The organism is Burkholderia lata (genome assembly GCF_000012945.1).
GTDB classification, from domain to species: Bacteria; Pseudomonadota; Gammaproteobacteria; order Burkholderiales; family Burkholderiaceae; genus Burkholderia; species Burkholderia lata.
Genome location: NC_007511.1, coordinates 1252754 through 1309520, shown reverse-complemented (window position 1 = coordinate 1309520; position 56767 = coordinate 1252754). Strand labels below are relative to the sequence as shown.

Sequence of the window (56767 nt, the reverse complement as noted above, 5' to 3'; positions counted from 1 at the left end):
CATGGCGGATCTCAGTGAACTGCTATAGAAATCCTGAACAGAAATGAGTGTTCGTGTTTCGTAGCGAGTTTCCCAATGTGAACGGGAGGTCGGCGATGAAACGTAAACAGTCCTCGGTGGAGCAGATCGTGGCGGCGCTCAAGCAGGCTGAGTTGGGCATGCCGGTGGCGGATCCAATCCGGCAGTGGGGGATTTCCGAGCAGACGCATTACCGCTGGAAGAAGCAGGACGAGTGCCTGGAATCGAACCAGGTCCGCGAGCTGAAGCAGTTCCAGGACGAGAATGCGCGGCTCAAGAAGCTGGTCGCGGAGTTGAGCCTGAACAAGGCGATCCTGCAGGATATCGCCACAAAAAAGTGGCCACGCCCGCGCTGAAGAGGCCGGCCGTAACCTACATCATGGATCACTACGGCCTCAACACGCAGCGGTATAGATGTCGGCCGTGCCCCTGAAGCTCTGGTGCCGGCCGTTGACATTGATGCTGCGCCAGCCGTAGCTCGGAACCACCGAACTGCCCGGCGTGCCGCCGAACAGTTGCCACGGATGGACGTAGGGCGGGCCGAAACCGCGGTTCCGGCCGGCAGCCTGATCGAGGTCGTTGGACTCAGTCCGTCGTTGTTGCAGACCTTTTCCCCCAGCGCGCCGGAGGTCATGAACCGTACAAGCCCGGAGGCGGCAGGTAGGCGCTCTGTATGTCCGTGCCGCCGGCCGGACCGCCATAGGTCACACCTTGCGCCGCCAACGCGAAGCGCGCGGCGCCGTACTCGCGGCAAGCCGCCACATGACATCGTCGAAACCGAACTAGGCTAGCTATCCCAAGAGCAGATGCAGGGGAACGCTGACGCGTATCTTCAGCGGCCGCATCAATGGCGGATGATGGAAGGCATAACTCCAACGCAGATGTTTGATGCCAGACAAACGAAGCAGCCCGATCCGGCGGACGTATCCGCCCCTGCGAGCGCGACCTGACCGCCACCATTTCTCATCGCTGAGCAATCGGACGCTCGCCAATGAGTGGGGAATCGATCATTTATTTTTATAGTGATACCTAAATACATCCAGGATAAAACCGCTTCATCGCTTCTGCGTCCATGCTACCAATCCAGAACCGATTGTTTGCCTCGCGCTCGGCTTACGCAGACCATCATGATGTTTTGTGATTCATTCTCTGCCTGGCTCAAAGATGAGTCACGGTGATCAGGTTCACCTGCGAACACGGGCACCGCGCGTGTACCTCAATATCCACCCTCATCTCATTAGGAGGTGCCACCATACAGATAGCAATCGCCTTAACAACCTCCGCGATCGAAACGCGGTCCTGATGAAGATGCATTGGCCAATTTATTAAATTTTTTTAGAAAAATACCTGTTACCGGCTGAGTGCCGCCCAACCGGGCTTCGAGTCATATATTTTAACGAGGATCAATATGGATTGATGCGGATTCCAGATACCCGCACGGTACACGCAGATAAAAATTTACCTAGGATGAAATATCTCAGCGCATTGAACTGGTTAATTTTTTCTAGACTAATCGCCTCAAATATCCGGATCGGGAATCCGCGCCGACTGGATCACGACCAGCGTGTCCCCCGCCTCGATCCGGCACGGCGGATCCTCGTAGAACGAAAAGATCTTCCCGCATCGATCGAGCCCGACGACGATCGCGCCCGGCACGACATTCGTCATGCAACCGACCTCTTGCGGCATCGCCTCGCGCTCCAGCAGCGTCGCGCGGCCACGCGTCGACAGCATGTCGTTCACGAACGGCACGATATAGCGGCTATGCACGGCATCCGCGAGCAACAGCGCGCCGATCTTCGTCGACGACACGATCACGTCGGCGCCCGCCTGCCGCAGTTGCCGCTGGTACAGGTTCTCCTGGATCCGCACGACGATCTTCGTGTCGGGCGCGATGCTGCGCACCGACAACGTGAGCAGGATCGCGGTCGGATCGTCGGTCACCGAAATGATCACGGCCTTCGCTTCACGCACCTGCGCCTGCTGCAGCAGATCCTCGTGCGCGGGATCGCCGAGCAATCCCGCCACGCCGAGCGACGTCGCGGCCTCGATCGCCTGCTGCTGCGAATCGATCACGATGAGCGTCGCCGGATCGACGCCGCTCTCGAGCAGTTCGCGCACCGCGATCGAGCCGGACAGGCCATAACCGCATACGACGATGTGATCGGACAATTGCTTTTGCAGGCGTTTCATGCGGAATTCCTCGACGACGCGCTGGATCACGAACTGATAAGCCGTGCCCAGGAAAATGAACCAGATGACGATGCGGATCGGCACGATGAAGAACGCATCGATGAGACGCGCCCGTGCGGTGACGGGCACGATGTCGCCGTAGCCGACTGTCGCGACCGTGACCATCGTGAAGTACACGAGATCGGCGACGGTCATCGGCGTGCTCTTGGTCGAATCGCGCAACCCGTCGCGATCGAGATACAGCACGAGGAACGCGAGCGTGCACAGCAGCACGACCGCGCCGATACGGAACAGCAGCGTGCGCCGCGGCGACGTCGCGGGACGCGTGAACAACGTGCGCGCACGCGGCGCCTGCCACGGGTTGCGGGCGCGACGCAGGCGTGAGCGCAACGAGCGGCGCTGGGCGGAGGGCGAAGCCAACGGGGAATCTCCTGAAGGATGCGGGCTCGATTCTACGATGGGTCGGCCGCGACCGGCCGACGTCATCGCGTCGATTCTTCCGTTACAACATGCTGCGCGGCCGCACCATCGTGCCGTCGACGAAGCGCTGCGCGCGAAACGCCGACAGGTCGAGCGACGGCGCGCCCGTGTCGATCCATTCGGCAAGCAGCCGCCCGACGATCGGCCCCATCGCGAAACCGTGGCCGCAGAACCCCGTCGCAATCGCGAGCCCGGACGGCGTGCCCGGCGCATCGATCACCGGAATGCCGTCGGGCAGCACGTCGATCAGGCCGGCCCAGGCCTCGACGATCTGCGCATCCTTCAGCGCAGGGAAGATCGCCTTGAGCTTCGCGAGCGCGCGCGGCGCATGCGCTCGATTCGGCTGCGGCTGCGGATCGCGCGGCTCGATCGGCCCTGTCGCACCGTTGATGCGGGCCAGCGCATCGCGCCACGCGGACCCGTTCACGTGCAGCCGGAATTTGTCGCGCTGCGACCAGAACTCCGGCCAGAACAGGCTCAACCCGCGCAGGTGGCCGAGCGTCAGGTCGACGTCGACCTGCATGTCGTCGGCGAGATTGATCGCACCGTTCTTGCGCTGCCGGATGCCGAGGCCGTGGCCCCACACCGTAGACGCCGACACCGGCGGCACCACATTGGTGCGCATGCAGGTGCCGCGCACGGCCTGCTGCGGCAGCCGGATGCCGACGCCGTCGAGCAGCCGGAAGCTGGTCGCGCCGGCCGCACAGATCACGCGCCGCGTGCGAATCGTGCCGCGCTCGGTCACGACGCCGGCCACCGCACCGCCGGCCGTCTCGATCGCGGTCACGCCGCAGCCTTCGAAGAAGCGTGCGCCCGCCTCGGCGGCACGGGCAGCGAACGCGGCGGCCACGCGGCGCGGCTCGGCCTGCCCGTCGGTCGCGGTGTACAGCCCGCCGAGCGTGCGTGCCTGCGGCGAAAGACCGCTGACACGCTCGTCGATCTGCGCGCGCGTCAGCGTGCGCGTGTCGAGCCCGTGCTCGCGCGCGACAGCGAGCCACGCGTTGAACGACGCCCAGTCCGTTTCGTTGTCCGCAATATAAAGACAGCCGCCTTGCCGCCATTCGAGATCGAAACCGAGCGTTTCCTCTAACTCTTCCCAGATCCGCATGCCGGCCATCATCAGCGGCACCTCGGCTGCTTCACGGCCCTGCTGCCGCACGAAGCCCCACGCACGAGTCGACTGCTGTCCGGCGATGCGCGACTTGTCGAGCACGACGGCCTTCAGGCCGCGCAGGCCCAGGTAATACGCGGCTGCGCAGCCCATGATGCCGGCTCCGGCGATCACGATATCGGCGTCGGTCGGGAAAGGAGTGCCGGCGAGGGTCAGGGCATCGTGCAGCGGATAGGTTGTTGTCATTGTTTCCTGTCAGGCGTTAATGCGTCGGAATACGGACCTCGGTGGTAACGTCGTGACACACCTTTCACACAAACGCACCTTTCACGACACTGGATAACGACCATTTTGCGGTAAAGTTATCTTTTCCGCGCGTGGCCGGTCGGCTCGCCCCTGGACGTCATGAAGACTGTCCGTCGAGACTGCCGCAAGGCGTCGTTCTGAACGTCACGATCCGTTCCCGTAGCATGACCACTGAAGCAATCACCACGGATTCCCTCGCGGTTGCCGAGCGCGTGCGCGAGCTGATGACCCGCAACGGCATCGGCAAGCGCCAGCAGACCACCGAGCTGTGCCGCATCCTTGACCTGAGTTTCTCGCAAGGCCACCGCAAACTGCGCGGCAGCAGCCCCTGGACGCTCGCGCAGATCAAGAAAGTCGCCGAAGCGTACGGCGAACCCGCCGCCCAGCTGTTCGGCGCGCAAACGCTCGACCCCGGCATGGTCGGCGCCTATTCGCAGGAAGCCGTCCTTTACGCGGGCGTCGCGGAGATTCCGTGCACTGCATGGATCGGCGCGCCGCTCGAAGCCGGCGCGCGCCCCGAATTCGTCGCGTATGAACAAAACGGCCGCTGGCGCGTGCTGCGCCACACCGGCGTGCTGTACCAGAACGCGTACGACGTGCACAAGATCGAGATCTATCCGCGCCGTGCGGAGAGCGACAAGCTCGTCGTCGCGGTGATCGACCCCGATCGCGTCAGCGCGACCGAGCTGTGCCGCTATCTCGAACGCCAGGGTTTCGCGACCGCCGCATTCGACGGCCTCGCGCCGTTCGTCGATGCGCTGCAGGGCCAGGCGTTCGACGCGGTCCTGACCGAATGGCTGTTCGACGACAGCACGGCCGCCACTGCGATCAAGGCCGTGCGCACGTCCGACAACCCGGGCGCACCGATCTTCGTGCTGACAGGCGACCTGCTCACCGGCCGCGCGAGCGAAGCCGACATCAGCGAAGTGATCCGCGCGTTCGACGTCGTCTGCTACGAAAAGCCGGCGCGCATGGCGATCCTCAGCGCCGATCTCGCGAAACGGCTCGCCCGCGGGTAACGCCCCCGGGCCGTTCCTTCCTCCGGACGGCCAACGTCCGCGCGGCACGGCGGTCGTGTCGTGAACAGGTTGATAGCTCAGTACAATAGCCGCACCTGTTCACGCCCACGCCGGCATCCGCCGCCCGACGCCATGGCCCGCCTCATCCCCGACGACTGGAAAAGCCTCGCCGCAACCGGCGCGGCCGAACGCGAGCGCGAAACGCTCGCCGCGCTCGAACACGCGCTGCCCGACAGCTACACCGTGTATCACGGCGTGCACTGGACCCGCGCCGACCAGGCGTTCTCGGTGTTCGGCGAGGCCGCGTTCGTCGTCGTGAGCCCGGCCGGCCGTGTGCTGCTGATCGAACAGAAAGCCGGCTTCCTGCGCGAAACGCCGAAGGGGCTCGTGAAGGTCTATCTGCAGAAGGAACGCAATGTCCCGATCCAGCTCGCGCGCACGCAGGAAACGCTGCACCGGCGCCTGACGGCCGCGCTCGGCGCCGGTGTCTATGGCGTCGAGGCGCTGCTGTACTGCCCCGACTACTCGATCCGCGACGCATCGATCGCCGGCGTCGCGGCCGACCGCATCGTCGATGCGTCGCGCAAGGCGCAGCTCGCGCAGGTGATCCTGCAGATCCTGCCCGAGGACGACGAGCACTTCCCGAACGCACCGAAACTCCACCATTTCCTCGCGGACGAGCTCGCGCTCACGCCCGACACGAGCGCGCTCGTCGGCCAGGCCGGCACGCTCGTCACGCGGCTGTCGGGCGGGCTCGCCGCGTGGGCGCGCCAGCTCGAATTCGCGCCGTTCCGGCTGCGCGTCACCGGCACGGCCGGCTCGGGCAAGACGCAGCTCGCCGTGCAGGCGATGCGCGATGCGGTCGCGGCCGGCAAGCGCGTGCTCTACGTGTGCTTCAACCGGCCGCTCGCCGACTACATCGCGCGCATCGCGCCGCCCGGCGCGAAGATCGCGAACTACCACCAGCTATGCGACTGGGTCGCGCGCGACGGCGGCTATACGCCCGACTTCCAGGTACCCGGCGAATTCGAGCGGCTCGAGGCGCGCTTCGCGGAAACGCCGATCCCCGGGCACTGGCGCTTCGACGTGCTGGTCGTCGACGAAGGGCAGGATTTCCATGCGCCGTGGGCAGCCGCCCTGGAGCGCTTGCTGGCGCCGGATGGCGCATGGTGGTGGCTGGAAGATCCGCTGCAGAATTTGTATATGCGCGAACCCGTCGCACTGCCGGGCTGGGTCACGCTGAAGGCGCTCACGAACTACCGCAGCCCGCGCGACCTGCTCGAATTCGTGCGCGACATCGTCGGCCGGGTCGAGCCGCTCGCGGCCGAGCTGCGCTCGGGCAGCCCGTTCGACGGTTCGGATCCGTCGGTGTCGTCGTACGGGGAAGCAGGCGCGTCGGGCGACGCGTTGGCCGACGCCTGCATCGACGCGACCAAGCGGGCGATCACGCACGCGCTGTCGCTCGGCTTCCGCAAGCAGGACATTGCGGTGCTGTCGTATCGCGGCCGCGAAGGCTCGGTGCTCGCGCCGCTCGACCAGCTCGGCCCGCATCGGCTCAAGAGCTTTACCGGCAAGTACGACCTGTTCGGCAACCCGGAGTATCGCGAAGGCGACGTGCTGCTCGATTCGATCTACCGCTTCAAGGGCCAGTCGGCGCCGTGCGTGATCCTCACCGAAGTCGACTTCGACACGCTCGACGCGCGTGCCGCGCGCAAGCTGTTCGTCGGCGCGACGCGTGCGACGATGAAACTGCTGATCGTCGCGTCGTCGCGCGCGGCCGCGCAACTCGCGGCCGTCTGATGTAACGGGCCGGCGACCGGCGGGCAGGCACCCGCCCCGTCGCCGACGCCGGTCGATCAGGCTACGCGGAACGCGCCGACCGCGCGGCGCAGCCCGTCGGCCTGCTCTTCCAGCGACGCGGCCGCCGCCGCGGCCTGCTCGACGAGCGCCGCGTTCTGCTGCGACACCTGGTCCATCTGCGACACAGCGCGGTTCACCTGTTCGATCCCGTCGCGCTGCTCGCTCGACGCGGCCGCGATCTCGGTCATGATGCCCGTGACGCGTCCGATCGCCTGCTGGATGTCCTGCATCGTCGCGCCGGCCGTGCCGACGAGCCGCGAGCCGATCGCGACGCGCTCGACCGATTCGCCGATCAGCGTGCGGATTTCCTTCGCCGCGGAAGCCGAGCGTTGCGCAAGCGTGCGCACCTCGCCCGCGACCACCGCGAAGCCGCGGCCCTGCTCGCCCGCGCGCGCGGCTTCGACTGCCGCATTCAGCGCGAGGATGTTGGTCTGGAACGCGATGCCTTCGATCGTGCCGATGATGTCGGCGACCTTCTGCGAGCTCTGGTCGATCTCGTTCATCGTGCCGATCACCTCGCCGACGACCGTCGCGCCGCGCGTGGCGATCTCGCTCGCGGTATCCGCGCAGGCCTGCGCCTCCACCGCATTGTCCGCGTTCTGCTTCACGGTCGCGGTGAGCTGCTCCATGCTCGCGGCCGTCTCCTGCAGCGCGGACGCCTGTTCCTCGGTGCGCTGCGACAGGTCGGTGTTGCCGGCCGCGATCTGGTGGGTCGCCGTCGAGATCGCTTCGGAACCCTGGCTGACCTGACGCACGGTGTCCGCGAGGCTGCGCTGCATGCCGGTCACGCCCTTGACCAGTTCGGCCATCTCGTCGCGCGACGACCAGCGCACTTCCGACGTCAGGTCGCCGTCCGACAGGCGGCGAAAATGCGACAGCAGGCGATTCACCGGCTGCGTGATCGCGTAATGCAGACCAATCGCGCAGCCGAGGCACGCGGCCAGGCCGAACGCGATACCGGCGATCGCGCCCGCGCGCATCCAGCCGTAATAGGTCTGCGCGGTGTCGTACACGTCCTTGCCGCGTGCGACCTGGTACGCGTCGAGCGCATCGGTCGCCTGCGTGAGCGCGACCGACAGCGGCGGCGCCACCGACATCAGCAGCCGGTCGGCCTCGTCGCGGCGGCCGTCGCGGACCGCGTCGATCATCGGCTTCAGCGCCTGCCCGATCAGTGCCTGGCGTGCGGCGTCGAGGCGGCTCGCGAGCGGGCCTTCGTCGCCGTCGTGCGGCATCGACGCATAGCCGCGCCACGCGGTGTCGGCCTTCGCGAGATAGTTCTCGGCCTTCTTGACGAGATCGGGCACTTCCGGCGCTTCCGGATGCAGCATCGCGCGGTCGAGCGTCGTGCGCACGATCGTCAGGTTCAGGCTGGCCGCGGACAACGCGGTCTTCGCAGCCAGTTGCTGCGTATAAGCCTCGTCGAGCGCGCGGTTCGAACTCTGCATGCCGGCGAGGCCGATCAGCCCCGACACGACGAGCAGCACGGCAACGAGGCCGAGCGTGGAGAAGATCCGCGTACGGATCGAGAAACGGGAAAACAGGGCGTTCAGGTTCATGACGGGACGTGAGCGGTGAAAAATGCCGCGGCAATCGGTCCGCAGCACTCTGGATTACGGTTTGCCTGCAAAAAACTTGAGTCCGTCCCCGCTTTCCCCTGATCCCGGTCAATTTTTCGGGCCGGCAATCTCCTGTTACGGTTGCAACACATCGAGGCTGGGCAGAAATTGACTAGTCAACCATCCGCCGCTATAGTTCGACACAATTCCCTGCCACGGCAGATATATCAATGACAACCGACACCCTCCTCACTCCGCCGGCCGCCGAAACGGCCCGCCGCGACGCGCCGACCGGGCTGATCGTCGCCGCGCTGCTGCTCGTCATGCTGTTGTCCGCACTCGACCAGACGATCGTGTCGACCGCGCTGCCGACGATCGTCGGCGAGCTCGGCGGGCTCGACCAGTTGTCGTGGGTCGTCACCGCGTACCTGCTCTCCTCCACCGTCGTGCTGCCGCTGTACGGCAAGCTCGGCGACCTGTACGGCCGCAAGATCGTGCTGCAGGCCGCGATCGTGCTGTTCCTGGCGGGCTCCGCGCTGTGCGGCGTCGCGCAGGACATGACGCAGCTGATCGTGCTGCGCGCGCTGCAGGGGCTGGGTGGCGGCGGCCTGATGGTCGTCACGATGGCCGCGATCGGCGATCTGGTGCCGCCCGATCGCCGCGCGCGCTACCAGGGGATGTTCGGCGGCGTGTACGGCCTTGCGACGATCATCGGCCCGCTGCTCGGCGGCTTCCTGGTCGAACACCTGTCGTGGCGCTGGATCTTCACGATCAACCTGCCGCTCGGCTTTCTCGCGCTCGCGGTGATCGGCGTCGCGTTCCGGCCGCACACCGCGCACGTGAAACACCGGATCGACTACATGGGCGCCGTGTTCCTCGCCACCGCCCTCACCTGCGTGATCCTGTTCACGAGCGAAGGCGGCTCGCTGCTGCCGTGGACGTCACCGCAGCTGTGGATGACGCTCGTGCTCGGTGTCGTCGCGATCGGCGGCTTCATTTATGAAGAGCGGCTCGCGGCCGAGCCGATCATGCCGCTCGAACTGTTCCGCCATCGCACCTTCGTGCTGGTCAGCCTGATCGGCTTCGTCGTCGGCATCGCGCTGTTCGGTTCGGTCACGTTCATCCCGCTCTACCTGCAGGTCGTGAAGGGTTCGACGCCGTCGCAAGCCGGGATGCAGTTGCTGCCGATGATGGGCGGGATGCTCGTGACGTCGATCGTCAGCGGCCGGCTGATCTCGCGGCTCGGCTCGTACCGGATGTTCCCGATCCTCGGCACGCTGGCCGGCGGCATCGCGATGGCGCTGCTGTCGACGCTGACGCTCGATACGCCGCTGCACACGATGTACGCATACATGGCGCTGCTCGGGATCGGGCTCGGCATGGTGATGCCCGTGCTCACGCTCGCCGTGCAGAACACAGTCGAATTCCGGCATATGGGCGTTGCGACGTCGGGCGCGACGCTGTTCCGCTCGATCGGCGGCTCGCTCGGCGTCGCGGCGTTCGGCGCGTTGTTCTCGCACGGGCTGCAGTCGCGGGTGATGGCTGCGCTGCCGGCCGGCACGGAGCTGCCGCCCGCGCTCGGCCCGGCTGCCGTGCATCAGTTGCCGGATGCCGTGCGCGACGCGTATCTGCATGCGTTCGCCGGTTCGCTGCATGTCGTGTATCTGGCGGCGGCGACCGTCATTGCGATCGCGTTCGTGCTCGCGTGGTTCGTCGAGGATGCGCCGCTGCGCAAGCACAACTGAGCCTCCCGTGGATCGCGACGCGCGCGTCGAGCCGTATCGCGATCCGCATCCTCCCGCTATCAAGGCACCAGCACGACCCCACCCTTCGTCGCGCGCGACTCCATCAATCGGTGCGCATCGGCCGCCTCTTCGAGCGGCAGCCGCGCGCCGATCTCCACGTGCATCCCGCCCGCCAGCCGTTCGAGCGTCGCGCGCGCAGCCTCCCGATATCCGACAACGTCACGCGCGATGAAGCCGAGCACGCTCGGCCGTGCCAGCGCGATCGACCGCACCGGCCCCAGCTCGTCGAGATCGAACGTCTGCCGCACGCCGATCGCGGCCACCTGCCCGATGCTCGCGACCATCCCGAACGGACGAACCGCGCCGAGCGTGCGCGTCAGCACGTCGCCGCCGATCCCGTCGATCGCAAAATCGACCCCCGCGCCGCCGCCGAACGCGCGTGCCGCCGCGACAAAATCCTCCTCGCGGTAATCGACGACCGCCTCGGCGCCATGCGTACGCGCAAGCGCGGCCTTCGCGGCCGACCCGACCGTGCCGAGCACCCGCGCGCCGAGCGCACGCGCCCATTGCGTCGCCAGCAACCCGACGCCGCCGGCCGCCGCATGCACGAGCACCGTGTCGCCGGCGCCGACCTGCCGGACGTGATGCAGCAGCATGTAGACGGTGATCCCTTTCAGCAGCCCGGCCGCGGCGGCTTCGTCGCTCAACCCGTCGGGGATCGGCAGCACGCGCTCGGCCGGCATCGTGCGCAGGCTCGCATAGCTGCCGGTCGGCATGCCCGCATACGCGACACGCTGGCCGGGGACGAGATCCGTCACGCCCGGCCCGACCGCGTCGATCACGCCGGCCGCCTCGACGCCGAGCGCATCGGGCAGCGCCGGCAACGCGTGCGCGCCCGTCCTGAAATAGATGTCGACGAAATTCACGCCGATCGCGGTCTGGCGAATCCGTACTTCGCCGGCACCGGGCGGCGCGACGGGTGCATCGACGCGGCGCAGCACGCCGGCGTCGCCGTAACGGTCGATCCCGATCCGGATGGCGGTGACAGGCTGGGTCATGACGTTCCTCACAATCGAATTGAAGTGACACGATCATCCCATCGTGCATAATCGATCGGAATTCCCGCCAATCGCCCATCTACTGTGCAAAATTCGACCGATCCGGATCCCGTTCCCGCGCTGCCGATGAGCTGGGACGACATCCGCTATTTCCTTGCGGTGATGCGCAGCGGCAGCCTGTCGGCTGCCGCGCGGGCGCTACAGGTTCAGCATTCGACAGTCGCGCGGCGCATCGACGCGCTGGAGTCCGCGCTCGGCATCCGGCTGTTCGACCGGCTGCCGCGCGGCTGGCCGCCGACCGACGAAGGGCTGCACCTCGCCGAGCACGCGACACGCCTCGAAACCGACGCGCATGCGTTCGCGCGCGCCGCCCAGGGCGCGGCGGCGCTCGACGGCGTGGTGCGCGTATCGGCGTCGCCGGTGTTCGCCAGTCATTTCCTCGCGCCGCGGCTCGCCCGCGCGCAGCGCGCGTGGCCGGCACTGCGCATCGACCTGCTGGGCGAGATGCACGCGGCGAACTTGTACGCGCGCGAAGCCGATCTCGCGGTGCGGCTGTCGCGGCCGACCGAGCCGGGGCTCGCCGCACGCCGGCTCGGCACGATGCGCTTCGCACTGTGCGCCGCACCGGAATGGGCCGACGCGCCGCCCGACACCTGGCCGTTCGTCGGCTACGACGACGCGCTCGCGCAAACGCCGCAGCACCAGTGGCTCGCCCGCTTCGCGGCCGGGCGCCGTTTCGCGTTCGTCACCAACGACCTGGCCGCGCAGCATCGCGCGTGCGCGGCCGGTGCCGGCGTCGCGCTGCTGCCGAGGTTTCTCGTCGACGATCCGGCTGCGCACGCCGGTGCGCCGCTCGTCGAGCTGACGGCCGCGCCGCGTTGCGACATCGAGCGCGAGATCTGGCTCGTGGTCCACCCGGACGTGCGCCGGTCGCCGCGCGTGCAACGTGTCGCCGATGCAATCGCCGAAGCCGTGCACGCGGCGGACGGCCGACTGTAGGCGAGTGCCTCCGCACGCGGCTTTGCCACGCGCTCCGACGGCCGGCATAGTAGCGGTTTGCGTTCTGAATTCGCCGGACCCGCCGCCATGCCCACCGCTCCCGCCTGCGTCGTCCGCGACGCGACCGACGCCGACCTCGAGGCGATCCACGCGATCTATGCGCACCACGTGCACCACAGCGTCGCGTCGTTCGAGGAAACGCCGCCCGACGTCGCCGAACTGCGCGCGCGTCGCGACGCGGTGCTGCGCCAAGGGCTGCCGTACCTCGTCGCCGAATGCGATGGCCGCGTAGCCGGCTACGCGTACGCGACGCCGTACCGCACGCGCAGCGCGTACCGCTTCACGATCGAGGATTCGATCTACATCGACGATGCGCAGCGCGGGCGCGGGATCGGCCGCGCACTGCTCGCCGCACTGATCGAACGCTGCGAGGCCGGCCCGTGGCGGCAGATGATCGCGGTGATCGCCGACGGCGGCACCGGCGGCTCGACGTCGCTGCATCGCGCGTTCGGCTTCGAGCCGGCCGGCATGCTGAAGGCGGCCGGTTTCAAGCACGGCCGCTGGATCGATACGGCGCTGCTGCAGCGCCCGCTCGGCGAAGGCGCACGCACGCTCCCCGTCTCGCCCGAGCCTGCCTCGTCGCGCTAGAATGGCCGCATGTCAAAACAGACTCATTCCACACCCGACGAGGCGGCGCCGGACTCCCGCAACGAGTACACGGTCGACGAACTCGCGCGCGTGTCCGACACGACCGTGCGCAACGTCCGCGCATACCAGGATCGCGGTTTGCTCGCACCGCCTGAAAAGCGCGGCCGCGTCGGCATCTACGACGACACGCATGTCGCACGACTGAAGGTGATCAACCACCTGCTCGCGCGCGGCTACACGCTGTCGAACATCCAGGACCTGATCAAGGCGATCGACGAAGGCCATGACCTGCGCTCGATCCTCGGCCTTGAAAATGCGATCGGCGGCCGCTGGTCGCACGAACTGCCGAAGACCTATTCGCTCGCCGCGCTCGCTCAGATGTTCGGCCCGCAGGCGACCACGCAGCTGTCACGCGTGACCGAACTCGGCCTGCTCGAACGACGCGGCCTGTCGTTCGTCGCGAAGAGCCCCGCGCTGCTCGAGGCAGCCGCCGCGATGACGAAGGAAGGCATCCCGCCGCGCGAACTGCTCGACGTGATCAGCCTCGCGCGGCCGCATTTCGACGCGATCGCGCGACTGCTCGTCGATCTCGTCGTGAAGCGGCTCGACCGCTACGACGCGGGCACGCTGCCGCCCGCCACCGACGTGCCCGAGCTGGTCGACGCGATCTGGCGCCTGCGTCCGCTCGCGGCCGTGTTCGTCGAAGGCGAGACGAACCGTGCGCTGGAAACCGCGGCGAGCGCGTATCTCGGCGGCCGCGTCGCAACGATCCTCGACAAGAAGCTCAGCGACGAGGCCGCGCGGCAGTCCGACACAGCGGCATCGAAAGACGGCAGCGACGAAGCATAGCCACGCCGCCGTCATATTGATATCGGCAATGCTTCGTTTGCGGGCACGATCGCCCATGCGACGATTCTTCCAACCGAGCGTCACTGACGCTCGCCCGAAGATGTTTTGCATGGAGTCCGTTCGATGATTCGTTTTACCCGCTGGATCGCCCGCACCGCCGCCGTCACGCTCGTCGCGCTGTCCGCCACGCCGGCCTTCGCGCAAGGCGCCGCCGACAAGGTCGTGCGCATCGGCTACCAGAAAGCCGGCCTGCTGTCGGTCATCAAGGCGCAAGGTTCGCTCGAAGCGCGGCTCAAGCCGCTCGGCTATGGCGTGCAGTGGTTCGAATTCCCGGCCGGCCCGCAACTGCTCGAGGCGCTGAACGCGAACAGCATCGACTTCGGCTATACGGGTGCGCCGCCGCCCGTGTTCGCGCAGGCGGCCGGCGTGCACTTCGTCTATGTCGGCGCGGAACCGCCGGCACCGCACAACGAAGCCGTGGTCGTGAAGGCCGATTCGCCGATCCGCTCGGTCGCCGGCTTGCGCGGCAAGAAGATCGCGTTGCAGAAGGGCTCGAGCGCGAACTACCTGCTGCTCGAAGCACTGAAGAAAGCCGGCGTGCGCTACGACGAAATCCGCCCGGTGTACCTTGCGCCGGCCGACGCGCGCGCCGCGTTCGAGAGCGGCAACGTCGATGCCTGGGTCGTCTGGGATCCGTACTATGCAGCCGCGCAAAACGCGCTGAAGGTGCGCACGCTGTCCGACTACACGGGCCTCGCGGCGACCAACAACTTCTACGAAGCGACGCGAGACTTCGCGCAGCAGCATCCCGACGTGGTCGGCGCGATCCTGAAGCAGGCGCGCGAGACGGGCCAGTGGGTCAACACGCATCCGGCCGACACGGCCGCGCTGATCGCACCGAAGGTCGGCCTGCCGCAGCCGCTCGTCGAAACGTGGATCAAGCGTGTCCCGTTCGGCGCGGTGCCGCTCGACGACAAGATCGTCGCGGCCCAGCAAGGTGTCGCCGATGCGTTTTATGCAGCGAAGCTAATTCCGCAGAAGCTGAGCGTGGCCGACAACGCATGGGTCGACAAAAGTGGGGCGAGTGCGCTCGCGGCGAAATAGCGGAAACGCAGCGCGCAACTGGTCAAAAAGGCCGACGGGCGCATGACTCGTCGGCCTTTTTTGTTCTTGCCGGGTGCTTCCGGAAACGCGAGACGAAGTGTCGGCGTTCGGCTAGAGTGCGGGTCTCGCTTTCGTGCCGATCGTGGACGACCGCGAAGCGATTCCCCCGTCGCAAGATGACCCGTGGTCCGAAAGGCCTCTTCGGGTCGTTCAGGGCCATCGATCACATCAGGCCCTCCCCGACCTGGACGTCATGCCGGGTGGCGCGCGCAGCCAGCCGGGGCCACATCGCCTCATCCGCAAAACGGACCGTCAGGGGAAACAGTTACAAGTTAACGATTGACGTCACCACCGCCCAGCGGTTAGTGTATCGTCCGAAGTTCAAGAAGTCCGATTGCTGTTCATCAATTGATCGCTCCTCAGCGGTATTCGTTGTCCACTCCCTCCTTGATGCTTCACGCGCTCTTTTAACAGAGCAAATCTTCGTATATTTTTTCTCAAGGAATCTTCATGGATACCGGTATCGTCAAGTGGTTCAACGACAGCAAAGGCTTTGGCTTCATCACGCCCGACAACGGCGGCGACGATCTGTTTGCTCACTTCTCGGAAATTCGCGCCGACGGCTTCAAGACGCTGGCTGAAAATCAGAAGGTGAGCTTCGAAACGAAGCAAGGCCCGAAGGGTCTGCAAGCGGCTAACATCAAGCCGCTGTAAAGTTTGAAGGACCCGGCCTCCCGTAACGGACGCCGGGTTGCAGCGACATCCTCGCGGAGATTGGTCTCCCAAAGTTGGCGCGATTGCTCTTAGCTGCATCGGTTCATCCAGCAGCTCGCCGAGCGCCACACGCCTCGTTGCACTTCATTCCCCCTCTGGCTGCCAAGCCCTTTTTCGCTTTACGACTGCTTCAGATTCAGCCCGCAATGGCTTTGAATCGGCGCACCCGTGCACACTTGGCACGGCACGCGCGCACTCGAACATTATTAAAATTAAAATGCAGAACAACCAAATTCAACAGTACAACGGCTATGCCGTTCAACCCTCGGCGCATCGTTTGCCCGACGGAAGTTTTTCATCCAACCTGCTGCTCGAACGCGCCGGTAGCCCACGCACCGAAGGCCGCTACCAGTTCTATTCGCTCGACTACTTCACGAGCGAGGAGCAGGCGTTGCAGCATTCGGCCCGCTGGGCACGCAACTGGGTCGACACGCGCGGCTAAAGGCAGCGCCCGGCCCTCGATCCAGCAACACACAACGCGCCGGCGGCCTGCACCGGCCTGCTTGCTTCACTAGCCCCCCCTCTCCGCCGGCCCCGTTGACCGCGATGTCGAGGGTCTCGAACCGCTCTCATCCAATCAGGCAAGCCCTGGTCGGTAGCCAGCGCGCGGCGGGGGCGCATCGGGAAACACGCCGCCGATCACTTCGGCCGCGTGTTCCAGCAAGTTCGCGCACTGTCCGATGACGACGACACCTGCGCATCGCGCTGAGCGAAATGCGTCGCGGTAGCCGGGTCGATTCACGTCCCGCTACCACGCGCCGACACGCCAGCCGATTCATCGCACCGCCTCAGAGATCGCCGTTCGAAGACAACCACTCGGGTTCATACGCACCCAGCGCACGCGCCGGATAAAACCATCGGAGCGGCGCATCATCGATCCGCACTGGCGGAAGGAGCCGGGATGCCGGCCCCCACGACGTCGGTTCGACGTGTTCCGCGCGATCACGTTGACCGTCGGCGACCAGTTCGACCACCTCGCTAACGGGCTCCGACCGCAACTGCAAATCGGCCGCCGTACGCGCCAGCGACGCGCGAACCTCGGTACCGACGCCCAGTTTCATTCGCGTCGTCAGCCCGCGGATGGCGGCCGTCGCCATCAGGTAACCCGTCGCATGGTCGATGGCCTGAACGGGCAGGTTCACCGGTTCATCGCGGCCCATCACGCGCATGCCCGCCTCGGCGATTCCCGTGCTCGTTTGAATGAGGCTGTCGAAGCCGCGCCGGCAGCGCCATTCACCGCTCCAGCCATAAGCGTCGAGCGACACGTCGATGAGCGCAGGATTCAGTTCGCGCCGATGCGCAGCATCGAGTCCGAGGCGCGCCAGCGCATCGGCCCGATAACCGTGCACGACGATATCCGCGCCGGCGAGCAACTGCTTGAGCGTATCGAGATCCGCGGCATCCTTCAGGTTCAGCCGCGCACACCGCTTGCCGAGGACGACTTCGGGCACCGTGCCCGGTTCTTCCCAGCCGTACGGATCGATGCGCAGCACGTCGGCGCCCAGGCCCGCCAGAAACCGTGTCGCCACGGGGCCTGCGAGAATGCGCGTCAGGTCGAGCACGCGGATGCCGCGCAACGGCCTGTCTTTCGAAGGCCGCCAATCATGCGCGACGGCATCGGTCGCGGCATGAACATGCAGCAACGGTTCGGTTGCGACCGCCTTGCCCTGCGGATGCTCGGCCCACTCCCGCGCCGAGTACATCGCCGCCGCACAACCGCCGCGCTCGACGATCGCGTGTTCGAGCGCATCGGCATCCCAGCGATTCACCGCTTGCGCGACCGACTGCGCATCGCCGGCACAGTCGAGCACCGACAACGCGGCCAGCCGATGATGCGGCGCATTGGTGTGCAACCGGATCCACCGGTCGCGCGCCCGATAGTTGCCGGCCACCGGATCCCATTGAGGCGGCATCATCCAGCCCTGCGGACGCAGCGATGTGCCGAACCACAGCGACGCCATGCGCCGGTCGACCCGAACCGCCGGCAACGTTCCGGTCGACGCATGCAGCAATTCGGCAACGGACGTCCCGGCCGCGCCGATCGCCGCCGTGGCCAGATCGGTTACGCGAAACGCGGAGACAAGTTCTCCCGCGCCACTGAAGCTGCACGACTCGAGAAAAGCCGGTGCCCCGCCCGCCGCCAGCCAGAACGTCCGCAGATGACGCGACACCCGATCCTCATCGGCCACGGCCCGTTCCCTCGACATTTGATCGACACGCATGTTCGCCTCGCATGAATTAAGTGAAGCAAAGATCGTCTCGCTCGCATTTGCTGTCAACGTTGATTATCCTGATCAACCTGTCGAACGATTCCCCCTGCGCACGATGTCGAACTACCTGAATTCGACCGAAGCCGCGGCACGGCTCGGTGTCTCGCGGCAAACCCTCTATGCGTACGTCAGCCGCGGCCTGCTTCGCGCGGAACCGGGCAGCAGCCACCGTGAAAGCCGCTACCTCGCGGCCGACGTCGACCGCCTCGCCGATCAACGTGCACGCGGCCACAAGCCGAAGGAAGTGGCAAAGGCCGCGCTGAACTGGGGCTCGCCCGTGCTCGAATCGAGCATCACGTTGATCGACGGCGGCCGGCTCTTCTATCGCGGTGTGGATGCACTCGAGCTCGCTACCCGCGCGAGTCTCGAGGATGTCGCGGCGCTGCTGTGGCGATGCGACGAGCAGACTGCTTTCGGCCGCCGCGTCCCCACGACGCCCTCAGTACTGCGAACGCTTTTCAGGCACTACGACAATCAACGCGCCGAGCAGGCGTTGCTGCCGCTCTTCACCGTCGCAAGCGAGGACGCGCCAACGGCAATCTGGCATCAGTCGGCCGATCGCCACGCACAGGGCTGCGGCGATCTCGTGCGGATCCTGGCGGCGTGCCTGCTGCGCACCCGGATCGATACCGCACCCATCCACGAGCAATGCGCACGGGCATGGGGCGTCGGGCCTGCGGGCGCCGAGCTGATCAGGATGGCGCTCGTGCTGTGCGCGGATCACGAACTGAACGCGTCGAGCTTCACGGGGCGATGCATCGCGTCGACGAACGCGAGCTTGCGGGCCGTCGTGGTCGGTGGCCTGGCCGGCTTGTCGGGCGAGCGTCACGGCGCCGCCACCGCGCGTGGTGAAGCGCTGTGGGACGAACTGGGCAATAAGGATGTCGAGCAGAAAATGGGCGAGCGCCTCGCCCGGGGAGACGGCTTGCCGGGCTTCGGACATGCGCTCTATCCCGACGGCGACGTGCGCGCGACGTATCTGCTGTCGCGGATCCTGCCGCGTCATCCCCAATGGAAAAGGATGATCGATGCAGGGAGCGCGCTCGTCGGCCAGAAACCCTCGCTGGATCTCGCGCTGGTGGCACTGCGCCGACATTTGCGGCTTCCCGTCGGTGCCGCTTTCGGGCTGTTCGCGCTTGGCCGCTCGATCGGCTGGATCGCGCATGGGCTGGAGCAGCGCGAGCAATCCGATCTCATCAGGCCGCGCGCGGTTTATACGGGGACCTGGCCAGATGGCGCCGGGGCGGATCATGCACGATCCCGCGGACGATCGGGAAAGCAGCAAACAACGCAAGCCGCAGCGCCGAAAGACGACATGCTTGCCGCTTTTTTCAGGAATCGATAGCTTGTCGCTTGATGTGATGACGTCGGCGCACATCATCGGTGACATGCCAACGCCTCGTTGGTGGACGAAAGCAGCCACCCGCTGACATTTCGCGGATGTCGTCAACGGGTCGGCAAAGTCCCTCCACGGAAATCCGCGAAGACTTTTCGCCGGTTCCACGGAATGCAAACCGCACACCGCGCGCCGATCCGGCGACGCGCGCACCGCACCGGCGATGCGCACATCCTCGGGCATGCTGACTTACTTCAGCGCCCCCGCCACCTTCTTCTGCCGCCACAGACACAGCAGATCACACGCAACATGCGCGGCCGCGATCGCCGTGATGTCCGCGTGGTCGTACGCGGGCGCAACCTCGACCACATCCGCGCCGACCAGGTTCACCGCGCCGAGCGCGCGCACGATCGCGAGCGCCTGCGCCGACGACAGCCCGCCCGCGACCGGTGTGCCGGTGCCAGGCGCGAACGCCGGATCGAGGCAGTCGATATCGAAAGTCAGGTACGTGGGCCGCGCGCCCACGATATCGACGATCCGCTCGACCGCCGCGCGCGCGCCATGGTCATGCACCCACGCCGCATCAAGCCGCTCGATCCCGAGAAAGTCGTCGTTCCACGTGCGAATCCCGACCTGCACCGACGTCGCCGGATCGATCAGCCCTTCCTTCACGGCCTTGTAAAACATCGTCCCGTGATTGAGGCTGTCCGGATCGTCGTCGGCCCACGTGTCGCAGTGCGCGTCGAAATGGATCAGCGACAGCGGCTTGCCGTAGCGCTCCGCATGCGCGACCAGCAGCGGATACGTGATGTAGTGGTCGCCGCCGAGCGTCAGCATCTTCGCACCGGAGCCGAGGATCGTGCGCGCATGCTCGACGATCGCGGGCTTGATCGACAGCGGGTTGTGCGCGTCGAACCAGCAGTCGCCGTAGTCGACGGCCGCGAGATCGTCGAACGGATTGAAACCCCACGGATACGGATGAAGCTCCGCGAGTTGCACGCTCGCCGCGCGGATCGCAGCCGGCCCGAGCCGCGCGCCGGAGCGGTAGGTCGTCGCGAGGTCGAGCGGCACGCCGGAGATCGCGACGTCGACGCCGTCGAGCTCCCGCGAATAGTTGCGCCGCATGAACGACAGCACGCCCGCATAGGTGTTTTCGATCGACGAGCCGTACGGCGTCGTGCGACGGATCGCGCCGTCGCCGTGGAGAAGTTCGGTCATGGTCGGACCTGTTTTCGTGGGGAGGCCAGCCCGCCCCGCTTCGCATCAGCGCACGGGCCGGGCACGGCATGGATTCATCGGGCACGCACCGGCTTGCGCATCCAGTCGCGCGGCCGGGCGGAACAACGACAGCAACAACCACCTCGACAACGGCAATACCGCGGCGATCATAGCAAGCCGAATTGAAGTCGTTGCCCCGGTTCAACCGGGGCAACGTGCTGAAGCTTTCCGCCGCCGGCCCCGGCCCCGATTCCTAGAAGGATTCGCCGGTTTTCCCGCACCCTTTCTTCCGGATAATGGCCGACAGCCGCGCCCTCGACGGCGCGCCGTCCACCGCAGACAACAACAAACCGGAGACACCCGCCTTGATCGCCACGCTTCCCGCCACCTACCGCCGGCTCTGGCCGCTCGCCGTCATCGCCGCGCTGCTGTACGGGCTGTCGCTCGCCGCCGCGCCCTATCCCGGCCAGGCCGCCGCGAAAGCCGCGATGGGGATCCTGCTGCTCGCGGCGGGCAGCACCTGCGCCGCGCCGCGCGAACGCGCGTGGCTGTGCGCGGCGCTCGTGACGGCCGTGCTCGGCGACGTGCTGCTCGCGCTGCCCGACTGGCCGCTGTCGTTCGTCCTCGGCCTCGGCGCATTCCTGCTCACGCACGTGTGCTATTGCGCAATCTTCATGCGCTGGCGCGCCCGGCAGCACGGCTGGCGCATCGTTGCGCTCGTCGGGCTGTGGATCGCCGCGCCCGCGTTCTACGTGGCGTTCTTCCCTCACCTCGGCGAATTGCTGGCACCGGTCGCCGTCTACATGCTCGTGCTGTGCGTGATGGCGAGCTTCGCACTCGCGGCCCGCACGCGCGGCCCGCTGGTGGCCATCGGCAGCCTGATCTTCGTCGGCTCCGACACGCTGATCGGCGTCGGCCGCTTCCTCGGCGGCTTTCCGGGCATCGATTACCTGATCTGGGGCCTCTACGCGCTCGCACAGGTCACGATCGTGGCCGGGGTTTTCCATGAGACGGCCGCCCGATCGATCCGTCCCTGATACTGTTTCAAACAGACCGCCGCGCGCCGGCGGTCTCGCCTGCTCCCTCTCTCGCCCTGCCGACGGCCCTTTCCGCGCATCCCCCGATGCGGAAACCGGCCCGTTCCAAACCCCGCTCAGCCTTTTCCCGTCTGGCTTCCGGCCCTTAGAGCGCCGCTTCTAGCCTCTTGCGGTTTCCGGGTTCACCCACTATCGTTACATCAACCAATGTAACATTCAAAAATGAGCCAAATCGGAGACACCCGGATGAATGCTCGCACGCTGCCTTTCGGTCCGCCCGGCCACGACGGCCTGGACGAAACCATCGACATCGCCATCATCGGCACCGGCTTCGCCGGCCTCGGGATGGCGATCCGCCTGCGGCAAACAGGCGTGACCGACTTCGTCGTCCTCGAGAAGGCCGCGTCGGTCGGCGGCACGTGGCGCGACAATCATTACCCCGGGTGTGCATGCGACGTGCAATCGCACGTCTATTCGTTCTCGTTCGCGCCGAACCCGCGCTGGACGCGCATGTTCGCGCCGCAGCCGGAGATCCGCGCCTATCTGGAAGACTGCGTGCAGCGCTTCGGGATCGGCGCGCACCTGCGCCTGAACCACGAACTGCAGCGCGCCGAGTACGACGAGGCCGCGCAACGCTGGCGCCTCACGTTCGCGAACGGCAAACGGCTGTCCGCGCGCGTGCTGGTGTCGGGGATGGGCGGACTGTCGCGCGCCGCGCTGCCGTCGATTCCCGGCGTCGAGAACTTCAAGGGCCGCGCGTTCCACTCGCAGCAGTGGGATCACGACTATTCGCTCGAAGGCAAGCGCGTCGCGGTGATCGGCACCGGCGCGAGCGCGATCCAGTTCGTGCCGCAGATCGCGCCGCGCGTGAAGGAGCTCGCGCTGTTCCAGCGAACGCCGCCGTGGATCATGCCGAAGCCCGACCGCAACCTGACCGGGCTCGAGAAATGGCTGTTCCGCACGCTGCCGTTCACGCAGAAGGCCGTGCGCAGCAGCATCTACTGGATGCTCGAATCGCGCGTGCTCGGCTTCGCGATCCATCCGTCGCTGATGAAGAACGTGCAGAAGCTCGCGCTGCGCCACATCCGCAAGCAGATTCCCGATCCGGAGCTGCGCAAGACCGTCACGCCGAACTACACGCTCGGCTGCAAGCGCGTGCTGATTTCGAACGACTACTACCCGGCGCTGTCGCGCAAGAACGTCGACGTGATCACGACCGGCATCGACCACATCGAAGCCGACGCGGTCGTGACGACCGACGGCCGCCGCCATGAAGTCGACTGCCTGATCTACGGCACCGGCTTCCAGGTGGCCGATCCGTATCCGCGCGGCGCGATCATCGGCCGCGGCGGGCTCGACATCGTCGACGCCTGGCGCGACGGCGCGCACGCGTACCTCGGCTCGACGCTGCCCGGCTACCCGAACTTCTTCATGATCGTCGGCCCGAACACGGGCCTCGGCCATAACTCGATGGTGTTCATGATCGAGTCGCAGATCGAGTACATCCTCGGCGCACTGCAGGCGATGCGTCGCGAACGGGCGGATGCGCTTGAGGTGCGCCCGCTCGTCGAGGCGCAGTTCAACAGCGACCTGCAAGGCAAGCTGAAGAAAGCGATCTGGTCGACGGGCGGCTGCAAGAGCTGGTACCTCGATCCGCGCACCGGCAAGAACACGACGCTGTGGCCGGGCTTCACGTGGCGCTTCCGCCAGGCGACCGCGCACTTCTCGATCGCCGACTACCACGCGTATCGCGCGCCGCAACACGACACGACCGCGCGGCCCGCCGCCGCGCCCGCCGCTTCCGCTTCGACTTCCCCGTCCGCCGAAGCGGCCTGAGCCAGACAAGGAGCAATCGACATGAGAGATTTCGCCAACAAGGTCGCCGCGATCACGGGCGCCGGCTCGGGCATGGGCCGCTCGCTCGCGATCCAGCTCGCGCAGGCCGGCTGCCAGGTATCGCTCGCCGACAAGAACGGCGTCGGCCTCGCCGAAACCGAACGGATCATCCGCGCGATCGCGCCGAACGTGCGCGTGTCGACGCGCGTGCTGGATGTCGGCGACCGCGAAGCAATGTTCGCGTGGGCCGACGACACCGCGAAAGAGCACGGCAAGGTCAACCTGATCTTCAACAACGCGGGCGTCGCGCTGTCGAGCACGATCGAAGGGATGGAATACAGCGATCTCGAGTGGATCGTGAACATCAACTTCTGGGGCGTCGTGCACGGCACGAAGGCATTCCTGCCGCACCTGAAGGCATCGGGCGACGGCCACGTGATCAACACGTCGAGCATCTTCGGGATCTTCGCGCAGCCCGGCATGAGCGGCTACAACGCGACCAAGTTCGCGGTGCGCGGCTTCACCGAATCGCTGCGCCAGGAACTCGACATGATGAAGTGCGGCGTGTCGGCGACCTGCGTGCATCCGGGCGGCATCCGCACGAACATCGCGCAATCGAGCCGCGTCGCGAAGAACATGGTCGGCTTCATCGTCGAGAGCGAGCAGCAAGGCAAGGACAGCTTCGAGAAGTTCTTCATCACGACCGCCGACGACGCCGCGCGCACGATCCTCGCCGGCGTGCGCAAGAACAAGCGCCGCGTGCTGATCGGCCGCGACGCGAAGGGTGCGGACTGGATGGCGCGCATCCTGCCGTCCGCGTACCAGGCGCTCGTCGTGCTCGCGACGCGCCGCGAGGCCGCGAAGGCCCGCCGCGGCGCGCCGGCGCCCGCGCCGCTGCACGCCACCTACAACAATGCAGGCAACCAGGGAGGAGAACAATCATGACGACCCCGAACTTGATGCCCGTGCGGCGCGACATCCGTTTCGCGCTGCCCCCCGAACGCGCGCGCGACTGGCACGTGCAGGGCGTACCGGTCACGCACTTCATGAACGCGCTGTCGCTGCTGTTTCCGGCCGGCGAACGCTTCTTCATGGATTCGGTGCGCAACTATCGCGACCAGATCGAGGATCCCGAACTGAAGAAGCAGGTGCTCGGCTTCATCGGTCAGGAAGCGATGCACACGCGCGAGCACATCGAATACAACGACCTGCTGCAGTCGTCCGGCCTGCCCGCTCACAAGCTCGACAAGCGCCTGTGGACGATCCTCGGCTGGTTCAAGAAGGTGCTGCCGCATTCGATGCAGCTCGCGATCACGATTGCGCTCGAGCACTACACGGCGATCCTCGCGAACCAGCTGCTGTCGGGCCACGAGCATCGCATCGACGGCTCGGTCGAAGGCTACCAGCAGATGTGGATGTGGCATGCGATGGAGGAAACCGAGCACAAGGCGGTGTCCTACGACGTATGGACGACCGTGATGAAGCCAGGCCTCGGCAGCTACCTGCTGCGCACGGGCACGATGCTGACGACGACCGTGTTCTTCTGGACGATCGTGTTCGACTTCCACGTGCGCCTGATGCGCGCGCACCGTCGCGAGCACGGCAAGTTCGGCGGCATGTGGCGCCTCGTGAAGTACCTGTACAGCCCGAAGCACGGCGTGTTCCCAAGCATCGCGCGCGAATGGCTCGACTACTTCCGCCCGGGCTTCCATCCGTGGGACCACGACAACCACGTGTACCTGCAGGGGCTCGACACGCTGCTCGAGAACATCGACGCGACCAACGCGCGCTACGCCGCGCAAGCCGCCCCGCGCCGCGTGCCGCTGCACCCGGTTCCGCAGGCATGACGCCATGGCGCGCGCCCACGAGATGCTGACCGTCCAGTCCGGCGACGTGAAACTCGCCGTCTACGTAAGCGGGTCGCGTCGCGCCCCGCCGCTGATCCTCGTGCACGGCTACCCCGATTCGGCGGCCGTGTGGGCGCCGATCCGGGCGCGGCTCGCGAAGCGCTACCGCGTGATCGCGTACGACGTGCGCGGCGCCGGTGCCTCCGATGCGCCGCGCCGCCGCGCCGACTACACGCTCGAACGGCTCGCCGCCGACCTGAAGGCGGTGGCCGACGCAACCTGCGGCGGCCGGCCGTTCCACCTCGTCGGCCACGACTGGGGGTCGATCCAGTGCTGGGAGGCCGTGACCGACCCCGCGTTCCGCGGCCGGATCGCGTCGTACACGTCGATCTCGGGCCCGTGCCTCGATCACGTGTTCCGCGCGAAGATGCGGCTCAAGCAGAGCCTGAAGTCGTGGTATATCGCGTTCTTCCACCTGCCGCTCGTGCCGTCGCTGGTGTGGCGGCTCGGTGGTGCCGCATTGTGGCCGCGCTGGCTGCAGCTCACCGAACGCGTGCGTGCCGAGCGCGATCCCGTGCAACTGAAGAACGCGCTGAACGGCCTGCAGCTGTACCGCGCGAACTTCATCGCGCGGGCACGCAAGCCGCGCGAACGCTACGCACAGGCACCCGTGCAGATCCTGGTGCCGGTGCGCGACCGTTATGTGACGCCCGAGATGTCGGTCGACCTCGACCGCTGGCTCGGCGACCACGTGCGCGAGGAAATCGACGGCACGCACTGGATCGTGCTGCGCCACCCCGACATGATCGCGTCGCGGATCGACCGCTTCGCGTCCGCGCAGGAGCGGCCGGCAATCGCGCCGGCCGCGGCCCGGGTTCAGCGCACCGCGGGCGCCGGCGCCGGCAGGCGTCTGAACAGCGTCTCGTAATCGACGACGAGCCCGTCGTCGTCGATCTCCATCTCGGCCGTGAAGTCGCGGAAGATCCCTTCGTAGCGGTAGCGCCGGCCCGGCTCGATGCATGCGTAGGCCTGCTTGACCGGCGTGACCTTCAGGTCCGGCGTCGAGATGTACGCGACGTCGATCGGCCGCCGCTCGCCGCGCGCGAGCCCGAGGCGGCCGATCGGCAGCGAATTCGTGAACGGCGTCGCCGCGATGTCGATGTCGATGCAGCCGTCGAGTTCCGGCAGTGCGCGGCCCGAGCCGTCGTGCCAGTGGCCGGCGCCGTCCCCGCGCAATTCGAGCGTGCCGCCGCCCATCACCTTGAGCACCGCACAGGTCACGCGCCAGTGCGCGTCGCATTCGACGCGATACGCGAGCCCGTATGCACGGCCGTACCGCTGGCCGACCACCGCGCTTTCGACGACGATCCCGCCGCCGCTCCGGTCGAACGTCAGATGTTCGACCCCGTCGCCTTCGAGCGACGCCCAACGCACTTCGCGCATCTTTCCGCCTCCCGGTTTTCCCGATGCGGGACATCGTGGCACAAATCCCCCGACGACTACGCCAGCCACCGCCCGAATTCACGAGCGGCCCGACCAACGCCCCTGAATAGCTAACGGAGCGGTGTTCAAGCACGCAGGACACGCCGTATTCCCCGATCTGGTGCGCTGCCCACAAATCCTGACTATCCAGAATTCCCTATTCCGGTGCATGGCATTGTGTCCTATGCTCGCGGCTCGTCCTGTTCCGCCGCCATCATGCCTACCGCCCGCCCCGTCTCGCCGTCGATCGACCTGCGTATCTTGCTGCGCGGCATCGGGCAGATCGTGCTGCAGGCGAATGCGCTCACGGGCGCGCTGCTGCTCGCCGCGCTGGCGCTGACCGACCTGCGGCTCGCGAGCGCGGCGCTGGTCGGCTCGGCCGCCGCCAGCATGACGGCCGTGCTGACGGGCGCCGAGCGCCGCGATGTCGAGCAGGGGCTGCACGGCTTCAACGGCGCGCTCGCCGCGCTGATCGCCGTGCTGTTCGCGCCCCATCAACTCGCTGCCGTCGCGCTGGTCCCGCTGGTTTCGATCGGCGCTGCGCTCGTGCAGCGCGCGATGCGCATGCCGCTCGCACGCTGGCGCCAATGCCCGTATTCAAGCCCGTGTCTCGCCGTCACCGCGCTTTGGCTGCCGTTTGTCGCGCTGCAACATGCAAGCGGCGCGACGGCCGGCCCGGCGCTGACGCTTGCGTCCGCCGCCGACGCCCTTCTTTCGGGCGTCGCCCAGACCACCTTCGCGCAAGGCGCATGGGCCGGCGCGCTGATCGTCGCCGGCCTGGCCGTCGCATCGCGCCGCGCGGCCGCGTTCGCGCTCGGCGGCGCGCTGGTATCGACCGTGCTGCTGATCACGCTCGGCGCCAGCGGCACATCGTTCGCCGACGGCCTGCTCGGCTTCAACGGCGCGCTCGCCGCGCTCGCGCTGATGCCGCGCGGCCCGCGCGCGGCGCTCGCGGCCGCCGCACTCGCCGCGCTGATCCAGTGGCTTGCCACGCGCGCCGGCATTCCCGCGTTCACGGCCCCGTTCGCACTCGCGTCGTGGGTCACGGTGATCGTCGCGCGCCGCTTCACCCTCGGAGAACCCGATGTCGTCATTCGCACACCGTCCTGATGCCGTGAAACCCGGCGGCCCGATCTCGGACGCCGAACGCCAGATGCGCGTCGACCTCGCCGCCGCGTACCGGCTCGTTGCGCTGAACGGCTGGGACGACCTGATCTACACGCATCTTTCCGCGACCGTGCCCGGCGAGCCCGGCCACTTCCTGATCAACCCGTTCGGCCTCACGTTCGACGAAGTCCGCGCATCGAATCTCGTGAAGATCGACCTGGCCGGCAACCGGATCGGCGACAGCGAGCATGCGGTCAACGTGACGGGCTTCGCGCTGCACGCGGCCGTGCATGCCGCGCGCGCCGATGCCGTGTGCGTGATGCATCTGCACAATACGGCCGGCATCGCCGTATCGATCCAGCGCGACGGGCTGCTGCCCGCGTCGCAACACGCGCTGCGCTTTCATGGCGACCTCGCGTACCACGACTACGAGGCGCTCGCGTTCTCGCCGGCCGAAGGCGCGCGACTGACCGCGAGCCTCGGCGCGAAATCCGCGATGCTGCTGCGCAACCACGGCACGCTGACGGTCGGCCGCACCGTGGCCGAAGCCTATGTGCTGATGGATACGCTGATCAAGGCGTGCGATATCCAGGTGCGCGCGCAGGCCGGCGGCGGGCCGCTCGTGCTGCCCGCCCCGGCCATCGCCGACCGCACCGCCGAACAGCTGCGCGACGGCGGCGCGATCGAGGGCGAACTGGAATGGCCGGCGCTGCTGCGCCGGCTCGACCGGATCGATCCGACGTATCGCGACTGATGCCGCCGGCTCCCCACGAATCATTCACCCCAACCATCGGAGCATTCCGTCATGCCGACTTTCAATATCCAGCTCTTCGAAGGCCGCACCGTCGACCAGAAGCGCGAATTCGTCGAAGCCATCACGCGCGTCACGTGCGAGACGCTCGGCTGCGCGCCGGGCTCGGTCGATATCATCCTGACCGACGTGAAGAAAGAGAACTGGGCGACGGCCGGCAAGCTGTGGAGCGACGAGCGCTGAGCGTCAAAGGCGGCGTCGTTTCGGCGCCGCCTGCCCTGCACTGATTCACCCACTGTAGCGCCCGCGACGGGCGCTGCACGCGGCCGCCTCCGGCCGCCGCTCGTTGTGCGCCCGCACATCGCTTTGTCACGCAATCGGCGCATAATGCCGGACAGACGCAGCAGCCGATGGCCACCCGACGAGGAGACCGCCATGGAAGCGAAGAACGAGGAAGTCGTCGCACACCTGCTCTCGGACGTCGTCGAATTCGCGCGCGGGCGTCTGCCCGAAGCCACGTTCCAGATCGTCGAACCCTTCCTGCGTCATTACTACGATTTCGTCGATGCCGACGATCTGCAAAGCCGCAGCATCGCCGATCTCTACGGCGCCGCGATGGCGCACTGGCAGACCGCCCAGAAGTTCGTGCCCGGCAGCGAACGGCTGCGCGTGTACAACCCGATCCTCGAACAGCACGGCTGGCACTCGGACCACACGGTCATCGAGATCGTCAACGACGACATGCCGTTCCTCGTCGATTCGGTGACGATGGCCGTCAACCGCCTCGGGCTCGCGCTGCACTCGGCACTGCACCCGGTCTTCCGCATCTGGCGCGGTCGCGATGGCGGCATCGAGCGCGTCGACGCGGGCGGCGCGACGCCCGGCGACGGCCAGTCGCAGCTCGCCTCGTTCATCCATTTCGAAGTCGACCGCTGCGGCGATGCCGCACTGCTCAACACCTTGCGCAACGACATCGCGCACGTGCTCGGCGACGTGCGCGCGTCGGTGGAAGACTGGCCGAAGATCGTCGACATCGCCCGCGCGACGATCAAGGAAATGAAGGCGCGCGAATCGACCGCGGAAGACATCGAGGCACGCGCGTTCCTCGAATGGATGGCCGCCGATCACTTCACGTTCCTCGGCCAGCGCGACTACGCGCTGGTATCGGACGGCTCGGGCTTCGGGCTGCGCGGCATCGAAGGCACCGGCTTCGGCATCCTGCGTGAGTCGCTGCGCACGTCGGGCGCACCCGACGTCACGCCGCTGCCGCAGGCCGCCGCCGACATCATCACCGGCTCCTGGCCGATCTTCCTGACCAAGGCGAACTCGCGCGCGACCGTGCACCGGCCCGGCTATCTCGACTACGTCGGCGTGAAACTCGTCGGCCCCGACGGCAAGGTCGCCGGCGAGCGCCGCTTCATCGGGCTCTACACGTCGACCGCCTACATGGTGTCGAGCGCCGAGATCCCGATCGTGCGCCGCAAGTGCGCGAACATCGTGCGGCGCGCGGGCTTCTTGCCGAAGGGACATCTCGGCAAGTCGCTCGTGACGGTGCTCGAAACCTATCCGCGCGACGAGCTGTTCCAGGCCGACGAAGACCAGCTCTACGACATCGCGCTCGGCATCCTGCGGCTGCAGGAACACCAGCGCACACGCCTGTTCGTGCGCCGCGACCGCTTCGACCGCTTCGTGTCGTGCCTCGTGTTCGTGCCGCGCGACAAGTACAACACCGACCTGCGCCGGCGCATCGCGAAGCTGCTCATCGATGCGTACAACGGCGTGAACGTCGAATTCACGCCGCTGCTGTCGGAATCGGCGATCGCGCGCATTCATTTCGTCGTGCACGCGGAACCGGGCACGATGCCCGACGTCGACACGCGCGAGCTCGAAACGCGGCTCGTGCAGGTCACGCGCCGCTGGCAGGACGACCTCGCCGACGCGCTGCTCGACGCATTCGGCGAAGAGCAAGGCAACCGCCTGCTGCAGCGCTATGCCGACTCGTTCCCCGCTGGCTATCGCGACGACTATCCGGCACGCACGGCCGTGCGCGACATCGAATTGATCGAGCGCGTGAAGGATTCGGGGCAGCTCGCGATGAACCTGTACCGGCCGATCGAGGCCGAGGCGCGTGCGTTCCGCTTCAAGGTCTATCGCGCGGGCGACCCGATCGCGCTGTCGCGCAGCCTGCCGATGCTCGAGCATCTGGGCGTGCGCGTCGACGAAGAGCGGCCGTACCGGATCCAGACGCAAGATGCCGCGCATGCGTGGGTACACGACTTCGGCCTCGAACTCGCCGACGACACCGAGTTCGACATCGAACGCGTGAAGGGCCTGTTCGAGGATGCGTTCGACCAGATCTGGAGCGGCCGGATCGAGAACGACGACTTCAACCGCCTCGTGCTGCGCGCCCACCTGAGCGCACGCGAAGTGACGATCCTGCGCGCGTATGCGAAATACCTGCGGCAAGTCGGCTCGACCTTCAGCGACGCGTATATCGAACGCGCGCTGACCGGCAACCCGGCAATCGCGCGGCAACTCGTCGAGCTGTTCCTGCTGCGTTTCGACCCGGCCACCGGCGACACGCGCGACGTGCAGGCCGAACGGCTGCTGAAGGCGATCGAAGGCGCGCTCGACCAGGTGCCGAACCTCGACGAGGACCGCATCCTGCGCCAGTTCCTCGGCGTGATCAACGCGACCGAGCGCACGAACTACTTCCTGCTCGACGCGAACGGCGAATCGAAACCGTACCTGTCGTTCAAGTTCAATCCGGCGAAAGTGCCGGGGCTGCCCGAACCGAAGCCGATGTTCGAGATCTGGGTGTATTCGCCGCGTGTCGAAGGCGTGCACCTGCGCGGCGGACGCGTCGCGCGCGGCGGCCTGCGCTGGTCGGATCGCCGCGAGGATTTCCGCACCGAGGTGCTCGGGCTGATGAAAGCGCAGATGGTGAAGAACGTCGTGATCGTGCCGGTCGGCTCGAAAGGCGGCTTCGTCGTGAAGAACCCGCCGCCGCCGAGCGATCGCGAAGCGTGGATGCGCGAAGGCATCGCGTGCTACCAGACCTTCCTGCGCGGCCTGCTCGACCTGACCGACAACCTGGTGAGCAACGCGATCGTGCCGCCGCCCGACGTCGTGCGTCATGATCCGGATGACCCGTACCTGGTCGTCGCCGCCGACAAGGGCACGGCCACCTTCTCCGACTACGCGAACGCGATCTCGCACGAATACGGCTTCTGGCTCGACGACGCATTCGCGTCCGGCGGCTCGGTCGGCTACGACCACAAGAAGATGGCGATCACCGCGCGCGGCGCGTGGGAATCTGTGAAGCGGCACTTCCGCGAGATGGGCATCGATACGCAGACGACCGACTTCACGGTGGTCGGCGTCGGCGACATGTCGGGCGACGTGTTCGGCAACGGGATGCTGCTGTCGCCGCATATCCGGCTCGTCGCCGCGTTCGATCATCGGCACGTGTTTCTCGACCCGAATCCCGATCCCGCGACGAGCTTCGCCGAGCGTGCGCGCATGTTCGCGCTCGAACGCTCGAGCTGGGCCGACTACGATCCGGCATCGATCTCGTCGGGCGGCGGCGTCTACCCGCGCACCGCGAAGACGATCCCGCTGTCGCCGGCCGTGCAGGCCGCGCTCGGCATCGACGCGCACGCGCTGCCGCCGGCCGAGTTGATCCGCGCGATCCTGCAGGCACCGGTCGACCTGCTGTACAACGGCGGCATCGGCACCTACGTGAAGGCCGCGCGCGAAACCCATCTTCAGGTCGGCGACCGCGCGAACGACGCGGTGCGCGTGAACGGCACGGACCTGCGCTGCAAGGTGGTCGGCGAAGGCGGCAACCTCGGCTGCACGCAGTTCGGCCGGATCGAGTTCGCGCAGCGCGGCGGCCGCATCAACACCGATGCGATCGACAACTCGGCCGGCGTCGATTGTTCGGATCACGAAGTCAACATCAAGATCCTGCTCGGGCTCGTCGTGTCCGACGGCGAGATGACCGAGAAGCAACGCAACGCGCTGCTCGCGGAAATGACCGACGAAGTCGGGCTGCTCGTGCTGCGCGACAACTACTACCAGACGCAGGCGCTGTCGATCGCCGGCCGCTATGCGGTCGAGATGCTCGACGCCGAGGCGCGCCTGATGCGCTGGCTCGAACGCGCGGGCCGCCTGAACCGCGTGATCGAATTCCTGCCGACCGACGATGAAGTGGCCGAACGCCAGGCCGCAAAGCTCGGCCTCACGTCGCCGGAGCGCGCGGTGCTGCTCGCGTACAGCAAGATGTGGCTGTACGACGCACTGCTCGAATCCGACGTGCCCGAGGATCCGCTGGTGGCCGCGATGCTCGTCGACTACTTCCCGAAGCCGCTGCAACAGCGCTTCAGCGAACCGATGCGCCGCCATCCGCTGCGCCGCGAGATTCTCGCGACGCACCTGACCAACGCGCTCGTGAACCGCGTCGGCTGCGCGTTCGTGCACCGGCTGATGGAAGAAACCGACGCGAAGCCCGGCGACATCGTGCGGGCGTGCATCATGGCGCGCGACGTGTTCGACCTCGATGCGGTGTGGCGCGACATCGACGCGCTCGACAACCGCGTCGCCGACGACGTGCAGGCGCGCATGTTCGTCGACGTCGCGCGGCTGCTGGAGCGCGCGGCGCTGTGGTTCCTGCGGCACCTGCAATCCGGCGCGGTGGCCGATGGTGGCGTCACCGAGCTGATCGCGCGCTGCCGCGACGCGGCGGAGCGGCTGGCGCCGCAACTGCCGTCGCTGCTGCCGGCCGACGATCTCGACGCGCTGTCCGAACGGCAGCGCGTGCTGGTCGAAGCCGGCGTCGACAGCGCGCTGGCGGTGCGCGTCGCAAGCGGCGACATCTCGGCCGCGCTGCTCGACATCGCCGAAGTGGCCGCGACCAGCAACCGCAGCCTCGAACTCGTCGCGGGCGTCTATTTCTCGCTCGGCACGCTGCTCAATTACAGCTGGATCGGCGAGCGCGCGGCGACACTGCCGACGCCGACGCACTGGGACATGCTGGCGCGCGCGGCCGCGCTCGCGGAAGTCGCGCGCCTCAAGCGCACGCTCGCGACGAGCGCGCTCGCGGAATCGCCGGATTCGACCACGCCGGAGACGATCGTGGGCGCGTGGCGCGCGCGCCGCGAAGCCGCGCTCGTGCGCTACGAGCACCTGCTCGCGGACCTGCGCGCGTCGGGCGGCGCGAGCCTCGCGGTGCTGCTCGTGGTCGTGCGGGAAATGGCCGTGCTCGAACGGGCGTGATGGTCAGCGTGGTCGCTTTGGTCGCGACGGCTCAGACCGTCGCGACCAGCAGCTCTTCCGCGTTGTTCGGCGGCCGCAGGCCGTCAGTGCGATCGGCGAAGTAACGACGCGTCAGATCGGCGGCCGATACGTGCGCCGCGTGCGCGAAACCGGCCTCTCGCGCGAGCGCCTGGATCTGCGCCGGCATGAAGAAGCTGATGAACGGCGTGCCGCTGGCGCGCGCGCCCTTCGCGGCCATTTCCAGCCCGGGGCGCACCTCCGGATCCGCATTCTCCAGCGGCAGCAGGAACGTCATCGCGAGCGTCGAGCCCGGCGCGAGCGACGCGACTTCGCGCAACGCGGCCGCATTCGCTTCGTGCGTCAGGTACATGCTGACGCCGGTGGACACCACGACCGCCGGCTTGCCCGCATCGAAGCCCGCGCCGACGAGCGCGGCGCGCCACGACTGTTTCGCCTCGAAATCGACCGGCACGAAACGCAGCCAGTCGGGCACGCCGAAACCGAGCTCGACCAGGCGGCGCTGCTTCCAGGCCTGCGGCGCGGGCGGGTCGACTTCGAAAACGGTCACGCGCGACGCCATGTCGGGCCGGCGCTGCACGAAACTGTCGAGCCCCGCGCCGAGGATCACGTACTGGCTCACGCCGCGCGCGGCCTGCTCGACCACCCAATCCTCGATGAAGCGCGCCCGCGCGACGATCGACGCACGGAACGGCCGCGTGAACTGCGGATCCATGTCGCCGCGCTGCTGCCAGCCGGGTTCCGGCGCGAGCAGTTGCAGCCCGACTTCGTCGGCGAGCACCGGCGGAGCGTCGAGTTCGACGTGCAGCGCACGCCACAGCGCGACGCGCGCGGCGGTGCTGTCGGGAGCGTTCTCGCGAGGTTCGGTCATGGCCGCCTCACGCGCCCTGCTTGCCCGGCGCCTGCAGGCGCCATACGCGGCCGTCCGGATCGCGCACGGTCATGTCGCGCGTGCCCCAGTGGGTGTCCTCGAACGGCGTGACGACGTCGACGATCGGCTGCGGCTGCACCGCCTGCTCATCCGCGACCTTGAGCACGACCTGCATGTCCGTCGTCTCGCTCGACGGCACTTCGGCGATGAACAGAAAGGGGCCGTCGCCGCTGCGCAACTGGCCCGACTGGTGATCGGTTTCGAACTCCAGCGTGAAACCCAGCGCCTGGAAGAACTTCGCCGACTTGCCCCAGTTGTGCGTCGTCAGGTACACGGCTTCGATTCGCTCGGATGACATGTCACTCCTCCTTGGTGGACGGCCCCACGCCCGGCGGCGGCGCGGCCAGGTACGCGCGCAATGCGTCGGCCACCAGCGCGGACAGCGATTGCTCCGTTTCGATGGCGCGATGCTTGACCTGCCGGATCAGGCTGAGCGGCAGGTAAACGTTGAACTGCTTCACTTCTTCGTCAGTCATGTTTGCTAGTATGCTAGCAATCTAGCAAATGTCAACCGCAGGCGCGGCCCGCGTATGCGGGACGCCGTTGGCAATCGATCGTGAATCCGGGTTACGCCGCGGCGCGCGCCGCCAGCCGCGCGAACAGCGCGTCGAGATCGAATCCCGTCGTGTCGATGCCGATCGTGTCGCGCAGGCACGCGCCCCATGCGGCCGCATCGTCGAACGTGACGGTGCGCCCGACGCCCGCCGCATCGCGGATCGTCAGCGTGGTGTTGCGCAGCGCCGCACGGCCGTCCGGCAGCACGCGGCAGGCGATCAGGTTATGCAGGAAGATCGATTCGGGATACGTCGACGTGAACCAGTTCGCGGCGTCGTAATCGATCCACTCGACCCGCTTCGGCTGGAAGCGATAGGTGGTCTGCCAGCCGTCGGGCGTCTCGATCTGCATGTCGAATTCACCGTCGACCGGCGCGGCGACGACGCGGAACACGCCGTGCGGCGTCAACTGCCGCTCGTCCGGCACGAAACGCAGCGGCGCGGTGAGCGTCGCGCTGCCGAAGCCGATGTCCGCGAGCCAGGCCGCGCCATCGAGATCGATGCGCAGCAGCATGTGCGTATGCGCGGTGGCGGCTTCCGGCGGCTGCATCCAGCGCACGCGCGCAATCATCGGCGTCACGCGAAAACCGATCGCCGTGAGCGCGGTGTAGAACAGCTTGTTGAGTTCGAAGCAGTAGCCGCCGCGGCGATGCGCGAGCACCTTGTCGACGATCGAAGGCAGGTCGAGCGCGACGCGCGCACCGGTCAGCGGATTGAGGTTTTCGAACGGAATCGCCTGCGGGTGCAGCAGATGCAGCTGGCGCAGCACGTCGAGCGTCGGCTCGACCGGGCCGTCGTAGCCGATGCGGGAGAAATAGCGCGAGAGGTCAAACGAGTCTGTCATGAACCTGCACCGAAAAAAGGGACACGCCACGATAGCATCGTGCGGAATCCCCATGTTGTGCGGGACCATCTTCGCGTCGCGCGCGATGCCGGCACCGCATCGCGCGTGGCCCCGCGCAACGTTACGGCAGCAGCTTCAGCGCGGACGATGCGACCGACGGCACCGAAATGCCCTGGCTCGTCGCGAACTGCACGGCCTGGCTGAGCGTCGTCGCGAGCGACTGCAACTGGCCCGGCGCGCTTTGCGCGATATACGACGCAGCCTGCATGTTCTGCGGATTCAGGCCCGACTGCAACAGCGACGCCGCGCTCGTCGAGCCGAGATTGCCGAGCCCCGACTGCAGTTGCGAATACTGCGTGAGCCCCTGCCCGAGCGACGCGAGGCCGTTGCTGAACGCCTGCTTGTCGATCGGCCCGTGCGTCGCGCCACCGCTCGCGAATGCCTGGCCGAGCGCCTGCGACACCGATTGCTGCGCGCCACCCATCTGCGACAGTGCGGCCGGCGTCAGCGCATCGCCGCCGGTCAGCTGGCTCGCGGCCTGCTGCGCCTGCCCGGCCGCGCCGGTCAGCCCCATCGCCGACGCGAGCGACGACTGGCCGGTCAGCACCTGCTGGTTCGCGCCGACATAGGCCTGCAGCAATTGCGCGACGCCGCCCTGCGCGGGCGCCGCCTGCTGCTGCCCGCCGCCGAGCAGCGATGCGCCGAGCGACTGCAGGTCGAGCTGCGCGTGCGCGGTGCCGCTTGCCAGGATGCCGAACGCGATGCCTGCCGTGGCCAGGTGCCGGCCCGTCGCGCGAATCTGCTTCATGTGTTGTCCTCGTGCCCGAATTGTTGAGGCCGATATTGTCGAAGCGCGCCGCGCGCGGCCGCAACGACTGAAACACATCGAAACGAAATCACGCGGCGCGGCCGCTTGCAATTCCGCGACCGGCGTACGTGCTCGAGGGGATTCGTCCGCGTTTGCCGGGCGATTTCCGGGCGTGTACCGAAATTCGTTCTCGCGCCGCATCAATCGATCGCGGCGGTTGCCGGCTTTCGCAGGCGACGCCGGAGGTGGCCTGCCAGCCCTCCCGCATGTTGCACTGCACATCGAGCGCTCGATCGCCAGGAGCAGCGGCGACGCGGAACGTGCTGCGCAGCGTCGATGACATGACGCCATACCGTCGCGCAACACGCCCGTGCTCGGCGTAACACGCACCTGCGAACGACACGTTCGAGAGTCAAAGCAAAACGGGCGGCTTTCCGCCGCCCGCTTTCCCATCTGCCATGCGCGATCCGCAACCGGCTTTGGCTTTGGCTTTGGCTTTGGCTTTGGCTTTGGCTTTGGCTTTGGCTTTGGCTTTGGCTTTGGCTTCGGCTTCGGCTTCGGCTTCCGGCTATCAGCTATCGGCCATCACCTCGTTACGCAGCCATCCACGCCGGCAATCGCCCGCCGACCAAGTCAGCCGCCTGCTCGTAGCCGCGCGCGAGTTGCAACACGGCGAGATCGGCGCGCGGACGCCCGATCAGCTGCATCCCCATCGGCAGCCCCGCGTCGTTGAAGCCGACCGGCACGCTGATCACCGGGCAGCCGGCCAGCGTCCACGGCACGACCGTTTCCATCCAGCGGTGGTAGGTATCCATCGGGCGGCCCGCGATCTCCTTCGGCCAGCGCTGGTCGACGTCGAACGGGAACACCTGCGCGGTCGGCGCCGCGATGAAGTCGTAGCGGTCGAAGAAGCTGAGAACGGCCTGGTGCCACGCGGTGCGCTCGACGCTCGCGTCGAACACCGCTGCGCCCTGCATCGCGAGCAGCCCTTCGACCTCGTAGATCGCCTCGGGCTTCAGCAGCGCGCGCCGCGCCGGGTCGCGATAGTGCGCCAGCAGCCCGCCGCCGGACAGCAGGTGCCGGTGCGCGAGCCACAGGCGCCAGATCCGGTCGGGCGCGAACGCCGGCAGCGCGGCATCGACGTCGCAGCCGATCTCGCGCAGCGTCGCCAGCCCCTGCTCGCACAGCGCGAGCACACCGGCCTCGGTCGCGAGATAGCCGTTCCAGTCGCCGACCCACGCGATGCGCTTGCCGCGCAGGTCGGCGTCGAGCGGCTGCGCGAACACGGCCGGATCGTCCGCGAGCGACAGCGGATCGTTGCGGTCGTAGCCGGCCTGGATCGCGAGCAGCTGCGCGACGTCGCCGACCGTACGGCCCATCGGCCCTTCGATGCCGAGCTGCTGCACGAACACGTCGACGCCCGGCCAGCGCGGCACGCGGCCCTGCGACGGACGGAAGCCGTAGATGTTGCAGAACGCGGCCGGATTGCGCAGCGAGCCGCCGAAATCGCTGCCGTCCGCCACCGGCAGCATCCGCGACGCGAGCGCCGCCGCCGTGCCGCCGCTGCTGCCGCCCGCGCTCTTGGTCAGGTCGTACGGGTTGCGCGTCGCGCCGTAGACCTCGTTGAACGTGTGCGAGCCGAGCCCGAATTCGGGCGTGTTGGTCTTGCCGATGAAGATCGCGCCGGCCGCGCGCATCCGTGCCACGCCCACGGAATCGGCCTGCGGCACGTTTTCGCGGAAGATCGGCGAACCGTAGGTCGTCCGCAGCCCCTTCGTCATCGCCAGATCCTTCGGCGCCTGCGGCATCCCGTGCATCCAGCCGTGGTACTCGCCGCGCGCCAGCGCGGCATCCTTCTCCGCCGCGTCGGCGAGCAGCGCGTCGCGATCGCGCAGCGCGACGATCGCGTTGACCGCGCCGTTCACGCGCTCGACGTGATCGAGGTATGCGCGCATCGTCTCGACGCACGACACGGCCTTGCTGCGGATCGCAGACGCGAGCTCGCCCGCCGACAGGCGCACGATCGGGTCGACGGGGATGGAAGCGGGAGCGAGAAGCTGCGGGGCGCCGTGCGGCATGCGGAGTCTCCTGGAATCGGAATGGAATGGCGGGCCGCATGGCGGCGATCGCGCCCGAACCGGCCGGGAGCGGCCGCGCCGCGGCCGATGCACTACTCTACGCGACGTCGAATCGGCGACCTCCGATATTTTCCGCCGCGATTCATTGCGGTTCCGACTAAATCGGGGCGGCGGGCCCCGCTGTGTGCGCGCCGCCCCGGCCGATGAAATCATTTATGCGCATAAACTTAAATTTCTTATATTTCTATTAGGCGCGGCACGAGGCGGTACGTGTTAACGACATTTTTACGCGACCGCCCGTTCTCTTTAGATCGTTTGGCCCGGCGGGGCGCTACGCTGGAATCATCTCGTTTCCTGGACAACGTTCATGCTCAAGCTGCTGGTTCCGGTCGGCCACTCTCCCCGCTCGCTTCAGGCGGTTCGCCACGCGACATTCCTGTATCGCGAACGCTGCGCGTCGGAGATCGTGCTGATCAACGTTCAGGCACCGCTCGAATCGACGCGGCTCGAGGCCTACCATCCGCTGTCGCGGCTGCGTTCGATCGAGGAGAAGTTCGCGTCCGACGATCTGGCCATGGCCGAGCGGATCCTGCAGGAAGCCGGCGTCAAGTACAGCGTCGTGATGAAGGTGGGCCCGGTGGCCGATACGATCGCGTCCGTCGCGGCCGAGACGGGGTGCGACGAGATCGTGGTCGTCGCGCCGCGGCACGACCCGTTGCATGCGCTGATGTCGGTGTTCCGTCGCAGCGTGATGAGCCGGCTGGTGCGGATTTCGAACGTGCCGGTCACGGCCGTGCAATGACGGGAATGACGCGCAGCGGCGCGTCGAGGGCTCGTTCGCTGACGCGCCCCGGGTTTGCAACGTGCGGTGCGACCCGTGTGCGCATTGCCGCTCGCACGCGCACCGGCGTTCACGCAGCGCTCAATCGATGACCTTGCGCCAGAACACGAAATAGGCGGCGGCCGAAGACGCAACGAGCAGGATGGCCCACATCGGGGCGAGGCTGATCAGGACGGAAGAGACGTTAAGCATTTGGATTCCTCACTAACTGGATAGCGATGTTCAACACGCACCTGCTTGCCGGAACCGATGCATTCGTCCGCGATCGCGTTCCGTCAAATCATGCATTCATGCTATCGCTTTGAACCGCCGCGCAACCGCCCCCGCCCGCCCGTACCCTGACATTCGTCAAACTCCCGTGAATCGCGCGCCTGCCGCGCAGACAACCGTCGCGCGAACGCCTCGCCGCCCGTCCGGTTTCGCCTGCCACGCGCACTGAAGCCGCGATTTCCCTCCGCCCGCAAACCACGAAAAACGGGACAGGATCACCCAACGCACCCCATTTCAGCAGACGTTTACCGGGGGAACCCCCAAGTGCTTCGTCGAACGGGTCCGCGTTACGCTTGGGCCACGAGGAGACGAACCATGAGACGAGCCGTACATATCGCTGTTTTCGCCCTGCTGGCGTATCTCATTGGCGATCGCGCGATCCTGCATGCTCAGGGGCGCGACACCAGCCCGCTTGCGTGCGAACAAGGTGCCGCGCAGGTGAAGGTCGACGCGCTCGGCCGCGGCTTCGGCGAAGCAGCCGCCAGCAGCCAGGGCGAAGCCTTCATGTCGGGCTGCCTGGTGACGGGACGCGGCAACCAGGATGTCGCGCTGGCGAACCGTTGACGGGCGTCCGGTGAGGCGCCGGTCGCGCTCGGGTCACGACGGCTGAACCGGAGCCGCGCGCGACCCCATCAATTCCCGCTGTTCACGGTCATTTGCTCGATCGATGTCGCGACGGATGTCACGGTCCGGATGCCGTTCACGCTGAACGTCTGTTCGCGGTCCGACTCGTCGCGGGGAAGACGCATCGACAACTGCGCGACCAGGCCATCCTTCCGGTAGTCGCCAAACCAGTCGATCAACCTGCCGATGTAGCACGTGTCGCCGACATGAACCGCCATGTCGCCGACGATCTCGTACGCGTAGTGGCCGGGCCCGTAGCTCGAGTAGTCGCTGCGATCGTCGCCCTGCACCGACGGCGGGATCGGACACAGCGGCGTATCGAAGCCCGCATCGCGCGCGGTGCTGTCGCTCACGTCGTGCAGCGCCTTGTCGAGCGCCGCATGCAGCTTGGCGTCGAGCACCGTCGAACCGGTCTTGCCTTCATTGCGCTGCTCGATCGGCACCGACAGGCGGTAACGATAATGCACCGTCAGTTTCGGTACCTGGCCAACGACGGAAAACGGCCGCAGCAGGTAAAACTCGTCCATGCCGTAGTGGCTGTCGCGATACAACGCATAGACGCGCCCGCGCAAGCGAATCCATTCACCGGCCTGGTTCGCGCCGCGGCCATTCGTCGTGTACAGGCTGCGGTCGAGCGCCTCGTTCGAATCGCCGGACACCTCGAACTTGCCGCCCTTGCGGCGCAAGACATCGACCGACGACCACAACCCGGTTCCGTTCGCCGCCGATTCGACGACCAGATCGCGCAGCCCGTCGCCGTCGAGATCGATCAGCGTATACGACGCCCCCATCGCGGTGTCGTCCACACCGCTACCGCTCGGCGACGCCTTCAACGCCCGCCACTCGTCGGCCGTCACGCCGCCGGGGCGCTCCGTCGGCAAAACCGGCCCCTCCCCGTCGCTGGCGTCGCTCGAAAAGCGCGTCACGCCGTTCGTGATCCGCAACCGGTCGATCACTTTCTCGACCGGCGAGCTTGAATCCGCGCGGCGCGCCTGGTCGACGAGCGCGCGCAAGTCGTCGAGCGCAGCCTTGTCTTCGGCGTCGGGGCGATAGGCAAGCACCGTGGCGAGCTGCGATTGCAGGTCGCCGATCCGCGTCAGATAGCGCTGCTCGAGGCAACCGTGATCGGCACCGCATTGATCACGGGTCTTCAGCCAGCCGAGCTGCGCGGTGCGCAACGCAGCACGATGCCCCTGCGGCAATGCATCGGACAGTTTCCGGTAAAAGACCGACAGCCTGCCGTCGTCCTGATGCAGGTCGTTCGATGCGCAGATGGCTTTTTCGGTCTGGCTGGTTGCCTGCGCGCAGTCGAGCCCTGCTGCGAAGGCCTGGGGCGCGTGAGCAAGCAGCACGAGCAGAAACGTGCGCCGCAACGAGGCTTCAAAGCGGAATGTCATGAGTAGGTTCCCGGCAGCCGACGCGCGCGCTCGGGTCGACGCGCAATCGGCCTCCAGCGCCGGATTGTCCGTCAAATGACCGGCCCGCGGAACAGCCGAAAGAACCGCTACGCGCAACCACTGCCATCGGCGACAGCCCGTTTGATTTCCGCTACAGTGGCTTGCCCGGCATCCGGCCGCCGCGTCGAGACCCCGCTTCATCGCCAACGACAACACACCCAAAGATGAGCCACCCACACACCGAGTTGATCCAGCGCTTCTATACGGCGTTCCAGCAGCGTGACATCGACGGGATGCTCGCCTGCTATGCCGATGACGTCGTGTTCAGCGATCCCGCATTCGGCGAGCTGCGCGGCGACCTCGCACGCGACATGTGGCGCATGCTGGTCGCGCGGGCGCAGGACTTTTCATTGACGTTCGGCGACGTCGCCGCGGATCAACAGGCCGGGCGCGCCGAGTGGATCGCTCACTACCGCTTCACCGCGACCGGCCGGATGGTGGTCAACCGGATCGACGCGCGATTCCGGTTTCGCGACGGACGCATCGTCGAGCATCGCGACAGCTTCGACCTGTGGCGCTGGGCGCGTCAGGCGCTGGGGCTGAAAGGCGCGCTGCTCGGCTGGACGCCTTTCATGCAACGCGCGATCCGCACGCAGGCGCGGAAGAACCTCGACGCGTATCGCGCCAAGCGGAAATAAGCGGAAGTCGCACACACGCCGTCATGGCTTCATCGTCGCGTTGATCAGGTCGTCGGCCATGTCCGCCCGAATGCCGTCCGGGTTCTTGAGCCCGTTCTGGCGATACCAGCTTTCGTCGGCTTCGGGATGCGGGCCGACGAGCCCGACGCGCCCCTTGCCGTAGCGATAGGTCGCGGCCGCGATATCGCGGTTCGGATAGGTCGCCAGCACGACCGCGCCGGGGGCGGCCGGGAGCATCGCGCCGTCCTGGAAGTAGATCCAGCGTTTTTTCCCGCGCCATACCACTGGCGTCACCGTGTCCGCGATCCCGTGAAGCGTCGAGCCCGGCCGGTCGACCTCGGAGTCGAACTCGCCGGCAACCAGCCCGAAACCCGGGTCGCCCGCCAGGTAGGCGCCCATGCAGATGCCCAGATAGCGCCCGCCGTTCGACACGTATTGCCGCACGGCCTTGATCGAATGCTTTCCGATGCTGGCCGCCGCACCGGGGATGTCCTGCCCGCCGCCCGGCTGGACATAGAGCGCCGCGCCGGCCAGGACAGCGGGCGTGATCTTGAGTTTCTCCGCCGGCCCGACGTAGATCACCCGGAACTGGTGGTCCGATTCCCGCAGGCGCTGCGCAATCGTCTCCGGGCAGCCGTCGCATGCAGCCGGGCCACGATAGACCAGCGCGACGGGACGGCTGGCGGAGCCACTTGCTTCGTCGTCGGTCGTGGCCGCATGAACGACCGACGACGCGACGAGCGCCACCACCACGAAAATCGATTCTCTGGATCGCATGTTCTTGATCGACAGGATTCAAGGGCTCGCGGCCATCCAGGACATTCCAGGACAAGGCGACCGGCACACGCCGATGCTCGCTCCGCTTTTTGAAACCCGATTGAAAGTCACGTGAAATAGAGCGTAGGCGCGCGGAGGCGGCCCGTGTGTAACGTTTCTTGCGTGCTTGTGCAGATATCTGCGCTGTCGGCTCCCCGCGCCACCTCGCTTTCCCGCGTGCCGGCTCCAACTCTTATATAAGACATAAGACATTTGACGTTAAAGCACATTGAGATTAGAATCCCGCTGCAAAGCAGTGCCTGGAACAGCCCCGGAGTGCCGGCAAGGCCTTCCCCTCAAACGCAATATCAGCAGGTCTCCCCATGCTTGAAAACTTTCGTGCTCACGTGGCCGCCCGCGCCGCGCTCGGTATTCCTCCCCTGCCGCTGACGGCTCAGCAGACCGCCGAACTGGTGGAACTGCTGACGAACCCGCCCGCCGGCGAAGAGCAGACGCTGCTCGACCTGATCACCCATCGCGTGCCCGCAGGCGTCGACGAAGCCGCCCGCGTGAAGGCCGGCTTCCTGGCCGCCGTGGCCAAGGGCGAGACCGCCTGCCCGCTGATCTCGCGCGAACGCGCGACCGAACTGCTCGGCACGATGCTGGGCGGCTACAACATCCAGCCGCTGATCGAGCTGCTGTCCGATGAAGCCGTCGCTGCCGTGGCCGCTGACGCACTGAAGAAAACCCTGCTGATGTTCGACCAGTTCCATGACGTCAAGGAACTCGCCGACAAGGGCAACGCGCACGCGAAGGCCGTGCTGCAAAGCTGGGCCGACGCCGAATGGTTCACGAGCCGTCCGGAAGTGCCGCAAAGCCTGACCATCACCGTGTTCAAGGTGACGGGCGAAACCAACACCGACGACCTGTCGCCGGCCCCGGACGCCACCACCCGCCCGGACATCCCGATGCACGCGCTGGCGATGCTGAAGAACGCACGCCCGGGCATCACGCCGGAAGAAGACGGCAAGCGCGGCCCGATCAAGTTCATCGAATCGCTGAAGGAAAAGGGTCACCTGGTCGCCTACGTGGGCGACGTGGTCGGCACCGGCTCCTCGCGCAAGTCGGCCACCAACTCGGTGCTGTGGTTCACCGGCGAAGACATCCCGTTCGTCCCGAACAAGCGCTTCGGCGGCGTGTGCCTCGGCAGCAAGATCGCCCCGATCTTCTACAACACGATGGAAGATGCCGGCGCGCTGCCGATCGAGCTCGACGTGTCGCAGATGGAAATGGGCGACGTGGTCGAACTGCGCCCGTACGAAGGCAAGGCGCTGAAGGACGGCAACGTGATCGCCGAATTCCAGGTCAAGTCCGACGTGCTGTTCGACGAAGTGCGCGCCGGCGGCCGCATTCCGCTGATCATCGGCCGCGGCCTGACCGCGAAGGCGCGTGAAGCGCTGGGCCTCGCGCCGTCGACGCTGTTCCGCCTGCCGCACCAGCCGGCCGACAGCGGCAAGGGCTTCTCGCTCGCGCAGAAGATGGTCGGCCGTGCATGCGGTCTGCCGGAAGGCCAGGGCGTGCGCCCGGGCACGTACTGCGAACCGAAGATGACCTCGGTCGGCTCGCAGGACACCACGGGCCCGATGACCCGCGACGAACTGAAGGATCTCGCGTGCCTCGGCTTCTCGGCCGATCTCGTGATGCAGTCGTTCTGCCACACCGCCGCTTATCCGAAGCCGGTCGACGTGAAGACGCACCAGACGCTGCCGAACTTCATCAGCACGCGTGGCGGCATCGCGCTGCGCCCGGGCGACGGCGTGATCCACTCGTGGCTGAACCGCATGCTGCTGCCCGACACCGTCGGCACCGGCGGCGATTCGCACACGCGCTTCCCGATCGGCATCAGCTTCCCGGCAGGTTCGGGCCTGGTCGCGTTCGCGGCCGCCACCGGCACGATGCCGCTGGACATGCCGGAATCGGTGCTGGTCCGCTTCAAGGGCAAGATGCAGCCGGGCGTCACGCTGCGTGACCTCGTCAACGCGATCCCGCTGTACGCGATCAAGCAAGGCATGCTGACGGTCGCCAAGCAAGGCAAGAAGAACATCTTCTCGGGCCGCATCCTCGAAATCGAAGGCCTGCCCGACCTGAAGGTCGAGCAAGCGTTCGAACTGTCGGATGCGTCGGCCGAGCGTTCGGCAGCCGGTTGCTCGGTCCACCTGAACAAGGAACCGATCATCGAGTACCTCAACAGCAACATCACGCTGCTGAAGTGGATGATCGCGCAGGGCTACCAGGATCCGCGCAGCCTGCAGCGCCGTATCCAGGCAATGGAACAGTGGCTGGCCGACCCGCAACTGCTGTCGCCGGATGCCGACGCCGAGTACGCGGCCGTCATCGAGATCGACCTCGCCGACATCCACGAGCCGATCGTCGCGTGCCCGAACGACCCGGACGACGTGAAGACGCTGTCCGACGTCGCAGGCGCGAAGATTGACGAAGTGTTCATCGGTTCGTGCATGACCAACATCGGTCACTTCCGTGCCGCGTCGAAGCTGCTCGAAGGCAAGCGCGACATCCCGGTCAAGCTGTGGGTCGCGCCGCCGACCAAGATGGACCAGAAGCAGCTGACCGAAGAAGGCCACTACGGCGTGTTCGGCACGGCCGGTGCGCGTACCGAAATGCCGGGCTGCTCGCTGTGCATGGGTAACCAGGCTCAGGTGCGCGAAGGCGCGACGGTCATGTCGACGTCGACCCGCAACTTCCCGAACCGTCTCGGCAAGAACACGAACGTGTATCTCGGCTCGGCGGAACTGGCGGCGATCTGCTCGCGTCTGGGCAAGATCCCGACCAAGGAAGAGTACATGGCCGACATGGGCGTGCTCAACGCGAACGGCGACCAGATCTACAAGTACATGAACTTCGACCAGATCGAAGACTTCAAGGAAGTGGCCGACACCGTGCAGATGTAAGCACGCGGAGCGGGCTGCGGCGGGCGGTTGACGTCGCAGCCCACCACGCAATGGCGTCGCAGGCTGAATGCCCGCGGCGCCATTTTTTTATGCGGTGCCGATAGGTAATCGCAGCCCGGAGTCAGTCGTAAAGCGCGGAAATTCGATCGACGACGTCGAACGGCAAGCCTTCGTCGTACCCTTCCGCCTCGTCGAGATCGACATACTCGCGGCCATCGGTCGGCTGCAGCATCAGCGCCGGCACCGGCCGCGCGACCGGTACGTCCGGATAGTCGTTCGGGCCCGCGCCGTCGAAGTCGTGCGGATCGAACCAGATCCCGTGATCGGCGTAGTAGCCATCGGCATAACGCTGCTCGACTTCACGCGCCAGCCGGAACCTGTCCAGTTGATAGGATGCGTCGCCCAGGTCGCTTTCGTTCGCGTACTGCACGAACCACGCGGCGCCGAGATTCCAGTAGATCAGCAGCGCGGTGGCGCGATCGATGTGGCGGTTGTCGAGCAGCCAGCGCAGCGCACGGCCGTTGCCGTCGTAATTGGAACGCGCGGCGAAGCGGTGCCATTGCTCGGGCGTCGCGCCCTCGAGCCAGGTGCGCACGATGTCCCACACCTTTTGTTCGATTTCGGAATCATCCATGGACGGCGGCCTCGCGGAAGGGTGAATGGCGGAAAAGCGTCGAATGACCGGCGATTCTAGCGCCGCTGCGCGTCATTCACGCGGCATCGCCGCCCGGTTCGCGGCGGATCACCAGTTCGTTGAAGCCGGTATGCGGGTCAGGCTCGCGCGCAAAGCGATGCGCGGGCAGCACGGCCAGCAGGATCTCGGCGGTCGTGCGCACCACGCAGCCGCTGGCCACATGGCCGCCCGACACGCGGCCGACCACGTCGGAAACGGACATGTGCAGGTGCGCGCCGTCCGGCGATACCGAGCCTGCCAGCGTCAGGATTTCGAGGTCGCCGCGCAGCTCGGTCGGCACGTCGGCGCCGGCAAAGCGCAGCTGCGCGACGCTCAGGCTGCCGATGCCCTGGATCACGAATGCCGCGCGCGCGTCGTGCTGACGCAATGCATGCTCGATCGACGCGCGCAGGTCGTCGCCGGGGGAAAGACGCAGGGGGTGGGCTTGCATGGTCGAGCACCTGCCGAGGGAGGATGGTGTCGGCCAAGGGTACGTTCGCGCCGTGAATCCGGCAAGTCACCCGTGCTGCCACGGGCTCCGGCATCAAACGGTAAACCGCTCGCTCGCAAACTGCGCATCCGGCACGCCCGCCGCGACAGCCACGTCCCGCGCAGCCTGCACGAGCGGCGGCGGCCCGCACACGTAGAGGTCCAACGGCCCGTCGTTCTGCGCAAGCGCCATACGCAACGCGTCGACCGGCGTGCCGCTCAACCCGCCCCACTCCCCGCCCGGCTGCCATACGCACAGATCGACGCGCAACTGCGGCAGCTCGGCCTGCAATCGCGCGAGCTCGTCGAGCATGAACAGTTCGCTTTCCTGATTGACGCCGAAGAACAGCCGCGCATCGACCCTCTCCTGGAATTCGGCCATGCGCCGCAGCATCGACAGGATCGGTGCAAGCCCCGTGCCGCCCGCGACGAACCAGCGCGACCGCAGGCTGTCCGCGACCAGCCCGAAGCCGCCCATCGGCACGCGCACGGTCAGCGGATCGCCTGGCCGCGCACGCTCGCGCAGGTACGTCGAGAACCAGCCGCCCGGCCGCAGCCGGATCAGGAATTCGAGGCGGCCGTCCCAGTTGCTCGTGTTCGCGAGCGAATACGGGCGACGCACCCCGCTGCCCGGCACCTCGAGTTCCGCGAACTGGCCCGGCTCGAACTCCGCGGCCGAACCAAACGTGTCATCAGGCTCGACCTGCAACTCGACGCGCATCGTGTCGGCCGCGACCGTCTCCAGCGCCGCGATCCGCGCGGTGCGCACGGGCACCGGATGCAGCAGCACCTTGGTGCGATCGTACGGTGCGGCGACCCGCAGATCGCCACGCGGCCGCGTCCGGCACAACAGGACCGCGCCGCGCTGGCTGGCCGGCAGCACGCCGGCACTGTCGGGCTGCATCTCGTACGCGCCGTCGACGACGGTCGCCTGGCAGGCGCCGCAGCTTCCGCGCCGGCATTGCGACGGCAGCGTGATATCGGCGTCGGCCGCTGCCGACAGCAGATCCTGCTCGCCGTCGCAGCCGAAGCCGAAGCGCTCGCCGTCGCGGGTCGTGATCTCGATGCGATAAGTCATCGATCGATCCCGCTCAAGCCGCGTGGCGCGCCAGCGACGCGGCCAGGTCGGTGCCGGCGTCGCCGATCGGCTGGATGCCGAATTGCTCGACCAGCACCGCCAGCACGCCCGGCGTCACGAAGGCCGGCAGCGTCGGCCCGAGACGGATGTTGCGCAGGCCGAGCGCGAGCAGCGTCAGCAGCACGGCCGCCGCCTTTTGCTCGAACCACGAGATCACGAGCGACAGCGGCAAGTCGTTCACGCCGCATTCGAATGCATCGGCGAGCGCCGTCGCGATCCGAATCGCCGAATAGCTGTCGTTGCACTGCCCGACGTCGAGCAGGCGCGGAATGCCGCCGATATCGCCGAACGCATGCCGGTTGAAGCGGTACTTGTTGCAGCCGAGCGTCATCACGACCGTATCGTCGGGCGCCTGCTCCGCGAACTCGGTGTAGTAGTTGCGGCCCGGCGCCGCGCCGTCGCAGCCGCCGATCAGGAAGAAATGGCGGATCTGTCCGGCCTTGACCGCGTCGATGACCTTGTCCGCCACGCCGAGCACCGCATGCCGGCCGAAGCCGACCGTGATCGTCTCCTCCGCCGCCGTGGCCGGGAACCCGGGCAGCGCCTGCGCGGCGCGGATCAGCGTCGAAAAATCGTGATGCTCGAGATGGCGCACGCCCGGCCAGCCGACCGGCCCCGTCGTGAAGATCCGCTGCCGGTACTGCGGCATCGGCTCGATGATGCAATTGGACGTCATCAGGATCGGCCCGGGGAAATGCGCGAAATCGCTTTGCTGATCCTGCCACGCGCCGCCGTAGTTGCCGACCAGGTGCGGAAACGCCTTCAGCACCGGATACGCATGGGCCGGCAGCATCTCGCCGTGCGTGTACACGTGAATGCCCGTGCCGGCCGTCTGTTCGAGCAGCGCGTGCAGATCGCCGAGATCGTGGCCCGACACGAGGATCGCCTTGCCCGCCACCGGCGACACGCGCACGGCCGTCGGCTGCTGCGCGCCGAAACGGCCGGTGTTCGCGCTGTCGAGCAGTTCCATGACCGTCAGGTTCAGCCGGCCGAGGCCGAGTGCCTGCGTGAGCAGCGCGTTGACGTCGTCGGGGTCGCGCGCGAGAAACGCGAGCGCCGCCTCGATCCCCTCGTAGATGTCGTCGCGCTCGTAGCCGAGCACCCGCGCATGGTGCGCATACGCACACACGCCCTTCAGACCGTACAGCACCAGCGCGCGCAGGCCGACGATGTCCGCGCCCACCTTGTCGAGCCCGTTGTCCACGCCGACACGCGCGGCCTGTTCCAGCAGGCCGGCCAGATCGTCCGCCGGCTGCCACATCGCCGGCCCGTGCTGCGCCGGGACGACCGTGCCCGCCGCCCGCGCGCTCGCGTCACATGCGGCCTTCACGCGGTCGCGCATCTGCGCCGCTTCGCGCAGCAATGCGACGAAACGGGCCGCATGGAAGTTCACGTTGGTCAGCGTCGTGAACATCGCATACAGCACGAACCGGTCGGCGTCGCGATCCGGTGCGCCCATCGCACGCGCAATCGCGCCGTATTGCGCAATGCCCTTCACCGCATGGACCAGCAGGTCCTGCAGGTCGGCCGTCGTTGCATCCTTGCCGCAATTGCCTTTCGCCGATGCGCAGCCGGGCCGTGCGCCGGTCCGGTCGGTCTGTTCGCATTGATAGCAAAACACGGTGCTCTCCTTTATCGATCATGGGGGCGCGGGTCGGTGCGATCGGCGGCGGAACACGCGTTCCTGGCCACCGGGCATCTCGCCCGCTTCAAGATGCGTTGCGTATGCATCTTTATTCATGATGTTTCGGCACGCGTTTCGCAACCGTGATGCAGATCAAGAAACCGGACGCACCCGGGTGAGGCAACTTGTCGCTACGACTGCCCGCCGGCTTCGGTCGCGCGTTCGCTTTCGTTGTCGGCATCCGCGCCTTCAATGCCCCAGTCGCCGTATCGATACCAGTCGTCGCCGAGCAATTCGCTCGGGTGCTGCGTGCGGCTCGAACCGTTGCCGCAACGCATTGCATGCGTCGGGCAGTAGTTGTCGCATCCCCAGCAGATCCGCTCCGGATGCACGGGATGCAGCGGAAATTTCTTCGCCATGAGCTTGTCTTCCCGGTGTCGTTTCATCGGCTACGTTCGACTCTAGTTCACCGTCGCGCATGAGCCATGCGGCATTCGTTCGCATCGGCGACGCTGCATCGGCTAGGCACGCGCAAGCGATTGGTCTAGGCTGCACGGTATTCCGCGGCGCGAGCCGCCAATCCGACCCCTGCCCGATGACTGCCACTCCGAACCGACGATCCCGCCTGCGCGGCGGCCTGCTTGGCCTGCTGATCGGCGACGCGCTGGGCGTGCCGTACGAATTCCACGACGCCGCGTCGATCCCGCCGCCCGCTGCGATCGACATGTCGCCGCCGCCCGGCTTTGCGCGCGCACACGACGGCGTGCCGCCTGGCACCTGGAGCGACGATGGCGCGCAGGCGCTCGCGCTACTCGACGCGCTGTCGGACGACCGCGACCTGAACCTCGATACGTTCGCCCGCAACCTGCAGGACTGGTTTCATCGCGGCGCCTTCACGCCGGACGGCCGCGTGTTCGACGTCGGCCTGCAGACGCAGCGTGCGTTGCATGCACTGGCGGCGGGCGCGGCGCCTGCCGTTGCCGGCCCTTGCGACGAACGTGACAACGGCAATGGCTCGCTGATGCGCTGCTTTCCGGTGGTGATGGTCGCCGCATCGCGCGACGAAGCGATCCGGCTCGCGTGCAGGCAGAGTGCCGTTACGCACGGCCACGTGCGCTCGCAGCTGTGCTGTGCGCTCTACGGCCTGACAGCAATGAACATCGTTGAAGGCCAACTCGCGCCCGACGCGGTGCGCGCGGCCGAAGACGAGCTGCCGGCGCGCTACGCAGGCACCGCCGAGGAGATCGAACTGAAGATCGTGCTCGACGGCCGCTTCGATGCGCCGCAAGGCTCCGGTTACGTGGTCGACAGCTTCTGGTCGGCGATCCATTGCCTGCTGTCGACGAGCAGCTACGAAGACTGTGTGAAGCGCGCAATCGCGCTCGGCAACGACACGGATACGACGGCGGCCATCGCCGGCAGCCTTGCCGGCGCACTGTACGGCGAGCACGCGTTGCCCGATCGGTGGGTCGCGGCGCTGCACGGGAAAGAACTGGTCGAGGGCTGGCTCGCTCGACTGTGAGCGCGTCGCCCCATCGCTGACCAACCTTTTGAATCAAACGCGGCGGGCCACCCCCGACCGTCCCGAACAACCGCATCAACCTGAGAGGAGCGTCGCATGCTGCGTGCAATCAATCCCCCTGGCGCCACGATTCCCGGCATTTCGCAGGCGGTACTCGTGGAAGGCGGCCAACCGCTGTATTTGTCCGGGCACGTTCCGTTCGACACCGACGGCACCGTGGTCGGCACCGATCACGCGACGCAGCTCGATCAGGTGTTCCGGAACATCGCCGATACGCTTCGTGCCGCGGGCGTCGGCTTCGAGTCCGTCGCGCGGCTCACGATCTACGTCCGCGACTTCGATTCGAGCCTGTTGCCGCAGATTCGCGAGGTGCGCGACCGGTGGGTCAATACCGCCTGTCCGCCCGCGAGCGCGCTCGTCGGCGTGGCTTCGCTGTTCCGCCCCGACGTGCTGGTCGAAGTGGACGCGTTCGCGATCGTTCCTGCGGCGAAATGATCCGATTCCAGCGCGTCACGCGCGCCGGTCGCTCGCCAGCAACCCATACAGCGCGCTGTCCGACACTTCGTCGCCGACGATCCAGCGTTCGCGCAGCAGCCCTTCCCGCGCGAAGCCGAGCCGTTCGAGCAGCCCCGCCGACGCGACGTTGCGCGGATCGATATCGGCTTCGAGCCGGTTCAGCCGCAGCGTGCCGAACGCGTGATCGATCACGGCCGATGCCGCCTCGCGCATGTAGCCGCCGCTCCAGTACTTACGCCGCAGGCTGAAGCCGATCTCCGCGCGCCGGCATTGCTCGTTCGCATGGAACAGCACGCATTCGCCGAGCGCTTCGCCGGTTTCCCGCAGTTCGAGCACGCAGATCAGGTCCTGCCCGCTCGCGGACGTCTTCACGTTGCGTGCGACGCGCTCGATCGCCTGTTCGACGTGTGTCATCGGCGAGAACGAGAAATAGCGCATCGCCTCCCCATCCGACCAGATCTCGAACAACGCGTGCGCGTCGGCTTCGCGTAGCGGCCGCAGGACGAGGCGGGCGGTATCCAGCGTGACGGGTTCGAACAGGGGCATGGCGACAGTCGGTCGAAAAAACGGGATCGTGAATTAGAACACGCGAGATGCGAGTCGGCCATTTCATGCATTCGCCCGCCCCGCCCCACCGCGGCACCCTGGATCACCGCAAAACAAAAAGGCCCGGACATCATCGCCCGGGCCTCTTCACCTCAGCTATTGCCGCCAGCCGGCCGCGCTTACGCTTCCAGCGCTTCGAGCACCTTCCCCTTCGTCTCGATCCCGACGAAGTGCACGGTCACCGCCGCGATCAGCGGGACGATACCGATCAGGTAGAACGCCGGCGCGAGGTTGCCGCCGATGATCGCGTGCGGCACGACCATCGGCGCGACGAACGATGCGATCTTCAGCCATGCGCTGCCGAGCCCGCAGCCCGACGCGCGGATGCTCGTCGGATACTGCTCCGGCGTATAGACGTACGCGGTAATGAACCCCGACGCCATCAACCCGAGCGACAGCGAGCAGAAGATCGACACGACATACACCGACGACGCGTGATAGATGCCCGCGAACGCCAGCGACACCGCGCACAGCACGAACGACCACACAATCACCGGCTTGCGGCCGAGCTTGTCGACGAGCAGCGCCGACGCCAGCGACCCGAGCACGCCCATCACCGAGCCGATCACCGCGAGGTTCAGCGCGAGCTGCAGCGGCGCGTGATAGAAGTTCTTGTAGATGGTCGGCAGCCACGTCGACAGCCCGTACTGGATGAACCCGCAGGTCGCCCACAACGTCGCCACCGCGAGCGTGCGCTTGCGATACGCGGCGCTGAACAGGTCGCTCATCTTGCGCTTCGGATGCTGGCGCACCATCTCGTCGAACGCGGCCGCCTGCGTGACGGGCGGCAGCTCGCCGCGCACCGACGCTTCGAACACGCCGACCGCACGCCCGGCTTCCGGGAGCCGCCCGCGCGACGCGAGCCAGCGCGGCGATTCCGGCACGAGGCGCGTGAGCACGAGCGACAGGATCAGCGGCAGCCCGCCGACGAAGTACATGATTTCCCAGCCGAAGCGCGGCACGAGCCACGCACCGAGCCCCATCGACACGAGCAGGCCGATCGGGAACACGATCTCGTACAGCAGCACGAAGCGGCCGCGGCCGTGTGCGCGCGTGATCTCGTTGATGTATGTCGCGGCAACCGGCAACTCGCCGCCGAGGCCCAGACCCTGCAGAATCCGCAGCAGCACGAAGATCTCGAAGGTCGGCGCGAAACCGCACGCGATGCTCGTGATGCCGATCACGGCCGAACTCCAAGCGATCGCCTTCACGCGGCCGTGCTTCTCCGCCAGCGCGGGAAACAGGAACGCGCCGATCAGCTGGCCGATCGCGCCGGATGCGATCAGCAGGCCGATCTGCGTCGGCGACAGCCCCCATTTGTGAATCAGCAGCGGCAGCGTCGCCGCGATCGTGATCACGTCGAAGCCGTCGAAGAACGTCGCGGCGCCGATCAGCACGCGCGCGCGGATCTGCATCGCGTTGGCCGGAAGCCGCTCGAGCCGCGCGATGATCGCGCCAGGCGTGGAGGCGGCAGCTTCCATCGTGGCGCGACCGGCCACGACGTTGTCGAAAGTGCTCATGCGGGGTGTCTCCTGTGTCTCGTCGCCGGTCAGGCCAGTGTCTTGGTCGTGTCTGCCAAGGCTTCCGTATCCACTGCCCGGCCCTGGTTCATCCACTTGCGCGCGAGCTTCAGCTCACGTGCGTTGTTGACGGCGATGACACCTCTCACATGTCCTTCGCCCACGAAAAACAGCGTCGCGCGTCGCGCGGCAAGATCGCCGCGCACGACGAGCTGCGCATCCGCCGGCAGATCACCGAGGATCTGCAGGTTCACGTCGTACTGATCCGACCAGAACCACGGAATCTCCGCGTACGGCGCACGCACGCCGAGCACGGCCTTCCCTGCCGCGATCGCCTGGTTCTGCGCGTTGGCCCACGATTCGAGCCGCACGCGCCGCTTCAGCCAGCCGTTGTGATGGTTCGCAACGTCGCCACAAGCGAAGATCGCCGGGTCGCTCGTCGCGCCAAATTCGTCGACGACGATGCCGTCGTCGATCGCCAGCCCCGCATCGCTCGCGAGCGACGCATTCAGCGCGAGGCCGATACCGGCCACCGCGAAATCGGCGTCGATCGTCGTACCGTCGGCGAGCGTTGCACGCACCTTCGATGCGTCGTCCGGCTGCGCGTCGAGCGACGCGAGCGCCGCGCCGAGGCGCACGTCGACACCATTCGCGCGATGCAGGTCGAGCAGGAAATCCGACACGATCCGCGGCACCGAGCGGCCGCACAGCCGCGGCGCGCCTTCGACCACGACCGCGTCGACGCCGAGCTTGCGCGCGGTCGCCGCGACTTCGAGGCCGATCCAGCCGCCGCCGATCACGAGCACGCGCTGGCTCGCGCGCAGCTTCTCGCCAAGCGCGGCCGCTTCGTCGAGCGTGCGCAGGTAATGCAGGTTCTGCGTCTTCACGAGCGCGTCAGGCAAGCGGCGCGACGTGCCGCCGGTCGCGATCACGAGACGGTCGTATTCGATCTCGCGGCCGCTTTCGGTTGTCACGACGCGGCGTGCGCGGTCGATCGATGCGGCGCGTTCCGGCTGCCATGCTTCGACATTCAACGCGTCGAATTCGTCGGGCCGCACGACGCGCACGGTTTCGATATCGGCGTCGCCGGCCAGCACGGCCTTCGACAGCGGCGGACGCTCGTACGGCAGATGGGGTTCGTCCGCGATCATCACGAGACGGCCCGCAAAGCCTTCCGCGCGCAGCGTCTTCAACACCCAGCCGGCGGCCTGGCCGCCGCCGATCACGACGACCGTGCCGGGCGCGGCCTGCTCCTGTGCGGTTTCTTCGCTCATGATTTGCGCTCCGTCATGAACTTGCCTTCCGGCGCCTTCGCGTTCTTCTGGCGGCGCGTGTTGCCGTCGAGGCCGCCGTCGACGGCCCATTCGGCGAACACGGTCGGGCCCGGCTCGAACTCGCGCGGCTGCCACTCGGGCGTCAGCATGTCTTCGTCCGCGTAGTACTCGATCAGGCCGCCGGCCGGGTTCTGGAAGTACCAGAAGTACGCGGACGACACCGGGTGACGACCCGGGCCGAGTTGCGTTTCCCAGCCGCAGCGGTCGATGTGCATGCCGCCGCCGAACACTTCGTGGATGTCGCGCACGGTGAACGCGACGTGATTCAGGCCACGTTTGCCATTCGGCAGCGCGAGCAGGAACAGGTCGTGGTGGCCGCCGTGCGGCGCGCAGCGCATGAACGCGCCACGCCCCGGATAACGGTCGGACGTCTCGAAGCCCAGCAACTCGTGATAGAACTTTTCCTGCGCATCGAGGCAGTTCGTGAAGAACACGACATGCCCGACCTCGACCGGCTCCGCGCGTGCATAGATCGGGCTCGGCTGGTCGACGCGCAGCGTCTGGCCCCACACGTTCGACGGCGAGCCCGTGATGTCGAGTTCGCGCTTGCGCGTGACTTCGATGCGGATCGCCATCCCGTTCGGGTCGATGCAGCCCACCGCATCGTCCTGCGCGTAATAGCCGGGCTGCCCGGCGAGCTTCGTGCGCAGCGCATCGAGTTCCTGCTGCGTCGCGA

The 56767-nt window shown here is 67.0% G+C and carries 49 protein-coding genes and 1 pseudogene (1 of these 50 only partly in view); 26 read left to right on the top strand and 24 right to left on the bottom strand.

The features are described 5' to 3' along the window. Window positions 1-95: 95 nt before the first annotated feature. Window positions 96-439 (top strand): annotated as a pseudogene (locus tag BCEP18194_RS28590) (transposase); the annotation flags it as partial. A 1097-nt stretch (window positions 440-1536) separates the two neighbouring features. Here the strand turns inward: BCEP18194_RS28590 and BCEP18194_RS28585 are convergent. Both BCEP18194_RS28585 and BCEP18194_RS28580 read right to left on the bottom strand, forming a co-directional pair. Further along, complete coding sequence (locus BCEP18194_RS28585; protein ID WP_041493251.1) at window positions 1537-2631, bottom strand: potassium channel family protein; 1095 nt, start codon at window positions 2629-2631, stop codon at window positions 1537-1539. 82 nt (window positions 2632-2713) lie between these two features. Further along, complete coding sequence (locus tag BCEP18194_RS28580; RefSeq protein WP_011354766.1) at window positions 2714-4048, bottom strand: NAD(P)/FAD-dependent oxidoreductase; 1335 nt, start codon at window positions 4046-4048, stop codon at window positions 2714-2716. A gap of 224 nt (window positions 4049-4272) precedes the next feature. Here BCEP18194_RS28580 and BCEP18194_RS28575 point away from each other — a divergent pair, with 224 nt between their 5' ends. Both BCEP18194_RS28575 and BCEP18194_RS28570 read left to right on the top strand, forming a co-directional pair. Next, a complete protein-coding gene (locus tag BCEP18194_RS28575; RefSeq protein ID WP_006485970.1) occupies window positions 4273-5127 on the top strand; it encodes a helix-turn-helix domain-containing protein in 855 nt (284 codons plus the stop codon). A 132-nt stretch (window positions 5128-5259) separates the two neighbouring features. Beyond that, window positions 5260-6927, top strand: coding sequence for an ATP-binding domain-containing protein (locus tag BCEP18194_RS28570; protein WP_011354765.1), 1668 nt, complete (start codon window positions 5260-5262; stop codon window positions 6925-6927). A gap of 56 nt (window positions 6928-6983) precedes the next feature. On the opposite strand, the gene BCEP18194_RS28565 is transcribed toward BCEP18194_RS28570, so the two are convergent. Then, complete coding sequence (locus tag BCEP18194_RS28565; protein WP_011354764.1) at window positions 6984-8543, bottom strand: methyl-accepting chemotaxis protein; 1560 nt, start codon at window positions 8541-8543, stop codon at window positions 6984-6986. A gap of 230 nt (window positions 8544-8773) precedes the next feature. Between BCEP18194_RS28565 and BCEP18194_RS28560 the strand changes: the two genes are divergently transcribed. Then, entirely contained in the window at window positions 8774-10288 is a 1515-nt protein-coding gene (locus BCEP18194_RS28560) for an MDR family MFS transporter (RefSeq protein ID WP_011354763.1), read from the top strand. A 59-nt stretch (window positions 10289-10347) separates the two neighbouring features. Here the strand turns inward: BCEP18194_RS28560 and BCEP18194_RS28555 are convergent, their stop codons facing one another. After that, on the bottom strand, window positions 10348-11346 hold the full coding sequence (locus BCEP18194_RS28555; protein WP_011354762.1) for a quinone oxidoreductase family protein: 999 nt from the start codon (window positions 11344-11346) through the stop codon (window positions 10348-10350). A gap of 126 nt (window positions 11347-11472) precedes the next feature. Here BCEP18194_RS28555 and BCEP18194_RS28550 point away from each other — a divergent pair, with 126 nt between their 5' ends. From BCEP18194_RS28550 to BCEP18194_RS28525, 6 genes are all read left to right on the top strand, one after another. Then, the gene (locus tag BCEP18194_RS28550; protein WP_050781662.1) at window positions 11473-12345 is read left to right on the top strand and encodes a LysR family transcriptional regulator; all 873 of its coding nucleotides are present in this window, start codon (window positions 11473-11475) and stop codon (window positions 12343-12345) included. 87 nt (window positions 12346-12432) lie between these two features. Further along, window positions 12433-12993 (top strand): GNAT family N-acetyltransferase, encoded by a 561-nt coding sequence (locus tag BCEP18194_RS28545; RefSeq protein ID WP_011354760.1) that lies wholly within the window; start codon window positions 12433-12435, stop codon window positions 12991-12993. A gap of 9 nt (window positions 12994-13002) precedes the next feature. Next, the gene (locus BCEP18194_RS28540) at window positions 13003-13842 is read left to right on the top strand and encodes a MerR family transcriptional regulator (RefSeq protein WP_011354759.1); all 840 of its coding nucleotides are present in this window, start codon (window positions 13003-13005) and stop codon (window positions 13840-13842) included. 123 nt (window positions 13843-13965) lie between these two features. Beyond that, window positions 13966-14946, top strand: coding sequence for a sulfonate ABC transporter substrate-binding protein (locus BCEP18194_RS28535; protein WP_011354758.1), 981 nt, complete (start codon window positions 13966-13968; stop codon window positions 14944-14946). 510 nt (window positions 14947-15456) lie between these two features. Beyond that, window positions 15457-15660: a cold-shock protein gene (locus BCEP18194_RS28530; protein ID WP_006485974.1), complete on the top strand. Its 204-nt coding sequence runs from the start codon at window positions 15457-15459 to the stop codon at window positions 15658-15660. Between the two features lie 277 nt (window positions 15661-15937). Then, window positions 15938-16162: a hypothetical protein gene (locus BCEP18194_RS28525; RefSeq protein ID WP_011354757.1), complete on the top strand. Its 225-nt coding sequence runs from the start codon at window positions 15938-15940 to the stop codon at window positions 16160-16162. 346 nt (window positions 16163-16508) lie between these two features. On the opposite strand, the gene BCEP18194_RS28520 is transcribed toward BCEP18194_RS28525, so the two are convergent. Continuing rightward, on the bottom strand, window positions 16509-17942 hold the full coding sequence (locus tag BCEP18194_RS28520; protein WP_011354756.1) for a CoA transferase: 1434 nt from the start codon (window positions 17940-17942) through the stop codon (window positions 16509-16511). Window positions 17943-18045: 103 nt separating this feature from the next. Between BCEP18194_RS28520 and BCEP18194_RS28515 the strand changes: the two genes are divergently transcribed. Continuing rightward, window positions 18046-19335 carry a citrate synthase family protein gene (locus tag BCEP18194_RS28515; RefSeq protein WP_011354755.1) on the top strand — a complete coding sequence of 430 codons (1290 nt, stop codon included), beginning with the start codon at window positions 18046-18048 and terminating at the stop codon, window positions 19333-19335. 240 nt (window positions 19336-19575) lie between these two features. Here BCEP18194_RS28515 and speB read toward each other — a convergent pair whose 3' ends face one another. Continuing rightward, window positions 19576-20544, bottom strand: a complete 969-nt coding sequence (speB, locus tag BCEP18194_RS28510; protein WP_011354754.1) for an agmatinase — start codon at window positions 20542-20544, stop codon at window positions 19576-19578. Between the two features lie 365 nt (window positions 20545-20909). Between speB and BCEP18194_RS28505 the strand changes: the two genes are divergently transcribed. The 5 genes from BCEP18194_RS28505 (at window position 20910) to BCEP18194_RS28485 (ending at window position 26192) form a co-directional block, all read left to right on the top strand. Next, a complete protein-coding gene (locus BCEP18194_RS28505; protein ID WP_041493523.1) occupies window positions 20910-21581 on the top strand; it encodes a lysoplasmalogenase in 672 nt (223 codons plus the stop codon). A gap of 246 nt (window positions 21582-21827) precedes the next feature. Continuing rightward, the gene (locus BCEP18194_RS28500) at window positions 21828-23417 is read left to right on the top strand and encodes a flavin-containing monooxygenase (RefSeq protein WP_011354752.1); all 1590 of its coding nucleotides are present in this window, start codon (window positions 21828-21830) and stop codon (window positions 23415-23417) included. Between the two features lie 21 nt (window positions 23418-23438). Next, the gene (locus tag BCEP18194_RS28495; protein ID WP_011354751.1) at window positions 23439-24362 is read left to right on the top strand and encodes an SDR family NAD(P)-dependent oxidoreductase; all 924 of its coding nucleotides are present in this window, start codon (window positions 23439-23441) and stop codon (window positions 24360-24362) included. Continuing rightward, window positions 24359-25264, top strand: a complete 906-nt coding sequence (locus tag BCEP18194_RS28490; protein ID WP_011354750.1) for a metal-dependent hydrolase — start codon at window positions 24359-24361, stop codon at window positions 25262-25264. Before BCEP18194_RS28495 ends, BCEP18194_RS28490 begins: the two co-directional genes overlap by 4 nt. 4 nt (window positions 25265-25268) lie before the next feature. Beyond that, window positions 25269-26192, top strand: a complete 924-nt coding sequence (locus BCEP18194_RS28485) for an alpha/beta fold hydrolase (protein ID WP_011354749.1) — start codon at window positions 25269-25271, stop codon at window positions 26190-26192. Here the strand turns inward: BCEP18194_RS28485 and BCEP18194_RS28480 are convergent. After that, window positions 26141-26707 (bottom strand): putative glycolipid-binding domain-containing protein, encoded by a 567-nt coding sequence (locus BCEP18194_RS28480; protein ID WP_011354748.1) that lies wholly within the window; start codon window positions 26705-26707, stop codon window positions 26141-26143. The two genes, BCEP18194_RS28485 and BCEP18194_RS28480, sit on opposite strands and share 52 nt — an antisense overlap. Before the next feature lie 255 nt (window positions 26708-26962). Between BCEP18194_RS28480 and BCEP18194_RS28475 the strand changes: the two genes are divergently transcribed. From BCEP18194_RS28475 to BCEP18194_RS28460, 4 genes are all read left to right on the top strand, one after another. Continuing rightward, window positions 26963-27856: an urea transporter gene (locus BCEP18194_RS28475; RefSeq protein ID WP_011354747.1), complete on the top strand. Its 894-nt coding sequence runs from the start codon at window positions 26963-26965 to the stop codon at window positions 27854-27856. Next, window positions 27831-28607, top strand: coding sequence for a class II aldolase/adducin family protein (locus tag BCEP18194_RS28470; RefSeq protein ID WP_011354746.1), 777 nt, complete (start codon window positions 27831-27833; stop codon window positions 28605-28607). Before BCEP18194_RS28475 ends, BCEP18194_RS28470 begins: the two co-directional genes overlap by 26 nt. A 51-nt stretch (window positions 28608-28658) precedes the next feature. After that, window positions 28659-28847: a 4-oxalocrotonate tautomerase gene (locus BCEP18194_RS28465; RefSeq protein WP_011354745.1), complete on the top strand. Its 189-nt coding sequence runs from the start codon at window positions 28659-28661 to the stop codon at window positions 28845-28847. 192 nt (window positions 28848-29039) lie between these two features. Continuing rightward, window positions 29040-33881, top strand: coding sequence for an NAD-glutamate dehydrogenase (locus BCEP18194_RS28460; RefSeq protein WP_011354744.1), 4842 nt, complete (start codon window positions 29040-29042; stop codon window positions 33879-33881). A 31-nt stretch (window positions 33882-33912) separates the two neighbouring features. Here the strand turns inward: BCEP18194_RS28460 and BCEP18194_RS28455 are convergent, their stop codons facing one another. The 6 genes from BCEP18194_RS28455 to BCEP18194_RS28430 all read right to left on the bottom strand — a co-directional run bounded on the left by BCEP18194_RS28455 (window position 33913) and on the right by BCEP18194_RS28430 (window position 39114). Continuing rightward, window positions 33913-34770, bottom strand: a complete 858-nt coding sequence (locus BCEP18194_RS28455) for a class I SAM-dependent methyltransferase (protein ID WP_011354743.1) — start codon at window positions 34768-34770, stop codon at window positions 33913-33915. 7 nt (window positions 34771-34777) lie between these two features. Further along, a complete protein-coding gene (locus BCEP18194_RS28450) occupies window positions 34778-35128 on the bottom strand; it encodes a VOC family protein (protein WP_011354742.1) in 351 nt (116 codons plus the stop codon). 1 nt (window position 35129) lies between these two features. Continuing rightward, complete coding sequence (locus BCEP18194_RS28445) at window positions 35130-35306, bottom strand: ribbon-helix-helix domain-containing protein (protein ID WP_011354741.1); 177 nt, start codon at window positions 35304-35306, stop codon at window positions 35130-35132. A gap of 91 nt (window positions 35307-35397) precedes the next feature. Further along, window positions 35398-36228, bottom strand: a complete 831-nt coding sequence (locus BCEP18194_RS28440; protein ID WP_011354740.1) for an arylamine N-acetyltransferase family protein — start codon at window positions 36226-36228, stop codon at window positions 35398-35400. 121 nt (window positions 36229-36349) lie between these two features. Then, the gene (locus tag BCEP18194_RS28435) at window positions 36350-37036 is read right to left on the bottom strand and encodes a hypothetical protein (protein WP_041493250.1); all 687 of its coding nucleotides are present in this window, start codon (window positions 37034-37036) and stop codon (window positions 36350-36352) included. A gap of 593 nt (window positions 37037-37629) precedes the next feature. Then, window positions 37630-39114, bottom strand: a complete 1485-nt coding sequence (locus BCEP18194_RS28430; RefSeq protein ID WP_011354738.1) for an amidase — start codon at window positions 39112-39114, stop codon at window positions 37630-37632. Between the two features lie 367 nt (window positions 39115-39481). On the opposite strand from BCEP18194_RS28430, the gene BCEP18194_RS28425 reads away from it, so the two are divergent. Next, on the top strand, window positions 39482-39916 hold the full coding sequence (locus tag BCEP18194_RS28425) for a universal stress protein (RefSeq protein ID WP_011354737.1): 435 nt from the start codon (window positions 39482-39484) through the stop codon (window positions 39914-39916). A gap of 624 nt (window positions 39917-40540) precedes the next feature. After that, window positions 40541-40789, top strand: a complete 249-nt coding sequence (locus BCEP18194_RS28420) for a hypothetical protein (RefSeq protein WP_021161497.1) — start codon at window positions 40541-40543, stop codon at window positions 40787-40789. Between the two features lie 68 nt (window positions 40790-40857). Here BCEP18194_RS28420 and BCEP18194_RS28415 read toward each other — a convergent pair whose 3' ends face one another. Continuing rightward, entirely contained in the window at window positions 40858-42246 is a 1389-nt protein-coding gene (locus tag BCEP18194_RS28415; protein ID WP_011354735.1) for a lysozyme inhibitor LprI family protein, read from the bottom strand. Window positions 42247-42470: 224 nt separating this feature from the next. Between BCEP18194_RS28415 and BCEP18194_RS28410 the strand changes: the two genes are divergently transcribed. Then, a complete protein-coding gene (locus BCEP18194_RS28410) occupies window positions 42471-42944 on the top strand; it encodes a nuclear transport factor 2 family protein (RefSeq protein WP_011354734.1) in 474 nt (157 codons plus the stop codon). A 21-nt stretch (window positions 42945-42965) separates the two neighbouring features. On the opposite strand, the gene BCEP18194_RS28405 is transcribed toward BCEP18194_RS28410, so the two are convergent. Next, complete coding sequence (locus BCEP18194_RS28405) at window positions 42966-43721, bottom strand: BPL-N domain-containing protein (RefSeq protein WP_011354733.1); 756 nt, start codon at window positions 43719-43721, stop codon at window positions 42966-42968. Between the two features lie 362 nt (window positions 43722-44083). Between BCEP18194_RS28405 and acnB the strand changes: the two genes are divergently transcribed. Further along, the gene (gene acnB / locus BCEP18194_RS28400) at window positions 44084-46669 is read left to right on the top strand and encodes a bifunctional aconitate hydratase 2/2-methylisocitrate dehydratase (RefSeq protein WP_011354732.1); all 2586 of its coding nucleotides are present in this window, start codon (window positions 44084-44086) and stop codon (window positions 46667-46669) included. Between the two features lie 121 nt (window positions 46670-46790). Here the strand turns inward: acnB and BCEP18194_RS28395 are convergent, their stop codons facing one another. The 5 genes from BCEP18194_RS28395 to BCEP18194_RS28375 form a co-directional block, all read right to left on the bottom strand. Continuing rightward, the gene (locus BCEP18194_RS28395; RefSeq protein WP_011354731.1) at window positions 46791-47303 is read right to left on the bottom strand and encodes a DUF4274 domain-containing protein; all 513 of its coding nucleotides are present in this window, start codon (window positions 47301-47303) and stop codon (window positions 46791-46793) included. Between the two features lie 76 nt (window positions 47304-47379). Next, window positions 47380-47793, bottom strand: coding sequence for a PPC domain-containing DNA-binding protein (locus BCEP18194_RS28390; RefSeq protein WP_011354730.1), 414 nt, complete (start codon window positions 47791-47793; stop codon window positions 47380-47382). A gap of 93 nt (window positions 47794-47886) precedes the next feature. Beyond that, window positions 47887-48909, bottom strand: coding sequence for an FAD-binding oxidoreductase (locus BCEP18194_RS28385; RefSeq protein ID WP_011354729.1), 1023 nt, complete (start codon window positions 48907-48909; stop codon window positions 47887-47889). A 13-nt stretch (window positions 48910-48922) separates the two neighbouring features. Further along, window positions 48923-50590: a hydroxylamine reductase gene (gene hcp, locus BCEP18194_RS28380; protein WP_011354728.1), complete on the bottom strand. Its 1668-nt coding sequence runs from the start codon at window positions 50588-50590 to the stop codon at window positions 48923-48925. A 194-nt stretch (window positions 50591-50784) separates the two neighbouring features. Beyond that, window positions 50785-51012: a DUF3079 domain-containing protein gene (locus BCEP18194_RS28375; RefSeq protein WP_011354727.1), complete on the bottom strand. Its 228-nt coding sequence runs from the start codon at window positions 51010-51012 to the stop codon at window positions 50785-50787. Window positions 51013-51188: 176 nt separating this feature from the next. On the opposite strand from BCEP18194_RS28375, the gene BCEP18194_RS28370 reads away from it, so the two are divergent. Together BCEP18194_RS28370 and BCEP18194_RS28365 are read left to right on the top strand one after the other, a co-directional pair. After that, on the top strand, window positions 51189-52115 hold the full coding sequence (locus tag BCEP18194_RS28370; protein ID WP_011354726.1) for an ADP-ribosylglycohydrolase family protein: 927 nt from the start codon (window positions 51189-51191) through the stop codon (window positions 52113-52115). A gap of 96 nt (window positions 52116-52211) precedes the next feature. Further along, window positions 52212-52610 carry a RidA family protein gene (locus BCEP18194_RS28365; protein ID WP_011354725.1) on the top strand — a complete coding sequence of 133 codons (399 nt, stop codon included), beginning with the start codon at window positions 52212-52214 and terminating at the stop codon, window positions 52608-52610. A 15-nt stretch (window positions 52611-52625) separates the two neighbouring features. Here BCEP18194_RS28365 and BCEP18194_RS28360 read toward each other — a convergent pair whose 3' ends face one another. From BCEP18194_RS28360 to BCEP18194_RS28345, 4 genes are all read right to left on the bottom strand, one after another. Further along, a complete protein-coding gene (locus BCEP18194_RS28360) occupies window positions 52626-53177 on the bottom strand; it encodes a GNAT family N-acetyltransferase (RefSeq protein ID WP_011354724.1) in 552 nt (183 codons plus the stop codon). 179 nt (window positions 53178-53356) lie between these two features. Next, window positions 53357-54757 (bottom strand): MFS transporter, encoded by a 1401-nt coding sequence (locus BCEP18194_RS28355; protein WP_011354723.1) that lies wholly within the window; start codon window positions 54755-54757, stop codon window positions 53357-53359. Between the two features lie 29 nt (window positions 54758-54786). Further along, window positions 54787-56031 (bottom strand): NAD(P)/FAD-dependent oxidoreductase, encoded by a 1245-nt coding sequence (locus BCEP18194_RS28350; RefSeq protein ID WP_011354722.1) that lies wholly within the window; start codon window positions 56029-56031, stop codon window positions 54787-54789. After that, on the bottom strand, window positions 56028-56767 hold the 3' portion of the coding sequence (locus tag BCEP18194_RS28345; RefSeq protein WP_011354721.1) for a VOC family protein. 223 nt of this gene lie beyond the right edge of the window; 740 of the gene's 963 nt are visible here — the last part of the coding sequence; its start codon lies beyond the right edge, outside the window; it ends in the stop codon at window positions 56028-56030. The genes BCEP18194_RS28350 and BCEP18194_RS28345 overlap by 4 nt, the downstream gene beginning before the upstream one ends.

What these genes read in the sequence shown, in the direction of transcription:
- BCEP18194_RS28580 (WP_011354766.1), bottom strand. Translation starts at nt 4,048, where the DNA reads ATGACAACAACCTATCCGCTGCACGATGCCCTGACCCTCGCCGGCACT.
- BCEP18194_RS28575 (WP_006485970.1), top strand. Translation starts at nt 4,273, where the DNA reads ATGACCACTGAAGCAATCACCACGGATTCCCTCGCGGTTGCCGAGCGC.
- BCEP18194_RS28570 (WP_011354765.1), top strand. Translation starts at nt 5,260, where the DNA reads ATGGCCCGCCTCATCCCCGACGACTGGAAAAGCCTCGCCGCAACCGGC.
- BCEP18194_RS28565 (WP_011354764.1), bottom strand. Translation starts at nt 8,543, where the DNA reads ATGAACCTGAACGCCCTGTTTTCCCGTTTCTCGATCCGTACGCGGATC.
- BCEP18194_RS28560 (WP_011354763.1), top strand. Translation starts at nt 8,774, where the DNA reads ATGACAACCGACACCCTCCTCACTCCGCCGGCCGCCGAAACGGCCCGC.
- BCEP18194_RS28555 (WP_011354762.1), bottom strand. Translation starts at nt 11,346, where the DNA reads ATGACCCAGCCTGTCACCGCCATCCGGATCGGGATCGACCGTTACGGC.
- BCEP18194_RS28550 (WP_050781662.1), top strand. Translation starts at nt 11,473, where the DNA reads ATGAGCTGGGACGACATCCGCTATTTCCTTGCGGTGATGCGCAGCGGC.
- BCEP18194_RS28545 (WP_011354760.1), top strand. Translation starts at nt 12,433, where the DNA reads ATGCCCACCGCTCCCGCCTGCGTCGTCCGCGACGCGACCGACGCCGAC.
- BCEP18194_RS28540 (WP_011354759.1), top strand. Translation starts at nt 13,003, where the DNA reads ATGTCAAAACAGACTCATTCCACACCCGACGAGGCGGCGCCGGACTCC.
- BCEP18194_RS28535 (WP_011354758.1), top strand. Translation starts at nt 13,966, where the DNA reads ATGATTCGTTTTACCCGCTGGATCGCCCGCACCGCCGCCGTCACGCTC.
- BCEP18194_RS28530 (WP_006485974.1), top strand. Translation starts at nt 15,457, where the DNA reads ATGGATACCGGTATCGTCAAGTGGTTCAACGACAGCAAAGGCTTTGGC.
- BCEP18194_RS28525 (WP_011354757.1), top strand. Translation starts at nt 15,938, where the DNA reads ATGCAGAACAACCAAATTCAACAGTACAACGGCTATGCCGTTCAACCC.
- BCEP18194_RS28520 (WP_011354756.1), bottom strand. Translation starts at nt 17,942, where the DNA reads ATGCGTGTCGATCAAATGTCGAGGGAACGGGCCGTGGCCGATGAGGAT.
- BCEP18194_RS28515 (WP_011354755.1), top strand. Translation starts at nt 18,046, where the DNA reads ATGTCGAACTACCTGAATTCGACCGAAGCCGCGGCACGGCTCGGTGTC.
- speB (WP_011354754.1), bottom strand. Translation starts at nt 20,544, where the DNA reads ATGACCGAACTTCTCCACGGCGACGGCGCGATCCGTCGCACGACGCCG.
- BCEP18194_RS28500 (WP_011354752.1), top strand. Translation starts at nt 21,828, where the DNA reads ATGAATGCTCGCACGCTGCCTTTCGGTCCGCCCGGCCACGACGGCCTG.
- BCEP18194_RS28495 (WP_011354751.1), top strand. Translation starts at nt 23,439, where the DNA reads ATGAGAGATTTCGCCAACAAGGTCGCCGCGATCACGGGCGCCGGCTCG.
- BCEP18194_RS28490 (WP_011354750.1), top strand. Translation starts at nt 24,359, where the DNA reads ATGACGACCCCGAACTTGATGCCCGTGCGGCGCGACATCCGTTTCGCG.
- BCEP18194_RS28485 (WP_011354749.1), top strand. Translation starts at nt 25,269, where the DNA reads ATGGCGCGCGCCCACGAGATGCTGACCGTCCAGTCCGGCGACGTGAAA.
- BCEP18194_RS28480 (WP_011354748.1), bottom strand. Translation starts at nt 26,707, where the DNA reads ATGCGCGAAGTGCGTTGGGCGTCGCTCGAAGGCGACGGGGTCGAACAT.
- BCEP18194_RS28475 (WP_011354747.1), top strand. Translation starts at nt 26,963, where the DNA reads ATGCCTACCGCCCGCCCCGTCTCGCCGTCGATCGACCTGCGTATCTTG.
- BCEP18194_RS28470 (WP_011354746.1), top strand. Translation starts at nt 27,831, where the DNA reads ATGTCGTCATTCGCACACCGTCCTGATGCCGTGAAACCCGGCGGCCCG.
- BCEP18194_RS28465 (WP_011354745.1), top strand. Translation starts at nt 28,659, where the DNA reads ATGCCGACTTTCAATATCCAGCTCTTCGAAGGCCGCACCGTCGACCAG.
- BCEP18194_RS28460 (WP_011354744.1), top strand. Translation starts at nt 29,040, where the DNA reads ATGGAAGCGAAGAACGAGGAAGTCGTCGCACACCTGCTCTCGGACGTC.
- BCEP18194_RS28455 (WP_011354743.1), bottom strand. Translation starts at nt 34,770, where the DNA reads ATGACCGAACCTCGCGAGAACGCTCCCGACAGCACCGCCGCGCGCGTC.
- BCEP18194_RS28450 (WP_011354742.1), bottom strand. Translation starts at nt 35,128, where the DNA reads ATGTCATCCGAGCGAATCGAAGCCGTGTACCTGACGACGCACAACTGG.
- BCEP18194_RS28445 (WP_011354741.1), bottom strand. Translation starts at nt 35,306, where the DNA reads ATGACTGACGAAGAAGTGAAGCAGTTCAACGTTTACCTGCCGCTCAGC.
- BCEP18194_RS28440 (WP_011354740.1), bottom strand. Translation starts at nt 36,228, where the DNA reads ATGACAGACTCGTTTGACCTCTCGCGCTATTTCTCCCGCATCGGCTAC.
- BCEP18194_RS28435 (WP_041493250.1), bottom strand. Translation starts at nt 37,036, where the DNA reads ATGAAGCAGATTCGCGCGACGGGCCGGCACCTGGCCACGGCAGGCATC.
- BCEP18194_RS28430 (WP_011354738.1), bottom strand. Translation starts at nt 39,114, where the DNA reads ATGCCGCACGGCGCCCCGCAGCTTCTCGCTCCCGCTTCCATCCCCGTC.
- BCEP18194_RS28425 (WP_011354737.1), top strand. Translation starts at nt 39,482, where the DNA reads ATGCTCAAGCTGCTGGTTCCGGTCGGCCACTCTCCCCGCTCGCTTCAG.
- BCEP18194_RS28420 (WP_021161497.1), top strand. Translation starts at nt 40,541, where the DNA reads ATGAGACGAGCCGTACATATCGCTGTTTTCGCCCTGCTGGCGTATCTC.
- BCEP18194_RS28415 (WP_011354735.1), bottom strand. Translation starts at nt 42,246, where the DNA reads ATGACATTCCGCTTTGAAGCCTCGTTGCGGCGCACGTTTCTGCTCGTG.
- BCEP18194_RS28410 (WP_011354734.1), top strand. Translation starts at nt 42,471, where the DNA reads ATGAGCCACCCACACACCGAGTTGATCCAGCGCTTCTATACGGCGTTC.
- BCEP18194_RS28405 (WP_011354733.1), bottom strand. Translation starts at nt 43,721, where the DNA reads ATGCGATCCAGAGAATCGATTTTCGTGGTGGTGGCGCTCGTCGCGTCG.
- acnB (WP_011354732.1), top strand. Translation starts at nt 44,084, where the DNA reads ATGCTTGAAAACTTTCGTGCTCACGTGGCCGCCCGCGCCGCGCTCGGT.
- BCEP18194_RS28395 (WP_011354731.1), bottom strand. Translation starts at nt 47,303, where the DNA reads ATGGATGATTCCGAAATCGAACAAAAGGTGTGGGACATCGTGCGCACC.
- BCEP18194_RS28390 (WP_011354730.1), bottom strand. Translation starts at nt 47,793, where the DNA reads ATGCAAGCCCACCCCCTGCGTCTTTCCCCCGGCGACGACCTGCGCGCG.
- BCEP18194_RS28385 (WP_011354729.1), bottom strand. Translation starts at nt 48,909, where the DNA reads ATGACTTATCGCATCGAGATCACGACCCGCGACGGCGAGCGCTTCGGC.
- BCEP18194_RS28375 (WP_011354727.1), bottom strand. Translation starts at nt 51,012, where the DNA reads ATGGCGAAGAAATTTCCGCTGCATCCCGTGCATCCGGAGCGGATCTGC.
- BCEP18194_RS28370 (WP_011354726.1), top strand. Translation starts at nt 51,189, where the DNA reads ATGACTGCCACTCCGAACCGACGATCCCGCCTGCGCGGCGGCCTGCTT.
- BCEP18194_RS28365 (WP_011354725.1), top strand. Translation starts at nt 52,212, where the DNA reads ATGCTGCGTGCAATCAATCCCCCTGGCGCCACGATTCCCGGCATTTCG.
- BCEP18194_RS28360 (WP_011354724.1), bottom strand. Translation starts at nt 53,177, where the DNA reads ATGCCCCTGTTCGAACCCGTCACGCTGGATACCGCCCGCCTCGTCCTG.
- BCEP18194_RS28355 (WP_011354723.1), bottom strand. Translation starts at nt 54,757, where the DNA reads ATGAGCACTTTCGACAACGTCGTGGCCGGTCGCGCCACGATGGAAGCT.
- BCEP18194_RS28350 (WP_011354722.1), bottom strand. Translation starts at nt 56,031, where the DNA reads ATGAGCGAAGAAACCGCACAGGAGCAGGCCGCGCCCGGCACGGTCGTC.